The following is a 55,407-nucleotide window of genomic DNA, read 5'->3' as shown; positions in this document are numbered from 1 at the left end:
ACGCGATACTGGTGGTCGAGCAGCGTCTGGGCGTACTGTTCGCGACCGAGCGTGCCGTCGAGCTCGCCAGACCCGACGGCATCCGCCTGGACGCGCTGAACGCACTTGCGTCGGTCGGTTTCCCCCGCTCCGGCAGCCGCCTGGTACGACGAGCTCACCGGCATCCTGCGCAGCCACGGAATCGACCCGGGCTCGCAGGTCCCCGACGGCCGGCCGTTGACCGCCGAGGTCAAGCTCGCCTCCGTGAGCGTCGGACGCGCCTTCACCCTGGCGCCGCCGGGTTGGTCCCAACCTCTGCCGGACACCGTCACCTGGTTCCCGCTGGTCGGTCACCCCGTCGTCCGGCGCACCTGGGCCGTGTGGAACGCGGGTTCCCACCGCCGGGATCTCGGCCACTTGGTCGCCGCCTTGGGCCAGCCCCGCACGAAAGCAGCGCCCGGCACGACGAGTTGAGGATCGATGGCATGCCGGGCACCGCTACGGGGCGCCAGTCCGGTCCCGCGTCACCGGATCGGCCACCCCCTTTCGTCTCGGCGTAATCCTGAATCCTGTGGCGGGTAGGGCGACAGGACCCCTTCCTCTAGAGTCCTGCGCATGGACATGCGCAGGATCATCGCGGTGCTGACCGAGGAAGCGGAACGGCAGGTCCAGGACCAGGTGTGGAGAATGGCGCCGGGCGAGCGCGCACTCGCCCACGAGGCCGAGGCCGGCCTGCGCGACGCTGTCGGCCCACCTGAGGTCCAGGAGGCCTTACCGGACATCGAGCGGCTCGAACACCTGCGGGAAACGCTCGCGGTGCTGGCCATCTCCCTCGCGCGCACGCACGGGCGTCTGGCCTGGTTCCTCTCCGGCGCCCTCAACGCACTCGAGCCGGTTCTGCGCTGGCGCGCCCTGCCCGCTGACGGCGGTGGCACCTTCGGCACCGTCCTGCCGAGTCCTGAGGAATACACGGAAGCGGAGGATGCCGTCCGCCGGCTCCAAGAGGCTCTCGCGCGGATCGCCGCCGAAGAGATCGACCTCGGGAGGGTGCGCCCGGATCGGCAGGCAGACGGGAACTGAGCGCCCTCTCCTGTCTCGGTGGCCGGGGGATCGGTGCATTCCGAACAGCGCGATGCCCAAGCCTGCCCGGCCTCGTCGCCGCGCTGGGCGGCGACCGCACGAGATCGCCCCGAACCGGTCCGGCACGCCACCAGCGGTGCTGAAGCATGAACAAAGCCGGACGGGGTAAGTGAACGCGGTTGGCCGAGGGAGGACCGCGACCTGGGGAGGTCGAACGCGTCCTTCCTCGGCCTCTTGCCTTCGTGACCTGCTGTTCGCCTGTGGCTCTGTGCGCCACGCCCCGCACGAGCAGGCGCCCGGCCCGATGAAGATGATCTCCGTCGAGCCGGGCGTGCCCGCCCTTCGCCCGGGACCCTCCTTACCGCAGTCGGGTCAGCCGCCTGCCTACTGGACGGCGCAAGGGCCCTCGTCCGAGCGGTCGGTCCTGTCTTGCCGGTAGGCCCCGCACGCCAACGCCACCTTGGGCCCCTGGTCCGACTGGCGCAGCAGGACCAGGGTCTTGTCCCGCGGAGGCATGTTGCTGCCCTGGCCGTAGGAGACGTAGCCGGTGGCACCGTCGAAGGTGATGCCGCTGCGCAGCGCGGTGAGCATGGCGTTGGGGTCCACGTCGCCCTGGCCGGATAGGGCCATGTCAGCCGCGCGGGACAGGACGTGGAAGGCGTCGTACGACACGGCGGAGTGGCCGTCGTCGCGCCAAGGGTCGTCCTTGGCGGCTCCCGGGACGAAATCGTCGTAGATGCTCACGAACTGCTTGGTCTTGTCGTCGGCGGCACTGTCGCCGGCCGGCATCCGATGCGCCGAGTAGTACAGCCGCAGCCAGGTCTTGTCGTTGAATTCGCCGGTGAGCGCGACGTTCGTCAGCTCATTGCCGCCCAGCATGGTGATGTCGCGGCGTGTGCATGTCCCCTGCGTGTCAAGGGCGTTGACGAAGGCGATGAAGTCGCGGGCACGTGCGGACCAGTAGACGATCGCCGGGTCGGAACCGCCCAGCGCGTCACAGACGGTCTCGGCGAGATCGTGGGCGCTCTTCATCTTCGGCGTGCCGGGGGGCGCCCCCGAGAAGTCGCTCGTCTGGGAGAAGTTGATGAGGTGAGTGGTGCCGCGGAAGTCACTGCGGAACTTGTCCGCGAGGCTCTTGCTGTACAGGTCCGCCGGGCTCTGGATCACGACGGCCCGTTCGGCCGGCTCGCACCCGCCCGAGGGGCGAGCGATGACGGGGGAGCGGGTGGCGAAGTTCGCCGCGATGCGCGCTTCGGCGCTGTTGAGCGGCGTGAACGGCCAGTAGTTGGCGCTGACCAGCATCTCGTCGGCGGTGGCGGTCGTGCCGATGACCGGAAGGCCGGCCTGCTCCAGGATCCTCAGAGCGTTGCGGGTGGCCTCCTTGCTCTGGGCGAAACCGAGTACGCCGACCACCTCCTCGTACGTCCTGCCGTCGGTGCCCAGGCTGCCTTCCCTGATCTGGCCGACGAGTTTCCGTGCCTGCTTTTCGGCGTCCGCGAAACCCTCGCCGCTCGGGCGTACGTCGACCCGCAGCGGTACCCGGGAATCGTCGGAGATCGCGTCGTCGTTGAGCTTGCGCTGCCACATGGCGATGCCGCGCAGCTCCGGAATGGTCCCGTCGAACAACGTGTCCGTTTTCGAGGTCGGACCGTTCGACGTGAACGCCACGACCGTACGCACCGTCTTGCCCTGCGCCGCGAAGTTCTCGGCCCTTCGGTTCTGGGCGCGGATCTCCGCCAGCGTCTGGTCGTACCACTGCTTGGGATGCAGTGGGATGGGCCGGCTGTACTTGCTTCCCGCGACCGGCATGTCGCCGGCGACGCACTCACTGTTCTGCGGCTTCTCCGGGATGAGGAGACGGGCCGCGCCGACTCCCACCAGCCCCACGGCCAGTGCGGTGCCGCCGGCCACACCGGCACTCATCACGCGCCCGCTGATGCGATAGGAGGCCGGTGACGTCGGGCGGATGAACAGCCCCTCCCGCGTGAAGGGCTCTTCCTTCAGCCGCACCCAGACGACGTCCGGGCCGGACTGGTGCAGCAGGCGTCCCGCCGAAGTGAGGCCGGACACGGCCGGACTGCCGAGGTCCGCCAGCAGTTGCTGCGAGGGCCTCCCGACCGCGATGACCAGGGGCCCCGGTGACTGGCCGGTGTTCCTGCGCTCGCGGTGAAAAGCCCGCAGGAAGCGCTCCACGGCCACGGCGCTCGGTCTCTCCGGCCGGGGCAGCGGCAGCAGTAACACGGGACGCGCGGTGCGGCGGCGTTGCAAAGGCCGCCACCTGCCGACCGCGGGTGCCTTCAGGTCCTCCAGCAGTGCCCGCGTCAGCAGCGCCTCCAGGGCGGCCAGAGATTCCTGGTGCCGGGGATGGTCCAGCGGCAGCACGAGCCGCGACATCTGCCGGTCGGCCACCTCGTCCATCACCGCGAACAGTGTCTCGGCGTCCCCGGTCATGCCCAGCATCCCGCCCAGCCACCGCTGACGGGCAGGGCGCAACAGGCGCGGCGCACGCACCATCCGCCGGGTCTTGCGCCGCTCCCACCACCAGCGCGGGAAGGTCCTGGTGACGCCGTGCCACAGGGAGCCGAGCAGCCAGCCACGCAGCCCGCCGACCGGTGGCGATTCACCACCGCCCAGCGCCCAGAGGAAGGCCTGCAAGCGCCCCTCGCGCCGCTGATGACGGTTGATGCGCAGCTGCTCGTGCGCGTGATCGCGCAGCGCGGCCGCCCCCGGAGCCTGCCGTTCCTCGGCGTGTGCGCGGATGTAGGCGACCGAGTCCCACAGTGGCCAGAAGCCCGGCAGCCGGTCGGGCGTCATGTGCCGGGGCATGCCGCGGCCCAGTCCGCGGGCCGCCGCGCCGGACAGGAGTGCGGAGCCGTCGTCGGCCGTCGGAAGGGCGTACGGCACGAGTTTCGCGTCCTGCTGACCGCGCAGCGCCCGCTCCAGCGCCTCTACGAGCCGCCGCACCCGGCGGTCGTACTCGGCGTCGTCCCCGGCGACGTCCAGGATCATCAGCGGAGGTGTGTGGGCGAGCATGTCGCGGTCGGCTGGTGACACCGCCTGACGGAACTCGCGGACGAAGTCGTCGGCACCCTCGTCGTCGGGAAACCCGCTCAAGTCATGGTGAGGCCCGGCCATGGAAGATCCCCCTCAAATCCCCCTGGGCAGGCCCCTTCTACCGGCCTGCCGTGACTGTACTGAGGTGCAGAGGTTACTTGCAGTACTCGCTCTCTCACGCTGCTTCACCGGAAGTGCTTCCGCGCAGGAGACAAGTCGACTGCTCGCGTCGAGCTCGGTTGACGCGCCATCACAGCCCTCTACTTGAAGGGCGTTTGCCTGCCCGCGGCCTCGACGAAGTCACGGATGAGAGGGGAGCGGCGGGACTCCACCCACGCCAAGGCCACCTCGGTGGGGCCGATGTCCTCCACCGGAAGCGCGATGACATCGGGCCGGGTGTAGAAGGTGGCGGTGGACAAGGGCAGGACGCAGATACCCGCTCCGGAGGCCACCAGCTCCAGCTTCTCCTCCACTTGGTGGATCACAGGAACGTCGGGACGTCTCCCGTCACGCAACTCCAGTGCCACGGTGCGCCACTCGGGTACGGCGTCGGGGTCCTGGAGCAGATGCTCATGAGCCAGGTCGCCGACGGTCACCGACGCACGGCCCGCCAGGCGGTGCCCGGCCGGGAGCATGACGACCCGGGGTTCCTCGAACAAGGGCCGCACCTGAAGGCCGCGTTGGTCGATGGGCAGTCGTACGACGCCGATGTCCGCCCTGCCGTCCAGGAGCACCGCCACCTGGTCGTCCCAACTGGTGCGCAACAGGCGCACGTTGACGCCGGGCCGGACAGCGGAGAAGGCGGCCAGGGCGGCGGTGACCGTGATGCCGGGCATGAAGCCGACAGTCAGCGTCGGGGTGCCCTGCGCCGCCGCCTCCACCCGCCGGAGCAGACCTTGCGCCGAGGCGAGCAGCGGGACGGCGTCCTCCAGCAACTGCCTCCCGGCCGCGGTCAGCAGCGTCCCGCGCCGGTCACGGTCGAAGACCTCGACACCCAGATCGTCCTCAAGGCTTCGGATCTGCCGGGACAGCACCGGCTGCGCGATGTGCAGGCGCTCCGCCGCTCGTCCGAAGTGGAGCTCCTCGGCCACGGCCACGAAGTACCGGAGCTTGCGCAGATCAAGATCCACCCGGACTCACCGCTCACTTTCTCCGACTCCCCAAGACGACGGCCATGGGCGCCCGGTGTCCCGGAACGACTCCCCGATCGCCCCAGACCAGTAAGGGAGGCGAGCAGGACAGTTAGTGGCAAACCTACTGCCTGGCCACCATGAACCGCCGCCGTCGACACCGCCTCTGCCCGGCCAGGTCACGCGCCGCCGGCGAGGACGGCCAGCGGGTCGGTGTGCGCGGGCACCCATCCCAGCTCGGCCTCGGCGCGCGCCGGGGTGAACCGCTGGTCCAGGGCGAAGGCGTCCGCGACCGGGCCCATCTGCTCGCGAGCCTGCTCCAGCGTGATGGAGGCGACCTTGCCGTCGATACCGGCGGCCCGTGCGACGGCCAGCGAGCACTCCTTGGCGGTCGGGTTCACCCCGCCCACGCCCACGTACACGGAACCGGGCTTCGCCCGGAGCGCGGCGACGTACAGCTCCGCGACGTCGTCGACGTGCACCAGCGCCCACCGGTTGGCGCCGTCACCGATGCAGGGGACCGCGCCCGCCTTCTTGCCCGGAGCGCTGTGGAAGATGTCGATCAGGCGGTTCTCGCCCCCGTACAGCAGGCCGGGCTGCACCACGACGGGCCGGCCGCCCTGCTGTGCGCGCCGCAGGACGGCCTCCTCCACGGGCTTGCGCCAGGCGACCACGGCCGGCGGGTTCCAGGGCGCGGTCTCGTCCGCGACCCCGTCGGTGTCGCCGTAGACCCACGTGCCGCCGGTGTGGACGTACGTCCCGGTGCCGATGCCGTCCTGCATGGCGGTGGCGGCCGCGAGGTCCTCATCGCCGGTCCGGGCCTGTGCCAGGTGGATGACGGCCTCCGCGCGGGCCGCGGCCGTGTTCAGCACGCCGAGATCTCCCAGCCCTCCGCGTACCGGCGCCGCCCCGAGTGAGGCGACGGTCTCGGCGGCCCGGTCGTTGCGGGCCAGCGCCTCCACCGTGTGCCCATGCTGGATGAGCGTGCTGATCGTGATCTTGCCGAGGTATCCGGATCCGCCGGTGATGAAGACCTTCATGGTCTTGGCTCCTGTCTTCGTAGGCCGCTGACTACGCTGACCAGCCTGCGTCCAGGGGCGGATCCCCGTCCAAGACCTCTTTCGACGGCTCTGATACCCGTCGGGCATCAGGGTCTGTCTCCCTGTGGCATCAGCCCGGCCGAACGGTCACCACCAGGTTCCTGTCGTCTTCACCGCTGCTGCGAGCGCGCGTCGGGTCACGGATGGAAACGCCACCGCCCTTCAGAGATGACATCCACCTTGCCGTCCCTGACGCGAAGGGCCGTCTCGTCGTCGATGAAGTAGATCGGGAAGTCCGCCCGCGCGACGATGCGGTCAGCCCAGGCGTCGTCCCGCTCGGGGAAGTCCGGCGAGTACAGGTGGGGCTTGAGATACCAGTCGAAGAGCCCGAACGGCGGCTCCACGGCCGTAGCGCCGAGCACGTGGAGGTCCGCGGTGTCCCCGATGATGTCGGCGGAGTGGGCGGTGAGATTACGGCTGAAGATCATGGAGCCGGCGCTGACCCCCACGTAGACCCGGTTCTCCAGCGCCTCGAGGAAGCCGTCGGCCAGTCCGTTGCCGGTGATGCTGCGCGCGAGGTGGTAGTGGTTGCCGCCCTCGACGTAGATGACGTCGGCGTGGAGCAGCCGGTCGAGCACCATCTGCCGGGGCAGGCCGTTCAGCTCCAAAACGTCGAACTCGCGCCAGCCGAGGCCGCGCAGGCGGTTCATGTCCTCGACGAACCACCCGTGGTCCCCGGGCTCGGCGAGTGATGCCGTGGGAACGAATACGACGTTCGACGATCCGAACGGCTTTCCCAGCATGTCCCGCAACGCATCCCGCAGTGTCTCGTTGCGCAGGCCACTCGCAGTCAACAGAAAGTTCATCGGGCGAGCCAAGCACGGCCGTCGGACCCGCGCAACGAACCGTGGGTCCAACGACACGGATATGGGATGCCGGCATCAGGAGCAGGCACCGAACGCCTCCTTGTCCCGCAGGCGTTCCATGTTCCCGCACCCCTACCTGGAGGGACATCCGTCGAATGCCGCGTATCCCGTGGACAGCTGCACTCGTTTCCTGATCATGAAGAAGATCATGAGCATCGCCGCCGTCGTGCTCGCGGCAACAGGTGTGGCCACCCCCGCCGTCGCCGGCGATGACACCGACTCCAGCTCGGGCGGCAACGCGAGCAGCGACTGGAACTTCTCCGTCGAGGACGTGTGCAAGCAGGAGTTGGCCGTCATCCCGACGCTGGCCAGCCTGAGCGGCGCCGCTCCTGGCCGCCACTGCTCTCGGCTACCAGGCGGCCCCGAACGGAAGTTGGGCCCCACCGCCCGTCTCCTCGGAGGGGCGGTGACTCCGTGTTCAGCAACCGCGACGAGCTCTCCCGCGAGCGGCAGCAGGTCCTCTTGCGGCGCCGGGTGGGCGTCATCGGGCTGTCCGTGGGCAGCAGCGCGGCACTGGCCTGCGCCATGGAAGGGGTCGGCGGAGCATTCAGGCTGGCGGACTTCGGCCCGCTCGGCCTGTCGTACCTGAACCGGCTGTCGGCGGGTGTCCACGACCTGGGAGTGGAGAAGAGCGTGCTGTGCGCCCGCCGTATGTACGAGCTCGATCCCTACCTGGACATCGAGGTGTTCCGGAGTGGTGTCACCGAGGACACCATCGAGGACCGCTTCAGCGCTCCTGCCGACGGTGACGGACTGGACCTGCTGGTCGAGGAGTGCGACACCCCGTGGGTGAAGGTCGCCGCCCGTGAGCACGCCCGCCGACGTCTGACGGGCCGGCTGCTGCCCCGCAGCGTGGATGGTGAAGGTCGAGAGGGGTATGTCGAGACGTGCTTGGAGCGCAACCGGCTTCGTGGGCGCTTGGACGCTCTGGACCTTCGAGCGTGCCGAGGTCGCAGGGTGAGGGTGGGATGATCCCTTTCTCTCCGGTACGCCTGGCGACGCCACGTGTACCGGTTCGCCGGTGTCCGACGAGGAAGACGAAGGATCGATGACGTTGAACGTGGGCCAACGGGTGCGGTTGGCGGCGGAACTGCGGCTGGCCGGGTCGGTGACCCCCGCCGGTGAGCCGTCGCAGGAGACGGGTGCCTTCGTCGCCTCTATGGCTCTGGCGGCAGGCATCGAGGGCACCGTTGAGCGGGTGGACGAGCATCACCGGCAGCAGAGCCACGAGGTCCGTGAATATCTGCGTCTGAAGTCTCTTCTCGACGACTTCGGCCACCAGATGCCGTCGGCGAGCAGGCAGCAACTGGAGGATCAGGTGGGGGCTTTGGAAGGGGAGTGGGTCGCCTTCCAACAACGAATGCTCCGCGTCACGGTCCGCGTCCGGCTCGACAACGGCTTCATCATCGACGATGTGCCTGAGGAAGCTTTTACCTCCGCCTGACCAGACGCCGTCATCCGACGCCCTTGTTCGTCGCGTGAGGTCGGCCCGGTTGGCTCGGTCGACGTGACCGTGCCGCGTTCACGTGTGGGCCGGCAACGTGCGCTCTAAGGTCCGCATCGGGCAGGCGTCCTCGTGGGTACTGGTCCTGTTCGGAGTCAGCGTGGAGGCCGTCGAGGAGCCGGTCGCGCCGGCCGAGAGGAGGCGCGAGTCCACCGAACCCCGGGCCGACCTCGCGATAGCGTTCAAGCTTGTTCGAGTCCGCTCATTCACACAGCAGCCGGTCACCGGGGCGCACCTGCGCGCTGGTCCGCGCCGGCACCCAGACCGAGAACGACATCCTGGTCAAGAGGCAGGAGCAGGCCGCGTGAGTCATCGCAACGCTCCGCAGGAGGAGCCCGCCGAGCACGTTCGCTTCGCGGTCTACCTGAGCGAGCTGGAGCAGGTGGCCGACGCTGACGAGGCCGATCTGGTCAGCGAAGTCCTGACCGATCCGGACCAGATCATGGCTCAATCGGCCGTCCTGCGGCACCTGGACCGCCGGGCGACCGACCTCCATCACGGACCCGCCTACGAACCGTGGACCGAGTCGATGGCCCGCGCCGCCATCGACCACCCGTTCCTGACGCGACGACTTCGGGAGTGGTCTCTGCTCCGCGCCATCACGCTGGGGCGACCGTGGCACCAGGATGCCTTGCTCGAGTCATCCGACTGGCTTCAGCGCAAAGCGGCTGCCGGTTCGAACACCGACGCTCTCGAAATCCTTGCTGAGCGCGGACGCACCAAGCGGATCCGAAGTACCGCGAGGATCACCCTCCAACAGCTGCGCCCGCACTGAGCCGCGATCCGGGTCTGGGCGTTGCGCGCGTGTGTATCAGCACCCGTCAGCTGTGCCTCACGGAGTGACGATGGGGAAGCTGGGGTCGGGCTCGTCCAGGACTGACAACAGCGTCCTGAGCGTGGCCGGGTCCCCCTGGTGCTCGATGCCGTCGAGGCCGGCCTGGCCCGCGAGCATGCCGGCCAACTGCGCCTTGGTCAGGGTGAGCGTCAGGTCGGTGTCTTCGTCCGGCCGGCCGGCGGCGTAGTGGACGAGGACACCGTTGCGCAGGACCACTTGATGGCGTTCGCCGAGATCGGTGAAGTGCCAGTGGGTGGACACGGCGTGCTCCCACGCCTTGGGGCCGTTGACCCGGATGGCGAGCGAGTCGAAGACCTGGTCCACGCTGAGAGCCGAGGCCATGCTGCCGGCGCTGATCGGGACCTGCTTCACGCCCTCGCGCAACTCCTGTGCGGCCGTGAGGTAGTTGTTGCGCCAGGTCCCGCACTCGGCGCCGTACCCGAGGCGTTCGAAGACCTGCGCCAGCAACTCCTTGGCCTCCGCGCTGTCCGGCTCGGCGAAGGTCGCGTGTTTGAGGAGTTGTGCGGCGAAGCGCAGGTCACCCTGGTCGGCATAGGAGCGGGCCTTGGCGAGTACGGCGTCCAGGCCGCCCATGCAGTCGACGTACCGCCGCGCGCTCGCGGTCGGCGGGTGCTCCCACAGGGAAGCGGGATGACCGTCGTACCAGCCCATGTAGCGCTGGTAGACGGCCTTGACGTTGTGGCTGACCGAACCGTAGTAGCCACGGGCGTGCCAGGACTGGGCGAGCGCGGGCGGCAGTTCGAGGATCTCGGCGATCTCGCCGCCGGTGTGGCCCTGGTTGACCAGCCGCAGAGTCTGGTCGTGCAGGTAGGCGTAGAGGTCGCGCTGCTCGGACAGGAACCGCTTGAGCCGGTCGGTGCCCCAGGTCGGCCAGTGGTGGGAGGCGAACAGGACGTCGGAGCCGTCTCCGAAGAGCTGGATCGCCTCCGTGAGGTAGCGCGACCAGACCCGGGCGTCGCGGACCACCGCGCCACGCAGGGTCAGGATGTTGTGCAGGTTGTGGGTGGCGTTCTCCGCCATGCACAGGGCGCGCAGCTCGGGGAGGTGGAAGTTCATCTCCGAGGGGGCCTCGGTGTTCGGGGTGAGCTGGAAGCGGAACAGCACCCCGTCCAGCCGTTCCTCCTGCCCGGTCCGCGTGATCTCCAGAGTCGGTGGCAGCAGACTCGGCAGCCCGCGCGAGGCGGTGAAGCCCAGTCCCACCCCGATCAGGCCCAAGCGATCCGCGAGAGCAACGTCCGTGCCCGCGACGTCTTCGCCGTCACCGACGGCGACGCATGGGCCGAGAAGGCGTTCTCCGGCACGTTCGACTCCACCCTGGTCAGGCCCGCCTACCCGGTGGTCGCAGACGCCCCTACCCGGTGGTCGGAGGTGCCGCGGCCACTCTCACGTACACCACCTACTACCGCCAGTAGCAGACGGGCCGTGGTGGGGGCTGGGAGACGGCGGAGCGGGCTGCCGGTCGACGCCGACAAGGTGTGAGGAAGTGGGACCGTCTCCGACCAATCCGCCCGGGTCTCGGCGACGGATCATCCCTGACGTGCCTCGGATCACGGCAACGGCAAGCGGAGATTTATAGCAGCCCTTCCTTCCTCCGATCCGGTGAGGCCCGCGGATGGGAGTGTCATGCCGGACCCGAACCACGAACCCTCAGCTGGGGAACACCTCACGTGCCCTGACTGCGGCGCCACAGCACGCCCCGACAGCGTCAGCTCTCGGGACGACGGCCTGACGGGGATCTGGCACACCGCCGAATGCCCTGAGTTCGCGGTGCGGCGCATCCTCGCGGACGAAAGTGCGCGCCGCAGCGCGGAACTCCGGGCGCAGGAGATCGCGGCCTTCTCCGGAGCCGTGCAGCGTCTGCACGCCGCTGTGATCAGTTTCGACGCCGATCCCGCTGCCCTACCGTTCATCTCCGCCTTGCTGAAGCTGGTCGAAGCCCAGACGCGGAACCTCAACCGAACCGTCCCCATGGCCCGTTGGGCGGAGATTCTGAACGAGTCCTTCCCGGAAGGATGAATGGCGTCGGCCTGCCTCTGTCGGGCAGGCCGACGACAAGGCGCAGGATGGCGACAGCGAATCCGATCGATGAGCCCGCCGTGGCAGCGGCAGTCAGAACCCGTGCAGCGTGAATTGCCGAGGCGGCTGAGACCGGACTCGGGTCACCGCACTCGGCCCCTGCCCGCATCCTTCCCGCCGGTCCGGAGGGCCGGGAAAGCGTCGCCCCTTACACGGTCGCGTCACCTCCAGTTGCGGACAAAGCTGCTGTCGTGGCGCACCTCGGGCGACCGGGAAGTCGACGGATCGACAAGAAGGAGCCGATGTCCGCGCGTGAGCGGGCATCGGCCGGTGGGCAGAACCTCGACGGCCAGGACATCGACCTGGGCCTGCTCGTCCCGGACGCCCTCGACTCCATCCCATATCTGGCCCAAACGGAGGAAAGCGCCTATATTTTTCACTACCCCTGCCGGGTCACGCGGTGCCTTCGGTGCCGCGAGACAGAGCGCTGCCCCGAAGCGGGCTGCGACATGACCGGCGGAGGTCCCCATGGTTTCGAAGTCCCCTTTCCTCCCGGGCTGCTGCCCACCGCCCCGCCACGCCTCCGGCCCGAGGAGGGAGGCACGGTGAACTGGCGCGACGCGGCGGCCTGCCGCTCCGAGGATCCGGAACTATTCTTCCCGATCGGCGAGGACGGCCTCTCCCGGCAGCAGATCGAACAGGCACGGGCGGTCTGCCACCGGTGCCCCGTCCTGACGGACTGCGGCTCCTGGGCCCTGCGCAACGGGGAACGCGACGGCGTGTGGGGGGCGATGACGGCGGACGAGCGGCGGCGACGACGGCGACGGCTCGGACGTCTGAGCGGGAGCAACCCCTGAGCGCCCGCCCGAGCCCGCCCGAGTGCGCCCGAGTGCGCCGGCCGGCGACGTTCCGGACCGCCCTGCATCCGACACGTGGGCGGCGGCCGTATAGGCGGTGGGCGCAGCCCTGACGGACGGCCCGGTCAGCCGTGACCGGGAGCGGACGCCGGTTCGGGCCGGGGTGGGGTGGACGGTCGTCCACGCCGCCGGCGCGTCGTCCGTCCGCCTCGGCGTGGCCGAAGGGCAGGGGCTGACCCGGGCGCGGGAACGCTCGCCCCCGGGCACGTCGATGAAGGCCAGCACGTTGACGAAGGCCGAGGAGCGTCATGCACCACACCCCACGGACCCACCAGGGCCCCGCAGGGTCCCGCCGGGCGGAGGACATCACCGCGCTCGCACCGAGACCCTTGCGGCACGTCCTGTTCCGCCAGCAGTGGCGGGACCTGGTCTTCCTGCACTGGCCGGCGGATCCGTTCGAGGTCGCCCGGCTGCTGCCGCCCGGCACCGTTCCGGACCTGTACAACGGGCGCACGTACGTGGGGCTGGTCTTCTTCCGCATGCGGGACCTGGCCCTGGGCCGGGCACGGGCGCTGCCGTACCTGGGCAGCTTCGGCGAGGTCAACGTGCGCCTGTACAGCAGGGACGCCCGGGGCCGGCGCGGCGTGGTGTTCCGGTCCCTGGACTGTGACCGGCTGCTGCCGGTGCTCGCCGCGGAGGCGGCTTTCCGGCTCCCGTACCGGTGGTCCCGTATCCGCTCCCAGTGGTTCGACAGCCGGCTCGTGTACCGGACGCACCGCCGTGGCAGTCCCGGCGCCGCGGCGTCGGTGTGGCTCGACGTTCAGGACACCCCGGTGACACCGACCCCGCTGGAGGAGTTCCTCACCTACCGCTGGGGACTGCACGGGCGCGCGTTCGGTCGCTCGTACTACCTGCCGAACGCGCATCCCACGTGGACGTTCCGCGCGTGCACGCTGCTGGACCGGCACGATTCGCTCGTCGGGGCGGCCGGCCTGAGCGAGCCCGCGCAGGAACCCGTGAGCGTGCTGTACTCCCCAGGCCTCCCGGTGCACTTCGGTACGCCGGAGGTCCTTCCCGTGCCCGGTACCACTCGGCGCCGCTGAGGTCTCCGAAGGCCGTCACACACTCACCGGGGGCGCAGGAGGGTGACCGCACCTGTCGCCGCGGGCCGGCCACTCGCCGTGACCAGGAAGCGGACACCTCCCGGCTCCGGGGCCACCTCGATATCGGCGCCGCGTCCCGGCACGGGGGCTTGCAGGTCGCCGCGCAGCCCTACGACCGCGGCCGCCGTGTACCCGCTCTGCAGCAGCGCCGCCTGCCGTCCCGCCTCCATCACGGCGGGCGCGGGCATAGTGCCGTTCCGGCCGCCGAGCAGGAGCGGGTGACCGAGATCGCGCGGCGCGATCACCAGCCTGCCCCGCGGCGCACGGGCGACCATCACGTCGGCGTCGGTGGCCGCCCCGACCGCGGGCGCGGCGGGGTACAGCAGCGCGGGTGAGCCGTTCGTGCCGTCGAGCCGTTCCGGGTCGGGACCGGGCCGGACGAGGTGCATGCGGCACGATCCGAACGGTGTGCCCTCGTGCAGGAACTCCGCGGTGACGCGGTACGCGGAGAGCGCCCCGTCCTCCGACGCGAGATCGCTCACGACCAGCCGGGCCGAGACGTCCGTGGCACAGCCCTCCTCGGTCGGCCGCAGCCGCGGGTCGAGCCCGAGGCTCACCGAGACGGGCCGGAGGGGCGTACGGAGGGTTCCCGTGAAGTAGGCGCCGGCCAGTGCCACGGCGAGCTGACGGGTGGACTCGACCATGATCAGCGGATGGTGGGTCACAGCGGTCAGGGAACGCTCGTTGAGCGGGTGAAGGCGCGGCCACTGGCACTCGGCGGCGAAGCACCGGCTGCCCAGCCGTCGCAGCGATACGATCAGCAAGGACGCCATGGTTTCCAGGTGGAGTGTGCGCCAAGTGAGCGGCGCATGTCGCGTCGCGGGCGCGTCGCCGGGCAACGCGTCCGCCGGATGTCCGGGGCGGGGCCGGTCGACTGCCACAGGGTGCATCTGTGTCTCCCGCACGTGAGGGACAGCGGCCGTCGGCCGTGTCGTCGCCCCCCTGCGACTACTTCGGGCGGTCGGCTGCCCACGGATGCGCACTCCGGACGAAAGCCCCCGTTCCGCCGCGACCGGCCCTAAGAACCCCTAACGAAATGAGTGGCGGGTACCGCTAGTCTCGGTGGCCATGAGTCAGAGCGGTTCGCAAGCGGCAGCGTTCTTCCGAGATGTCCGCCAAAGCAGAGTCGTCTGGCTTGTCCGGGATGACGACGGAATGACGACCCACCTCTCCGCGGACGGCACACGAAGTCTTCCCTTCTGGTCGACCTCGGCCCGCGCCCAGAGGGCAGCGAAGATCTGGGGGCATGGGCTACGCGTTGAATCCATGCCGTTGGAGACCTGGCGCGATCGCGAACTGCCCGATTACGCCCGGGATGGACTCAAGATCGGCATCAACTGGAGCGGGCCGCGCCTGGTCGGCTGGGATTTCACCCCCATGGAAGTTCTCAACCGACTGGCGGCGGCTGACTAGCCCAGGGCATCGCTCGCCAGAGCGCACAGTCGTCGCCAGCAGATGAGTGCACATCCAAGGGTGAGGAAGGCTTCGTGGATGTCGTCGCGGATCTCCCAGCGGATCCGCAGGCGGCGGAACCAGTGCAGATGGGCGAACGCTCGTTCCACGACCCAGCGTTGGGTGCCCAGACCGGAGCCGTGCTCGGTGCCGCGGCGGGCGATCAGCGGCTTCACGCCGAGATCCCAGACCAGTCGGCGGTACTTGTCGTGGTCGTAACCCCGATCGCCCAGCACCACGTCCGGGCGGCGCCGGGGCCGGCCGCGTTTGCCCCGCACGGGCGGCACGGTCTGAAGAAGAGGGATCAGCTGGGTGACGTCGTTGCGGTTACCGCCGGTCAAGGTGGCGGCGAGCGGGATGCCGGTGGCATCGGTGATCAGGTGGTGCTTGCTGTCCGCTCTGCCCGGGTCGACAGGGCTTCGTCCGGTCTTGGCTCCCCCTTTAACGCTCGGATATGAGAGCCGTCGACCACCGCCCGGGAGAAGTCCAGCGCGTTCGCACTGCGGAGCCTGGCGAGGAGAACCTCGTGCAGCCGGGACCACACGCCGGCCTCGGTCCACTCGGCCAGGCGGCGCCAGCAGGTCATGCCCGAGCCGAAGCCGAGTTCTTGCGGCAGGTGTTCCCAGGAGATCCCGGTGTGCAGCACGAACAGGATGCCCTGGAACACCAGCCGGTCCGGATGCCGCTTGCGTCCTGGGTGGCGGGTCCGGCGCTCAACCCTGGGCAGTAGCGGCTCGATCACTGCCCACAGATCGTCGTCGACTTCCCACGGCTTCGGCCGCGCCACCGCACACCTCCGGATCATCGGTCCCGGAGTGATCCAACCACTTCGAAGATCATTTCGTTAGGGGTTCTAAGCCCTGCACCGTGCCGGTACTCGCGCTCCGGCCGTACGACGGTCGGCGATTCCGGGCCGGTCAGCGGACGCGGCGGGTACGGATCGGGCGACCGACGGACCGAGGGACAGATCGTCGAGGTCGGGGCACGGTGTTCCAGCGTCCCTGGGATGGTGCGATACAGGCGCCGGTCCAGCTCTCGTTCGTTGTCCGTCACTCGCCTGGAGCCGCCACCCGCGACGGCGTTGAGCCCCGATGACTGTTGGCCACCCGCCTGCCAGGCGGCTCCGGCAGCTCCGCCGTGGACGGCACGAGGCGCCGCCCTCGGAGCGGACGTATCACCGTCCGGGCATCAGCCGTTCAGGACGCCGGTGGCACTGCGCATCGGGAACGTGTCGCCGGCCTTCGGGACCTTCACGCGGACCGGCTCCCCGAAGCCGGACAGCCGCATCGTGACGCTCACGTCGGCGCCCGACATGTGGACGGTCGTCCGGGCCTGGACCAGGCGGCCGCCACCGTCGACCCAGGCGTCGGCGAAGGCGGGCAGGTCACTGCCGAGCATGTCCCGGGCCTGGTCCGTCTTCTTCCGGACGTCCTCGGCCATACGCTTGGTGAGCGCGCCGTGGTCGAGGATGCCGCGGTAGTGGGTCGCGCGCTCGCCTTGGACGCTCTCCGTGCCTTCCTTGGAGACCTTTCGCATCGCGGAGATCTGGCCCAGGAAGTGTTCGGGATCGTTGAGCGGGGCCCGCAGCAGGTAGTGCGCCTCGGCCTGGCCGCGGGGCATGACACCCCAGGTCCCCTTTTCTGTGGCCGACTGGCTGACGTAGATCCGGCCGTCCGCGAACACCTCGTCGCTGTGACTGATGGCGCCACCCGGGAAGTCCACAGCGAGCTTCCCGCGGTCATTCGCGAGATCGAAGCCGCCTCCGACGGTGAGGACGTACTCGGTCTTACCGTCGGAGATCTTGATCTCCTCGTCGATGCGGGCCGTGCCTTTGCCGACGGCCGTGACCGCGGACCGGACCGCGGTGCGGTGCTCGGCGGCAGAGGCGGCTGGCGCGCCGCCATGACCGTTGTCGGCACCGGCGGACGAGCAGCCGGCACACACCAGCACGACGGCGACAGGCATCAGTGAACGGCGCATCGGAGTCTCCAGGAGTCAGGGAAGGACGGCTCGGTGGGACCGCCCCTGACCTGACGCGCCCTGCGTGTCCCGAAAAGACGCAGGCCGCGCACTCGAAGCCTGGCCCGTCTCGCAAATGGATCATATAAGCCGCCGGCGCGGCGGTTGGAGCGAGATTGCGGGGGACACGTCCTCCGGCGGGTGAGTGCCCGCAGAGCGTTGATGTCTTACCGGCTGTACGTGCCCGCCTACGCCCGTAGTGCCGCCGACGCGTGCCCGACCACCGGATCACCGTGCCCGAAGCAAGCCACGTCAACGTCGAGGGTCGCCAGCCGTTGGAAGGAGGCGACGGCCCGGGATCGGTCCAGGTTGAACACGCCTAGCATCACGCTGCCGTCCAGCGGGGACGCCGCGACCGCGTCCCCGGTGAACAGCACCCCGTGTTCGGGGAGATGGAGCGCGATGCTGCCGTCGGTGTGGCCGGGCGCGTGTACGACGTGGGCGCCGCCGCCGAAGTCGAGGACGTCGCCGTCCGTCACCTCGGTGACGCTGGGGGGACGGGCCGGGTTCGCGGGCCGCGGCGGCAGCAGTTCGCTCGCTCGCGCGTGGATCGGACGCTCCCAGTCCTCGAACACCGGTGACGGTTCCGGGGCTTCGCCGCGTACGACACGGGCGTCCAGCGGATGAGCCAGCACGGCGGCACCGCTCAGCGCGGCGAACTCGCCCGCCCCGTCCGCGTGATCCTCGTGGAAATGGGTCAGGACGATGCGCCGTACGTCACGGACACTGCGTCCGGTGCCGGTGACCGCCTCGGCGATCCGGGCGGCCGAACCCGACGGCCCGGCGTCGATCAGCGTCAACTCGTCCCCGTCGCACCACAGATAGGCCTGACCGACGGGAAACCGGAGCATGAGGAGCCGGGGGAGGATCTCCACGACATCCATGTCCATAGCCATATCCACGTCTAAGTCCCTGTCTCTGCTCCCGTCCCTGTCCCTGTCCCTGTCCATGGGGAGACCGTAGAGAGCGTGAAGTGCATGGCGAAGCCCCTCTGCTCAGAGCAGAGGGGCTTCGCAAAGCTGTCTGCCGGGGGCGCCCGATGCTCACGACCGCTCAACTTGCTCGGCGTCGGCGTGGCTCCCGCGCGATCGGCTCGGCTCAGCTCGCCGCGTAGTTCCGCAGGAACAGCGCCTCCGCCACGGACAGTCGCTCCAGCTCCTCGGGGGACACGCTCTCGTTCACGGCGTGGATCTGCGCCTCCGGCTCGCTGAGCCCGATGAGCAGGATCTCCGCCTCCGGGTACAGCGACGCCAGGGTGTTGCACAGCGGGATGGAGCCGCCCTGACCGGCGTACTGCATCTCCTCGCCCGGGTAGGCGACCGCCATGGCCTCGGCCATCGCGGCGTACGCCGGGCTGGCGGTGTCCGCCTGGAACGCCTGGCCCTGGCCGATCTGCTCCGTCCGCAGGCGGGCACCCCACGGCGTGTGGGCCTCCAGATGGGCCTGCAGCAGCTTGGTGGCCTCGGCCGCGTCGACGCCCGGCGGCACTCGCAGGCTCACCAGCGCACGGGCGCCGGCCTGCACGGACGGCGTCGCGCCGACCACCGGCGGACAGTCGATGCCGAGAACGGTGACGGCCGGACGCGCCCAGATGCGGTCCGCGACCGTACCGGACCCGATCAGCTGAACCCCGTCGAGCACCTTCGCGTCCTTGCGGAAATTCTCCTCGTCGTACTGGAGCCCGTCCCACCGCGCGTCACCCGCGAGCCCGTCGACGGTGGTCGAACCGTCCTCCGCGCGCAGCGAGTCCAGCGCCCGGATCAGCGCCCCGAGCGCGTCCGGGGCCGCGCCGCCGAACTGTCCGGAGTGCAGGTTCCCCTCCAGCGTGTCGACCTGGACGCGTACGAGGGTCATGCCGCGGAGCGTCGAGGTGACCGTCGGCAGCCCCACCCGGAAGTTTCCGGAGTCGCCGATGACGATGGTGTCGGCCGTCAGCAGCTCCGGGTGCTCCTCGGCGTACCGCTCCAGCCCCCCCGTGCCCTGCTCCTCGGACCCTTCGGCGATCACCTTGACGTGCACGGGGACACCCCCGTTCGCCTTCAGCGCGCGCAGGGCGAGCAGGTGCATGATCACGCCCCCCTTGCAGTCGGCGCTCCCTCGTCCGTACCAGCGGCCGTCGCGCTCCGTCAGCTCGAACGGCGGCGTCGCCCAGGCGGCCTCGTCCAGCGGCGGCTGCACGTCGTAGTGCGCGTACAGCAGGACCGTCTTCGCGCCCTCGGGACCGGGCAGGAAGCCGTACACCGACTGCGTGCCGTCGGGGGTGTCGAGCAGGGCCACGTCCTGGAAACCCTCGGCGCGCAGCGCGTCCGCGACCCAGTTGGCGGCACCCTCGCTCTCACTCCTCGGGTACTGGTCGAAGTCCGCCACCGACTTGAAGGCCACCAGCTCGGTGAGCTCCGCCCTCGCCCTGGGCATCAGCGAGGCGACGGTCTCGGCGACCGGATTCGACGACATGGGCACGCTCCTTGTGGGTGCGACGTCGTACTTCGGCGTACGGGGTGTACGCGACGTACGGTGTACGAGTTGTGGACCTTGTGCGGGTTGTTCTGCGGTGTCCCCCGGGGTGTACGCGCGTAACTGGTGTGCAGGGCGCATACGCTGCCGATCCTCCCACAGTGGCCTGCGGCGATGCCCGCCGTAGGATGCGGGGGAAAGGTGCGGCAGGCGGCTGGATCGGGAGCAGTAGACCATCGTGAGCAGCGAGAACTCTTCGGCGGCGGACGACGCGCAGCAGGTATGGGACGTCGTCGTGGTGGGCGCGGGACCCGCGGGGGCCTCGGCCGCCTACGCGGCAGCGGTCGCGGGACGCAGCGTCCTGCTGCTGGAGAAGGCGGAACTTCCCCGCTACAAAACGTGCGGGGGCGGCATCATCGGCCCCTCCCGCGACTCGCTGCCGCCCGGCTTCGAGCTGCCGTTCCAGGACCGGGTGCACGCGGTCACGTTCTCGATGGACGGGAAGTTCGCGCGCACCCGCCGCTCCAAGCACATGCTCTTCGGCCTCATCAACCGGCCGGAGTTCGACCAGCAACTGGTCGAGCACGCGCAGAAGGCCGGCGCCGAACTCCGTACGGGCGTCACGGTCTCGCGCGTCGAACAGCACGGGTCGGCCGTACCGGACCGGCGCACCGTCGCGGTCGTGCTCCAGGGCGGCGAGTCGGTGCTCGCCCGCGCCGTCGTCGGAGCGGACGGCAGCGCCAGCCGGATAGGAGCGCACGTCGGTGTGAAGCTCGACCAGGTCGACCTCGGCCTGGAGGTGGAGATCCCGGTGCCCGAGACCGTCGCCGAGGACTGGAAGGGCCGGGTACTCATCGACTGGGGCCCCATGCCCGGCAGTTACGGCTGGGTCTTCCCCAAGGGGGACACCCTCACCGTCGGCGTGATCTCCGCCCGCGGCGAAGGCGCCGCGACCAAGCGGTACTTGGAGGACTTCGTCGCCCGGCTCGGGCTCGCCGGCTTCGAACCGAGCATCTCCTCCGGGCACTTGACGCGCTGCCGCGCCGACGACTCTCCGCTGTCCCGCGGCCGGGTGCTGGTGTGCGGGGACGCGGCGGGGCTCCTCGAACCGTGGACCCGCGAGGGCATCTCCTTCGCGCTGCGCTCGGGACGGCTCGCGGGGGAGTGGGCGGTACGAATCGCCGAGGCGCACGACGCCGTCGACACCCGGCGCCAGGCCCTGAACTACGCCTTCGCCATCAAGGCGGGGCTGGGCGTCGAGATGAGTGTCGGCAAGCGGATGCTCGCGGCCTTCGAGCGGCGCCCCGGGGTGTTCCACGCGGCGCTCACCGGCTTCCGCCCCGCCTGGAAGGCGTTCACCGGCATCACCCGCGGCTCCACGTCGCTCGGCGAGATGGTCCGCAGCCACCCCATGGCCGGACGAGCCCTGACCATGCTGGACCGGCAGACCGGGGAGTGATCCGGGAGGGTCGCGACTGAGTCAGGAGCGTCGGGACTGATTCGGGAGGGCCGGGGCTGATCAGGGAGAGTCGGTAGTTGTCCGGGAGGGGCACCCATTCGGGAGGGTAGGGCTGGGGCGCCTTGACGGACTCCGGCGGGGGCTCCTTGAAGGCCAGCGGTTGCTTGCCAGGCTCAGGCCAGGGGCCTGGCCTCTCGCCGGACCCTGACCCCGGACCCTGGGGCTTTGACTAGAGGGTTGGGCGCCCTGCCGAATCGCTTATGTGCGGGGCGGGGACGTCCAACTGAACCCGAGGCAAGGTGCACCGACCCGACAGCCGACGCGTTGAGGCCACCGGGCTCGCCCGCGTATGTGTCAGGGTTTGACCGTGATCCGGAACACCGGGTGCTTGTGAGCGGCGGCGAGAAGTTCCTCGTCGCTGCTCTTCACGTTGACGTCGCCGAAGAAGCGGCCGACCTCCCAGCCCCACTTCTTGAGGTAGGTGCGCAGGACGACCGGCTTCTCCTCGTCGGGCAGCTCCACGGCGGTGAACTCCTGTGTCCTGCGGCCGACCTGAAGCTTTCCGCCGCCGGCGGCCCGGAGATTGCGGACCCACTCGGAGTGGCCGCGGGCCGAGATGAGGTAGGGGCCACCCTCGTACGGGAGCGGGTTGACGGGGACCTTGCGCCACTCGCCGCTCTTGCGCCCCCGGACGGAGAGTTCGGCGCTGCCGAGGAGGCTGACGCCGTGGCGTGCGAGCCATCCGATGAAGCCGTTCATCGCCTTGTCGAAGGCCTTCGGCTTGAGGTAGTGGGTCGACGACGACATCGGTTCCTCCTGGATAGGGGAGAGCGCTGGGAGAGCAGTGCTCTCGCTTGGCATCAGTGTGTACGAGATCGGTGATCCAAAGCAAGAGCGGTGCTCTCTAATGTGGTCGGTGCTCTTGTTTTGGTGCGGGTGCTCGCGGTTCGGAGCGGATGCTCGCCGTTCGGAGCAGGCGTTCACGGGGCGGGGTGGGGCGGTGCGCTGGGGGCTTGTGGGGCTGCTGTGGCTGGAGTGTGGAGTGTGGAGTGGGGAGGGTCTGGCCTGCCGGGATGGCGGTGGTGTGGGGAGCCCAAGTCGCCCGCCACCGTCGGCTCTGCCAGTCCGTGCCCCGGGCCCTGCGCCTCTGAGCCCCAATGGGCGCGGATCGCTGGGGTGTGGGGTGTGCGCTGTTGGGCGGTGCGGCGCCCGTCGTCGTACGAATGGTCGGACTGCCCCGGTGGTCGCTGCTCACATAAGAGAGCGGGGCTCGCCCTGGAGGGCGGTGCTCGCCGTGCGGAGCAGTGCTCGCTCTGGAGGGCGTTGCTCGCCGTGCGGAGCGGCGCTCACCTGAAGGGCGGTGCTCGCCGTGCGGAGCAGCGCTCACCTGAAGGGCGGGCGGCGCTTGCCGTACGGGTCGGCGCTCGCCGCGGCAGGGTGTCCGTCGCTATCTGCTGCTCACGGGCGTGGGTGCCGCTCGCCACCGCTGGTCGGCTCCCTCCGGAGGACGGTGCGTCCCGCCGCAGGGTTCGCCTCAGGGCACCGCTCGCCATGGTGGGCGGTGCTCGCTTCGCAGAGCGGCACCCACTCTGAAGAGCAGCGCTCACTTTTGAGATCGCCGCTCGCACCCTCAGTCGCACAGCCGTCGCGATAGCACTGCTCACCGCGAAGAGCGGTGCCCACGACAAAGAGCGCTGCTCCAGTGGTCCGCCCGCGCGCGCTCCCGAGACCCCCTCCAGCGGGCCCCGAAAAGCAAAACCCATCCTCGAGAGCACTGATCTCGTTTGTGTGCACTGCTCTGAAAACGTGGAATACTGCCCGCATGAGTACCGCACGAGGCGCCAGGGCCCGGGCCAGGATCGAGGTCACCGCAGCCATCAAGGACGAGGCGCGCAGACAGCTCGCGTCCGAGGGTGCCGCCCGGCTCTCGCTGCGCGCCGTCGCCCGAGAGCTCGGCATGGTGTCCTCCGCCCTCTACCGCTACTTCCCCAGCCGCGACGACCTGCTGACCGCCCTGATCATCGACGCCTACGACTCCCTCGGCGAGGCCGCGGAGACGGCGCACTCCGCAGTCGCCGACGCAGCACCGCAGGCCCGTTGGGTCGCGGTGTGCGTAGCCGTACGCGACTGGGCGCTGGCGCATCCGCACGAGTACGCGCTGATCTACGGTTCGCCCGTGCCCGGTTACGCCGCCCCGGATACGACCGTGCGACCCGCCTCCCGAGTGGCGCTGCTCCTCGTCGGCATCGTCCGTGACGCCCATCGAGGCAAGGGCGTGGCCCGGCCTCCGCTGGCCGCGGAGCTGAAGACGGAGGCGCAGCGGATGGCCGCCGACCTCGCGCCCGACCTGCCGCCCGAGGTGGCCGTGGCGCTTGTCGCCGCTTGGGCGCAGTTGTTCGGGCTGATCGGATTCGAGCTGTTCGGGCAGTTCCATCGTGTCGTCGAGGACCGGGACCCCTTCTTCCGGCATGCGGCGGCGCAACTCGCGCACGGGGTCGGGTTGGTGTACCCCCAGCCCTCTTGACCGCGCTCAGTCGGGCGCCCCGAGGCCCCCGAACCCGTCACATCCCCCACCCGTCGAAGCCCCCGACCCCGTACAAGCCCATCGCCATCGAAAATCAAAGCCCCGCAGCGCACGCCCGCCTCCGTACTCCGCCGGGAGTACGGCTGGTCACCACGCCTGGCTGACGCTCGGAGGGCCCTGCGGCGTCTAGCGTGACCGTCATGGAAGAGCAGCGCACCCGCAGGTCCCGGACGTGGGGCGGGCCACCCCGGTGGTGGCGGCACGGGCCGCCCGGGTGGGGCCGCCGGGACGACGAGGACCGCGGTGCCCGCTGGCCGTGGCGTTCCACGCTCCTGCTCACCGTCTTCGTGCTCGCAGGCAGCACCTTCGCGTCCCACGCCCAGGCGGACGAGCGGGCGCCGCTGGACGCATTCGCGCGTGTGCTGCTCCTCGTGGGCTGCGGCGTACTGCTGTGGCGGCAGCGTTACCCGGCGTTCGCGGCCTTCGCCACGGCCGCCGCGGCGACGGTCTATCTGGGCGCCGGGTACGCGTACGGGCCGGTGTTCCTCACGGTGGCGGTGGGCTGCTTCGGCGCGATCGTCGCCGGGCACCGCCGGGCGGCCTGGGCGGCGGTCGGGATGCTGTGGGTCGGGCACGTGCTGGTCGCGCACTGGCTCTACGTCTGGCTGCCGCCGGCGGGGGGCGAGCCCGCCGCGTGGAGTCAGGAGATCGTCACCGCGACCTGGGTCATCGCCATCGTGGCGGTATCGGAACTGGCCCGCGTACGCCGTGAGCAGTGGGCGCGTGACCGGGCCGAGCGTGCGCTGGCCGCCCGGCGGCGGGCCGACGAGGAGCGCCTGCGGATCGCTCGCGAGCTGCACGACGTCCTCGCGCACAGCATCTCCGTGATCAACGTCCAGGCCGGCGTGGGTCTCGCGCTTCTCGACTCCGACCCCGAACAGGCGCGTACGGCGCTCACCACCATCAAGACCGCCAGCAAGGAGGCGCTGGGCGAGGTCCGGCAGGTCCTCGACACGCTGCGGGCGCCCGGTGAGGCTCCGCGCGCGCCGGCTCCGGGGCTCGACCGGCTGCCCGAACTCGTGGAGCAGGCGGCGAGCGCCGGACTGACGGTCGAGGTGCTGGGCAGGGTCCCGGCGCTGGCACCCGGTACCGACCTCGCGGCGTTCCGCATCGTGCAGGAGGCGCTCACCAACGTCGTACGGCACTCGGGGTCGCGCAGTGCGCGCGTGCGGATCGACCGGGCGGAGGGGGCGTTGCGGTTGCGGATCGACGACGACGGGCCCGCGACCGGTGCGGACGCCGGGGGCAGCGGTAACGGGCTCGCCGGGATGCGCGAGCGGGCGGCGGCGCTGGGTGGCACGATCGAGGCCGGCCCGCTCGCCGGAGGCGGATTCCGTGTACTGGCGGTACTGCCGCTCAAATCCGAGGAGGCCAGGTGATCCGCGTACTGCTCGCCGACGACCAGTCGCTGGTCAGGGCGGGATTCAAAGCGCTCCTGGACGCGCAACCCGACATCGAGGTGGCCGGTGAGGCGGCCGACGGTGAGGAGGCGCTGGAGAAGGTGCGCGAACTGCGCCCGGACGTCGTGCTGATGGACATCCGGATGCCCCGGCTCGACGGGCTCGCCGCCACGCGCCGGATCACCGACGCCCCGGGCCTGGAGGGCGTCAAGGTGGTCATGCTCACCACCTTCGAACTGGACGAGTACGTCTTCGAGGCGATCCGCTGCGGAGCCTCCGGCTTCCTGGTGAAGGACACCGAGCCGGACGAACTGCTGCGTGCCGTGAGGGCGGTGGTCGAGGGCGACGCGTTGCTGTCGCCGGGTGTGACCCGTCGGCTGATCGCGGAGTTCGCCGCCCGCTCCAAGGAGCCCGCGGCGGCGGGGGCGTTGAGTGAACTCACCGAGCGGGAAAGGGAGGTGATGGCTCTGGTCGGGATCGGTCTGTCGAACGACGAGATCGCCCGCCGCCTGGTCGTCAGTCCGTTGACCGCGAAGACGCATGTCAGCCGGACCATGGTGAAGCTGGGTGCGCGCGACCGCGCCCAACTGGTCGTTCTGGCCTACGAGTCGGGGTTGGTGCGGCCGGGCTGGCTGGGCTGACCGATCCGCGGGAAGCGGGTCAGGACCGTCACGACGGTCGCGAAGAAGACGCCGGCCGCGAGGCCCGCCGCCGTCTGCCTCAGCGGTCCACCGGAAATCCCGAAGACCGCCGGGAGCGCGTGCGCGACTGCCATGAAGGCGGCGCCGGCCAGCACGGCACCGGCGAACAGCGCGTACCCGATCTCGACCGTCATCGCGTCCCGCTCCGCCTGCGTGCGTTTCCCCATACATCCAGTCAAACAGGCGTACGCCCGACAGACAAGAACTGTCCGTCGGGCGCGCCGAGTTGAGGGAAGGCATCGGTCGGTGCCGAGTCGCCGGTCGGCACCGAGTCGAGGGAGGGCATCGCATGGCACCGAGTCGCCGGTCGGCACCGAGTCGAGGAAGGCATCGCCTGGCACCCGGTCGAGGGTGCGGATGCGGACTCAGTCGACGACCGCCACCCGCGCCTCCTCCGTCTGCTTGGCTGCCTCCGCGGGCTCCTCGTGCGGGGAGCGGGCGACCAGGATCGTCTCCCGCGAACGCGGGGCCCGCAGGCCGGTGAGCGTGACGATCAAGCCCGCGAGAGCGATACCCGTGACGACGACCAGCCCCGAGCGGTAGCTGTCGAGGACCACCTCGGGGGAGGAACCCTCGGACGAACTCGCGGTCACCACCGCCGTCACCACGGCCAGGAAGATGGCGCCGCCCACCTGGACCGAGGTGTTCAGCAGGCCGGAGACCATGCCCTGCTCGTGGTCCTCCACGCCGTTCGTCGCCTGGATGTTGAGCGACGGGAAGACGAGGGCGCAGGCCGCGCCGATCAGCAGCATCGTCGGCAGGATGACGGCCGCGTAGACGGGGTCGAGGTCGACGCGGAGGAACAGGGCGTAGCCGACGACCATCAGGGCGAAGCCGACCGCGATGAGGCGCGGGGTGCCGAACCGGTCGACGACGGAACCGACCTTCGTCGAGGACAGGGCGACCAGCGCGCCGGCGGGCAGGAAGGCGAGAGCGGTGTGCAGCGCCGACCAGCCGAGCAGCGACTGCATGTACAGCGTCACCATGAACTGGAAGCCGACGTACGAGCCGAAGAACGCCATCGCGCCGAGCTGGGCGCGGATCTGGCTGCCCGAGCGGAGGACGCCGAGCCGGATGAGCGGGCTGGGGCTGCGGCGTTCGACGGCGACGAACACGGAGAGCAGCACGGCGACGGCGGCGAAGGAGAGCAGCGTGCGGGCAGTGCCCCAGCCCACCTCGGGCGCCTGGACGACGGTGAAGACGAGCAGCAGCATCGCGGCGGTGCCGAGGACGGCGCCCGGGATGTCGTAGCCGCGGTGGTCCCTCTCGCGTTCGCTGCGCGGGATGAGCCGCAGGCCCGCGATCAGTGCGACGACGGCGATCGGGGCGGGCAGCAGCATGGTCAGCCGCCAGCTCGCCTCGGTGAGGAGACCGGAGAGCACGAGCCCCATGGAGAAGCCGGTGGCCGCGCAGGTGGTGTAGATCGAGAGCGCGCGGTTGCGCAGCGGGCCCTCGGCGAAGGTCGTGGTGATGATGGACAGTCCCGCCGGCGCGGTGAACGCGGCGCTCAGCCCCTTGATGAAGCGGCTGGCGATGAGCAGCGGGCCCGAGTCGACGAGTCCGCCGAGCAGCGACGCGAGCGCGAAGACGCCGAGGGCGACCAGGAAGACCTGGCGGCGGCCCAGGAGGTCGGCGGTGCGTCCGCCGAGGAGGAGGAGTCCGCCGTATCCCAGGATGTAGCCGCTGACGATCCATTGCAGCGTCGACGTGGAGAGGTCGAGTTCGGAACCGATGGACGGCAGGGCGACGCCGACCATCGACACGTCCAGCGCGTCCAGGAACATCGCGGCGCAGAGCACCAGCAGGGTGCCCCACAGCCGGGGCGTCCAGCTTCCCTGGGACGCGGGGGTGGTGAGCGGAGAGGTCATGCCGACGACACTACATGCACGCGCATCCAATGCAAGCGCATTTAATTCCGATGCAACAAAGTCGGTTCTTTGCTACGGTGCGGCCATGGCGGCGAAGAAGGCCGAGCACGTGCTCGTGGACCGGTGGCGGGACATCCTCGCGGTGCATGCGCGCACCCTGTGCGAACTCGACCGCGAGCTCCATCCGTACGGCTTGGGCGCCAGCGACTTCGAGGTGCTCGACGTACTGGCCGCGGGCACGGCGTCGGGCGGCGGCCCTTCGTATCGCGTGCAGGAGATCTCCGAGCGGGTGCACCTGAGTCAGAGTGCGCTGTCCCGGCTGATCGGCCGCCTGGAGAAGGACGGACATGTCACGCGGTGCGTGTGTCCGGAGGACCGCCGGGGGGTCAGTGTGGCGCTCACACCGCGGGGCCGCGCACTGCACGACGAGGTGCTGCCGGTGCAGCGCGCGGTGCTGCACCGGATGCTCGCGGGCGGCGCCACCGACTGCTCCTGAACCTGCCGCCCCTTCGCGCCCGTAGCTTCCGCATACAGGTCGCAGGGGGCAATTCAGGGGATCAGTTCCAGGTGACCGCCGACGTCTCCCGCCACAGCGCCGCCACCTCGGCGTCGCCCGTCACTTCGGGGAACGGCCGACGGTTCCACAGTGACAGGTACAACTGGTCGGCGGGACCTACGAGTTCGCAGTCGACGTGTCCGTCCGCTCCCCGTTCGATCACGGGCGGCTCCGGCGACAGCCGTACGGTCCACGCGGCGTCCTCGGCGTCGGTCGCCCGCACTCTCAGCGTGCGGGGCTCCTCCGAACGCACCTTGCTCTTGCCGCGGTTGTGGAATCCGCTCAGCAACTCGTCGATGCCGTCCAGTGCGAAGTCCGTGGCGACCGCCGAGGATTTCGTGCCGATCGCCGCCAGATCCGTGCCGACCCCGCTCGATCCGGTGCCCAGCGCCGACTCGGCGTCGACCCGGTGCACGGTGGTCTCGTGGGCCTGGCGCCGCGCCCAGAACGCCAGTGGCGAAGGGGCCGGCATGAAACTCCAGCACTCGGTGTCGGGCGGAGCGGCGGCGAGTGTGTCGACGAGCCGCCGATGGCCCTCGCGGAACCAGGTCAGGAGCTCGTCGCCGTCCAGGTCGGGCAGGCCGGCGTCGGGCTGGTAGCTCGTGTGCCGTTCGGCGACGAATGCCGTCGCCCAGCGGTGCACCATGCCGGTGTGCCGAAGGAGGTCGCGTACCTGCCAGTCCGGGCAGGTCGGGACCTTGGCCTTGGAACCGGCCCGCCCGGCGGCGGCCGCCAGCAACTGCCCCTCGCGGTCGAGGGTTTCCAAGAACTGCGCAATCTCCATGCGGTGAGTGTGCCGGATGGAGTGCCGTTGAGGGGAAGCGAGTGGCGGGCGCCCGCAGGGAGCGGCAAGAACATGAACTTTCCGCGGCGGCCCGGCCGAGCCCTGCCGCCGTTCCGTATGACGTCGGTTACGGGGAAGGCGCTGACGCACCCGTTCACCTGAGGCGCGTCAGTCGACTCACCAACGGTCTGCCCTCCGGTCCACCCCGTCGAAGACCGGGCCGGCCGCGGTCGAGCGCCGCCGCCGCCGAGAGGCGGGCCGGACCTACGCTCCTGGGCTGCGGCAGCGCCGGCCGTCAGGCGACCGTCACCCGGCGTGTGGCGAATCCGATCAGCGCCGCGATTCCCGCCAGTACCGCCACGCTCGTGAGCGCCGCGGGCAGCGAGTACCAGTCGGCCATGAAACCGATCGCGGGCGGCCCGAGCAGCATGCCCCCGTAGCCCAGCGTGGACGCGGCGGCGACGCCGGTCGGGCCCGCGAGCGCGCCGGCGCGGTCGACGGCCACCGGGAAGATGTTGGCGAGCCCGAGGCCGGTGACCGCGAAGCCGAGCAGCGCCGCCCACACCGACGGGGCGAGCGAGCCGACCAGCATGCCCAGCATGGCCGTCGTGCCGCCCGCCACCAGGGTCCGGGTCCGGCCGAGCCGTTCGAGGAGCGTCGTACCGCTCAGCCGCCCGATGGTCATGGCCAGTGCGAAGCAGGAGTAGCCGGCCGCCGCCACACCGGGGTGCGCGTCGAGGTCCTGCTCCAGGTGGAGCGCGCCCCAGTCGGCGAGTGCTCCCTCGCCGTACGCGGTGCAGAGCGCGATGAGGCCGAAGACCGCGACGAGTCCGCGGGTACGTCCGTCGAGGCGGCGGGGCGCCTTCTGCTCGGCGTCCGTGCGGTCGGGGGGTACCGGCGGTTCCTGGCGCAGCAGCGTACGCCCGGCGACCGCCGTGACGAGGAGTCCGATCGCGGTGAGGCCGAGCAGATGGCGGGTGGGGGACAGGTGGGCGGCCACCAGCCCGCCGAGACCGGCTCCGAGCATCCCGCCCAGGCTGAAGGCCGCGTGGAAGCCGGGCATCACCGGCCGCCGGAGCGCGGCCACCAGGTCGACGGCCGCGCTGTTCATCGCGACGTTGATGCAGCCGTAAGCGGCGCCGAAGACGAGCAGGACGGCACCGAGGGTCAGGGCGGAATGGGTGAGCGGTGGCAGGGCGACGCTGAGTGCGAGGAGGACACCGCAGACCACCGTCACCGGATGGCTGCCGAAGCGGCGGCACAGTCGGCCGGTGAGCATCATCGTGATCACCGCCCCGGCGGAAACCCCCAGCAGCGCGAGCCCGAGTGAGCTGGCCGAGGCGCCGGTCTGCTCCTTGATGGCCGGGATGCGCACGACCCAGCCGGCGAAGACGAAACCGTCGAGGGCGAAGAAGGCGGTGATGGCGAGGCGGAGCCGGGTCAGGTCGTTGCCCGGCACGACGCTGTGCGAGGACAGTTTGTTTATTAGCGGCACAAAGTCAGGGTAGGTGCCTGCCTGCCACACGTACAGGGGGGAAGTGGCCGGATTCAGACCACGAGGACCTCGAGGCCCACGTCCTGGAACCGCCGTACCGTCGCCTCGTCGGCCCCGGCGTCGGTGACGAGCGTGCCCACCGCGTCGGCCGCGCAGATCCGGGCGAACGCCCGCTGTCCCAGCTTGCTGGAGTCCGCGGCGACGATGACGCGCTCGGCGCGCTCGCACAGCAGGCGGTTGATCGCGGCCTCCGCCTCGTCGTGCGCCGCCGCCCCGTGCGTGGCGTCGAAGGCGACCACGCCGAGCACCGCGACGTCGACGCTGATCTGGCCGAGCACGCCGTCCGCGAGCGGGCCGACGAGCTCGTACGAGGAGGGGCGGGCGACCCCGCCCGTCACCACGATCTTGAACTGGGGCCGTACGGCGAGCTCGTTGGCGATGTTGAGCGCGTTCGTCACCACGGTCAGCGCGGGGGACCCGGACGCGAGGTCGGGGCGCACGGCCAGCGCGCGGGCCACCTCCGTGGTGGTCGTGCCGCCGGTCAGGCCCACCGCCTCGCCGGGTGCCACGAGGTCGGCGACCGCCCTCGCGATCCGCTGCTTCTCCGAGGCGCGCCGGGCGGTCTTGTAGCGCAGCGGCAGTTCGTAGGAGACCCCGTGCACGACCGCCCCGCCACGGGTGCGGACGAGCATCTGCTGTTCCGCGAGCTGGTCGAAGTCGCGCCGGATCGTCGCCGCCGACACCTCCAGCTCCGCCGCGGCCTCCTCGACGTCCAGCCGGCCCCGCTCCACGAGCAGTTCCAGCAGCGTCTTCCAGCGGGCGTCGCGCGACATCCGCACTCTCCGTTCCTCGTTCCTCCGCGACCCTAACGCACCTATGCGGCGCTTGAATGCTTGATGTTGCTCGAAAAGGCGCGCTATCTTGCACGAAACTGCATCTGCGGGGAGGGGTACGGCATGACCCATGTCGAGAACGAGCTGACCAGCCAGCCCGAGTGCTGGGCCCGGGCCGCCGAGCAGGCCCCCGGGCACGGCGCCGCGCTGCCCGCGCCGGGGGAGCGGGTCGCGATCGTCGGGTGCGGCACCTCCCTCTTCATGGCCCAGGCCGCCGCCGCGCTGCGTGAGCGGTCCGGGCAGGGTGAGACCGACGCGTTCGCCGCGTCGGAGTTCCCGTACGGCCGCGCGTACGACCGCGTCGTCGCGCTCACCAGGTCCGGAACCACCACCGAGGTGCTCGAACTCCTCGGCCGCCTCAAGGGCGCGACGCGCACCACGGCTGTCACGGCCGACCCCGGGACACCCGTCATGGAGGCGGCCGACGACGTCGTGGTGCTCGCCTTCGCGGACGAGCGGTCGGTCGTGCAGACCCGGTTCGCCACCACCGCGCTCACCCTGCTCCGCGCCCACCTCGGACTGCACACGGACGCCGTCGTGGCCGACGCGGCCACCGCGCTCGACACCCCGCTGCCCGAAGGGCTGGTCGACTGCGCGCAGTTCACCTTCCTCGGCCGCGGCTGGACCGTCGGGCTGGCCAGCGAGGCCGGACTGAAGATGCGTGAGGCCTCACTGGCCTGGACGGAGGCCTACCCGGCGATGGAGTACCGGCACGGCCCCATCAGCGTCTCCACCCACGGCACGGCCACCTGGATGCTCGGCGAGGCCCCCGAGGGTCTGGCCGAGCAGGTGCGGGGGACCGGCGCCCGGTGGGTGGCCGGCCGTCTCGACCCGCTGGCCGAACTCGTCCGCGCCCAGCGTCTCGCCGTCGCGGTCGCCGCCGCCCGCGGGCTCGACCCGGACCGGCCCCGCCACCTCACCCGCTCGGTGATCCTCCAGCCGGACGCCCGCTGAACCGGCACGACCGCCCGCGCAGAAGGAGGAGTTGTGCCACTCGCAGCCACCGGTGACCTGATCACCGCCGCCGTCCGGGAGCGGACCGCCGTCGCCGCGTTCAACATCATCACGCTGGAACACGTCGAAGCCGTCATCGCGGGCGCCGAGTTCGTGGACGCACCCGTCGTCCTTCAAGTCAGCGAGAACGCCGTGAAGTTCCGGTACGGACGGGTGCTCCCGCTCGCCCGTGCCGCGACCGCGGCGGCCGAGCGCGCCGCGGTGCCCGTCGCGCTCCACCTGGACCACGTGCAGGGTGACGCGCTCCTGCGTCAGGCCGCCGACGCAGGGTTCAGCTCCGTGATGTACGACGCCGCCCGGCTGCCGTACGAGGAGAATCTCGCCGCCACCCGCGCCGCCGCCGACTGGGCACACGCCCAAGGGCTGTGGATCGAGGCGGAGTTGGGCAAGGTCGGGGGCAAGGGAGGCGAACCGGCCCTCGACGCGCACGCACCCGGTGCCCGCACCGACCCCGCCGAGGCGCGGGCCTTCGTGGCGGACTCCGGCGTGGACGCGCTGGCCGTCGCGGTCGGCAGTTCGCACGCGATGACCACCCGCACCGCGGCCCTCGACCACGAACTGCTCAAACGCCTCGCCGCGGCCCTCGACGTGCCCCTCGTGCTGCACGGCTCCTCCGGGGTCCCGGACGACGAACTCGCTTCGGCCGTCGCCGGAGGCATCGCCAAGGTCAACATCGGAACGGCGCTGAACCTCGCCATGACCGGCGCCATCAGGGAGTTCCTCACCGCCCGCCCCGAGGCGGTGGACTCGCGCGCGTACCTCGGCGCGGGGCGGGAGGCCATGGCGCGGACGGTGGCGCACCTCATCGGCGTGCTGCGGACGTGAGCGTCCCGTGTGCGTGCCGGCCGCGCCCCGGGGTCGCCGCGGTCCGGGCCGAGCTGCCCGGTTTCCGCCCTCTGGAGGGCTGACACGCACCGGTGCCCCCGGACAGGACCGCCCGGACGTCGCACCCGCTCGGCAGCCCCCGCGGCGGGAGCCGGGAGCCTCGCCCCGGGCCCGCGGAGCGCTACTTCCTGACCGCTTTGAGCACCACGAACTTCGCGTCGCTCGCGACGAGTTCGCTGTTGCCGAACAGCCGCCGCAGCTTGAGGTGGTACCCGAGGTGGCGGTTGCCGATCACCCACAGCTCACCGCCGGGACGCAGCGCGCGCCGTGCTCCGGTGAACATCCGCCAGGCGATGGCGTCGGTCGTCGCCTGGTGGGAGTGGAAGGGCGGGTTGGTGAGGACGACGTCGACGCTCCCGTTCGGTACGTCGGTCAGGCCGTCCCCGACGAGGAACTCCGCCGAGCCCGAGGGCGCCGGTGAGCTCTCCGGCTGTCCGGGGCCCCGCGTGTTCTCCCGGTAGGTCGCCTCGGCGGACGCCACCGCCTGGTACGACTCGTCGACGAACAGCACATGCGCGCGCGGGTTGGCCAGCGCGACCGCCGTCCCCACGACCCCGTTGCCGCAGCCGAGGTCGACGACGCGCTCGGCGTCGCGGGTGCGCGGAAGGTGCTGGAGGAAGAAGCGGGTGCCGATGTCGAGCCGGTCGGCGCAGAACACTCCCGCGTGGTTCACGACGGTCCGACCGGACACCACGCCGACGCCGTCCGGGAGTTCGTAGCGGTAGGGCCACGGATTGGCGGTCCGTACCAGCCCCGGCGCCGGGGTGCTGAGGACGAGCCGGGCCTTCTGCTCCGCGAGCGACGTACGCGTCGGGCCGATGATCCGCTCGAACAGGCGCAGCGTCGAGGTGTGGATCTCCTTGACCATGCCGGTGCCGACGACGACCGTCCCCTCGTGCAGGGCGGGCGCCAGCCGGTGCAGCTGGTCCTCCAGCAGCGCCAGGCTCTTGGGCACGTGGACGAGCAGGACGTCGATGCGGTCGGGGGGCGTGTCCCGGGTGGTCAGGAGGCGCACGGCGTCCTCGTCGACGCCGTTGCGCCGCAGGTTCGCCCGGGTCGCCTCCCGTGCCAGGTAGGAGTCGGTGATCTGCACCGGCCGGTGTGACGCGAGCGCCGTGACCAGCGCGCCCCACCGGTCGCCGACCACGACCACCGACCCGGACAGGGAGGTGCCGCTCGCCGCGAGGTGCCGCAGGAGATAGGCGTCGGACGCGTCCCAGGCACGCAGCCTGTCGCGGGGGTCCTCGGGGAAGCGGGCCAGCGTGAGCTCGCCCCAGGGTGTGGCCATCCGGTCGTTCATCGTGCCCCAGGCTATCCGAGCCGCAGCTCAGAGCCGGTCCCGGTGGCCCGGCGGCGGCCGGGGAGGCACGCCGGCCCGGGCGGCGGGCCACGGGAACGGGCCGGACACCACGTCGTCGCCGGTCCGCGTGACGGCTGCGTGATGATGGAAGGTATGGAGAGTGAGCTGTTTCCGCGCGGGCGGACGGAGGTGGCGCCGGGCGCCGTGCACCTGCCGGACTGGCTGGACCTCGAGGGTCAGCTGGGGCTGCTGACCGCCTGCCGGGAGTGGGCCAGGCCGCCGGCCGGCCTGCGCACGGTGCGCACCCCCGGCGGCGGCACCATGACCTCGCGGCAGGTCTGCCTGGGCCTGCACTGGTACCCCTACGGGTACGCGCCCACCGTGGTCGACGGCGACGGCTCCCCGGTGAAGCCGTTCCCGCCGTGGCTGGCGGACCTCGGCCGCAGGGCGGTGGAGGACGCCCTCGGCCCGCAGCCGGCCGGTTCCGAGGCGCACGACATCGCACTGATCAACTTCTACGACGCCGACGCCCGCATGGGCATGCACCGGGACAGCGACGAGAGGTCGGACGCGCCGGTGGTGTCCCTGAGCCTCGGCGACAGCTGCGTCTTCCGGTTCGGGAACACCGAGTCGCGGACCCGGCCGTACACGGACGTCGAGCTGCGCAGCGGGGACCTCTTCGTCTTCGGCGGCCCGTCCCGGTCGGCCTACCACGGGGTTCCCCGGGTGCACGCGGGCACCGGGCCGAGCGAGTTGGGACTCACGGGCCGGCTGAACGTCACCCTGCGGGTCGGCGGCTTCCAGGATCCGCCCGTCGCACGCACGTGAGCGAGTCGCAGGACGCGGAGACGGCCGCGGCCCCTCCGGTACGGGTATCGAGGCCGGCGCCGCGCCGGGAGTGCGGGGACGCCTCCCGGCGCACCCCGGACGGGCCACCGGTCGTCCGGATCATGGGAGACTCGCCCTCATGAACGGCAAGGCGGGCCCCCGGGCGGCGGGGGAAGGGAACACGCGGACGCGGCTGGACCGGGGGCGTGGAGCCCTCGGACCCGCGCTGGAGCTCGTGCACACCGGGCGTGCGCCGACCCGTGCCGTCCTCACCGCCGAACTGGGCGTCACCCGGGCGACGGCCGGCGCCGTGGCCGCCGAGCTGGAGGCGCTCGGCCTGATCCGCGTGGACGCCCGTCCCGGAGCGGCCGCCGGTTCGCAGGGACGCCCCTCGCACCGCCTGGAGGTCGCCGAGGACGGTCCCGTCGCGCTCGCCGCGCAGGTCCACGCCGACGGGTTCCGCGCCGCGCTGGTCGGTCTCGGCGGCCGGATCGTCGCGACCGCGCCCGGCTGCGAGACCGTCGACGCCGACCCGGCGAAGGTCCTCGGCTCGGTCGTCGAGGCCGGCGCCGAACTGCTGGCGCAGACCGGTCGGCGCTGCGTCGGCGCCGGTCTCGCGGTGCCCTCGGCGGTCGCCGAACCGGACGGTCTCGCCCTCAACCCCCTGCACCTCGCCTGGCCCGCCGGTTCGCCGGTCCGCCAGATCTTCGCCGAGCGTGTGCGCGCCGCCGGGATCCACGGGCCCGCCTTCGCGGCCAACGACGTCAACCTCGCCGCCCTCGCCGAGCACCGGCACGGCGCCGGCCGCGGCGCCCGCGACCTGCTGTGCGTGGCGACCGGGCACCGGGGCGTCGGCGGTGCGCTGGTGCTGGACGGGCGCCTGCACACGGGCAGTTCGGGCCTCGCGCTGGAGGTCGGCCACCTCACCGTCAACCCCGAGGGACGCCCCTGCCACTGCGGAAGCCGGGGCTGCCTCGACGTGGAGGCGGACCCGCTGGCGTTCCTGGACGCCGCCGGCCGCGACCCGGGTCCCGAGGTCTCGCTGCTCCAGCAGTCCAACGACCTGATCCGCGGGCAGTACGCGGACCCGGCGGTGCGCACCGCCACCGAGGCGCTGATCGACCGGCTCGGGCTCGGCCTGGCGGGGCTGGTCAACATCCTCAACCCCGACCGCATCATCCTCGGCGGGCTGCACCGCACCCTGCTCGACGCCGACCCCGACCGGCTGCGTGCCGTCGTCGCGGACCGCAGCCTGTGGGGGCAGAGCGGCGGCGTGCCGATCCTCGCCTGCACGCTGGACCACAACAGCCTGGTGGGCGCCGCCGAGCTGGCCTGGCAGCCGGTCCTCGACGACCCGCTGACGGCCCTCGCCGAGGCCTGATCCACCGGCGGGACGACGCCGTCAGGTCCATTCCACCGAGAACGCGCGCGCGGGATTCTCGGTGAACACCCGCTCCACCAGCTCCCTGCCGAGGGCGAGTTCGAGACGCGGGCGGACGCGCCGCAGCAGATACGGCATGCCCGGACCGCCGTCGACGGAGCGGGCGGCCGCGGTCGTCGTGTCGCCGCCCAGGAGCAGACGATGGCCGAACCCGGCCTCGGCGAGGGCCCGTACGGCCTCCGGCATGCGCCAGTCCGTGGCGTGGTGGGCGCGCGAGGGGCCGTCGAAGGCCAGATAGGCGCCCGCCTCGGCGGCCTGGCGGTGCACCACCGGATCCGGTGCCCGGTTGAGATGGCCGAGGATCACCCGGTGCGGCGGCACCCCCGACTCGCCGCACAGCAGGTCGAGTACGTCGAGCGCGCCCGTGCCCAGCTCGAGGTGGACGGCGATGGGGGCACCCGTGGCGTGGTGGGCCTCGGCCGCCGCGGTCATCGTCCAGCGGGCGTGCGCGTCCAGGGCGTGGAAGCCCCCGGCGACCTTGATCAGGCCGGCCCGGACCCCCGTCGTGCCGATGCCCCGGGTCAGTTCCGTGACGAACAGCTCCGCCAGTCTGCCGCGCAGTGCGGTGAGCATCTCGGGCGCGTAGTGCGCCGCCTGGTGCAGTCCGGTCGCCGCGACGACGTGAACTCCCGTGTCCCGGGAGACGATCGGCAGATCCGCCACCCGCCGGCCGAGCCCGTACGGCGTCCACTGGACGACACTCGCGCCGCCCTGCGCCCGGAACGCGGTGAGTTCGTCCCGCGCGGAGGCGGCGTCGCGCAACTCCTGGCCGGGGAGCTGGGGGCTGCCGAAGAAGACGTGGTCGTGCGCGTCGCACACGCCCAGCCGCTCCGGAGGCAGGTCGCCCAGGACGGTGCGGACCGTGCTCACCACCGCGGCCCCCGGGGGAGCAGGCCCCGCCCGGGCTGCGACATGTGCAGCACCTGGAACACCTCGCCGACGGCCTCGGGGGTGTCATGGGCCCAGACGGAGAAGTGCACCGTCTCCCAGTTCCGGGTGTCGACGGCGGCGGCCGCGCAGACGGCGCCGTCCAGCGAGGCCAGCCGCTCCGTCTCCCGCACCGCGTCCTTCGCCGCCTCCGACAGCGGGACGCCCTCGGGCAGGGGCCGGGCGGACCGCACCGCGACGGCGGCGGGGGAGCCGCCGGCGACTCCCTCCTCGTACGAGAGGCCCGTCCACTGCTGCACCACGGGCCGTCCGAAGTCGTCGACTATGCCCTGGAAGGGGCCCGTCCAGAGGAAGGCGTTCATGCCCTCCACGGTGTTCCAGAGGTAGAAGGGCGCGTACTGGTTGACCGGCGAGCCGTGCACACCCCGCTCGCGGATCAGATAGGTCTTGAATCCGAGGCCGTCCCAGTCGTCGAGCCGGTGGCCGAGCCGCGAGACGCGGTCGCGGACGACGCCCATGTCGTAGTCGGCGGGCAGTGTCAGTTCGTACTGCATGGCGTGCACGGTGCCTCCAAGTGGCTTTGCGGGGGCGGGTGTCGGAGCGACCGGCCGTGGCTCAGCGGGCGGGGTCGAGGAGGGCCAGCAGTCCCCGGACGCCGGTGTCGAACGCGGCGGGTGAGCCGGACGCGCGGGCCAGGACGTACCCGCCCTGGACCGTGGCGACGATCGTCGCGGCGACCTCCTCCGCGTCGAGGGAGGGCGCGAACTGGCCCTGCTCCTTGCCCTCTTCGACGATCCCGGCGAGCGTCTCGCGCAGCCAGTCGATCGTCGCGTCGACGGGCGCGCGCAGCTCCTCGCTCGCCATGACGTCCGGGTCCATCGTGAGCCGCCCGACGGGGCAGCCACGCAGCACGTCGCGTTCGCGCCGCAGGTACGCCGCGATGCGCTCGTACGGCGTCCCGGGCGTGCTCAGTACGTCCTCGGCGGTGGCCCGCAGTTCCTCGGCGGTCCGGAGGAGGGCGGCCAGGGCGAGATCGGGCTTGCCCTTGAAGTGGTGGTACATGCTGCCCTGTCCGGCGCCCGCGTGCTGCTGGATCGCCTTGGGGCTGGTGCCCACGTAGCCGCGCTCCCACAGCAGCTCGCGAGTGGACTCGATCAGTCGCTCCGGGGTGCTCATGACCGTACTGTACATACTAGTAGGTACAGCCGTCGACGGGGCAGCCGCGGCCGCCGGGAGCAGACGGCCGACCGTCGCGTACTCCCGTGGAGGTACGCGCACTGCCGCTGGCCGTACGACGACTCGGACCCCCTCCCGGAGCCAGGCTCGGAACATCACGAGGACACCCACCGAGGAGATGAACCGAGATGCAGACCCTGGCGAACTGGGACGGCGGCCCCGGCCCGTGGATCCTGTTCTTCCCGCTGATCTGGGCGGCCGTCGTCGTCGGCGCGGTGACCGTCCTGCGCCGCACCGCCCGGCTGGGCCGCGGCGGTCCCTGGCGTCCGGCGGACGGCGGGCGCCCGGCCGGTGACTCGCCGATCGCCGTGCTCGGCCGCCGCTTCGCGGCCGGCGAGATCGACGAGGACGAGTACTGGCGCCGGCTGTCCGTCCTGGACGAGCAGTTCGGGCGCACGGGCAAGGGCGGCGCGGTATGAGCGGCGCACCCGCGGCCGCCGAGGCGACCACCACCCGCCACGCCGCGCGAGTCACCGGAGCCGTCAAGGTGTACGGCTCCGGTGACACCGCGGTACGGGCCCTGGACGGGGTGAGCGTCGGGTTCCCGGCCGGCCGCTTCACCGCGATCATGGGGCCCTCCGGTTCCGGCAAGTCCACCCTCATGCACTGCGCGGCGGGCCTGGACACGCTCACCTCGGGAGCGGCCTTCATCGGCGGCACCGAACTCGGCGCACTCGACGACCGCCGGCTCACCCTCCTGCGGCGCGAGCGCGTCGGCTTCGTCTTCCAGTCCTTCAACCTGGTCCCGACGCTGACCGTCGCGGAGAACATCACGCTGCCCGTCGACCTCGCGGGGCAGCGGGGCGACACCGCGTGGATCGACGCGCTCGTCGACGTCGTCGGCCTGCGCGACCGGCTCCACCACCGACCCTCCGAACTGTCCGGCGGGCAGCAGCAACGGGTCGCCGTGGCACGGGCGTTCGCGGGACGGCCGGACGTCGTCTTCGCCGACGAACCCACCGGCAACCTGGACTCCCGCTCCGGCGAGGAGGTGCTGGGCCTGCTCGGCCGGGCCGTGCGCACGATGGACCGCACCGTCGTCATGGTCACCCACGACCCGGTCGCCGCCGCCCACGCCGACGAGGTGATCTTCCTCGCCGACGGCCGCCTGGTCGACCGCATGGAGGCACCGACCGCCGACAAGGTCCTCGACCGCATGAAGGCCTTCGACAGCAAGGGGGCGCCGTCGTGAACGCCTCCGTCCGCATCGGCGCGGCCTCCCTGCGAGCCCACAAGCGGCGCTTCGCGGGTACGTTCCTCGCGGTCTTCCTCGGCGTCGCCTTCCTGACCGGCACGCTCGTCATGGGTGACACCCTGCGCGCCGGGTTCGACACGATGTTCGGCAACGCGACGAGCGGCACGGACGCCGTCGTCCGCAACGCCGCGACGATCACCACACCCGGCGACAGCCAGGGCGAACGCCGGCCCATCGACACCGCACTGACGGCGGCGATCGAGCGGACGCCCGGAGTCGCGGCCGCCGTACCCGACATCCAGGGCGCCGGCCAGCTCGTCGGCGCCGACGGCGAACCCGTCGGCGGCCAGGGCCCGCCCACCGTGGCCGGCAACTGGATCACGGACCCCGGACTCAACCCGTACCGTCTCGCCGAGGGCCGCGCACCCGCCAGGAGCGGCGAAGTCGTGATCAACCGGGGAGCCGCGAAGAAGGGCGGCCTGGAGATCGGCGACACCACGACGCTGCGCACCCCGGACCCCGTGAAGGTGACGATCGTCGGCCTCGCGACCTTCGGCGGCGAGGACGGCATGGCCCAGGTGACCTTCACCGGCATGACACGGGCCGACGCCGAGACCTACCTGACCGCCCGGCCGGGCCAGGCCGCGGCCATCCAGGTGCGGGCCGCGCCCGGCACCGGCCAGCGGGAACTCGTCGAGAGGCTGACCCCGGTGCTGCCGAAGGGAGTCGAGGCGATCACCGGCCAGGAATCGGCCGAGGAGAACACCGACATGATCTCCAGCCAGTTCCTGACCCTCTTCACCACCTTCCTGCTGGTCTTCTCGGGCGTCGCGTTGCTCGTCGCGACCTTCTCCATCCACAACACGTTCGCCATCGTCGTCGCCCAACGCACCCGCGAAAACGCCCTGTTGCGCGCACTGGGCGCATCCCGCCGCCAGGTCACCGCCGCGACGCTGCTCGAAGCGAGCGCGGTCGCCGTCACGGCCTCCGCCGCCGGCCTCGCGGGCGGTGTCGGCATCGCCGCCGGACTGCAGGCGCTGTTCCCCGCCATCGGATTCCCGTTCCCGGACGGCGCGTTGGTCGTCGGCCGGCTCTCGCTCCTGCTGCCCCTGGCCGTCGGCGTGCTCGTCTGCCTGGGGTCGGCCGTGCTGCCCGCCGTCCGGGCGGGCCGGACCGCACCGCTGGCCGCGCTGCGCGAGACGGCGGTGGACCGGTCCGGGGCCTCACGCGGACGCGCCGCCGTCGGCGGCTCCCTGGCCGCGCTCGCCCTCGCGGCGACCCTGGTCGGCGTCCTCGCCGCGCCGTCGCTGTGGCTCGCCGGCTCCGGCGCCGTCCTGGCCCTCGCCGCCTTCGTGGTCCTCGGGCCCGTCGCGGCCGGCACGGCCGTACGGGTCATCGGCATCCCCCTCGACCGGCTGCGGGGCGTCACCGGCGCTCTCGCCCGGCGCAACGCGCTGCGCACCCCCAAGCGCACCGCGGCCACCGCGAGCGCGCTGATGATCGGGATCGCCGTCGTCTCGCTGTTCACGGTGTTCGGCGCCTCGCTGAAGGCGACCATGGACCAGACGGTCTCCCGTTCCTTCGCGGGCGACGTCGTCGTCAGCACCCCGTCCTTCGGCGCGGGCGGCAGCGGGCTCAGCCCGAAGCTGGCCCCCGCGATCGCACGGCAGCCCGGCGTCGAGAACGCCGTGGGACTCGGCCGCGGGGTCGCCGAGGTCGACGGCGAGGGAAGGGCCCTCACCGTCACCGATCCCGTCACCCTCGGCAAGGTCTTCGACCTCGGCCGGGTGGACGGATCACTGGACCGCCTCGGTACCGACGGGATCGCCGTCACCCGGGAGGAGGCCGGCCGGCAGGGCCTCACGACGGGCGACACCACCCGCCTCACCTTCACCGACGGCGACCGGAAGACCTTCACCGTCCGCGCGGTCTACGGCCGTTCGGAACTCGCAGGTGACTACGTCATCACCCGTGCCGCCTGGGCCCCGCACCGCACGCAGGACTCCGACACGCTCGTCGCCGTCTCCTTCGCGGACGGCGTGGGCACGGCCGAGGGCACGGCGGCGGTGGAGCGGACCGCGGCGGCGTACGGCCACCCCGACGTGCAGACCCGCGACGAGTACGCGCGGTCCTCGGCGGCCGGCATCGACATGATGCTGACCCTCGTCTACGCGCTGCTCGCCCTCGCGGTGCTCATCGCGCTGCTCGGCATCGCCAACACGCTGACGCTCGCGATCCACGAACGGACCCGTGAACTCGGCCTGTTGAGGGCCGTGGGACAGACCAGGGCGCAATTGCGCGCCATGGTCCGCTGGGAGTCGGTCCTGGTCGCCGCGTTCGGCACGGCGGGCGGGCTCGCGCTGGGAGGCTTCCTCGGCTGGGTCCTCGTGAAGGCCTCGGACGGAGTCTCCGACAGCGACTTCGCCTTCGCGGTGCCGCCCGTGCAGCTCGTGGTGGTGGCGCTGGTGGGCCTCGCGGCCGGAGCGCTCGCGGGTCTGCGCCCGGCCCGGCGGGCGGCACGCCTCGACGTGCTGCGCGCCATCGCCACCGAGTGACCCGTCCCCGCGACGCGGAGGTCACCGCCCGGTCAGCCGACAACGGCGGACCGGGCGGGAGCGTGTTCGGGCCTGCGCGCTTCCGAACCGAACCTGCGCACAGGCGCCTCGAGAGCGGTGGCGTACGCCGGCCGCACCGGAGTCGCCGCGGCGGAGTGAGCCGGCAGGGTGAACCACACGACCTTGCCGGATTCTCCGTTCGGCCGCACACCCCAGCTCTCGCTCATGGCGGCGACCATGGCGAGGCCGCGACCACAGGTGGCGAAGAGTTCCGGGTCCTCCACGACGGGCAGACGCGGGTCGTTGTCGTGCACCGAGACCGTGAGCCGGTCGAGCAGGAACTCGATCTCCACGGTGCACATCTTGTCGGGCTCGGCGTGCCGGTGAACGTTGGTCAGAAGTTCGGTGACGCCGAGCGCTGCGCGGTCTATCAACTGGTCCAGATGCCAGTAGCGCAACTGCGCAGATACGATTCTGCGGACCTGGCCGATCCGCGAGGGCAGGGCTTGGAGCCCCACCGTGCAATGCCTGCTTGGCTGGCTGATCACGGCTGCGACTCCCCGAATTGAGGTCCGGAAGAAGACGGAGATCGAATCCAGCAGATGGCTGCGTGGAACGACCGCCTGCTGTGATGGCCGGCGGGCTGGTTCGCAGCGTTATCGCCGGTAAACCCAGAGTGACGTGACATCAGCGTGACCCAGGGAATGCCGTCCCGCAACTCGCGACCCGTTCAACTGCTGCGTCCCGCCGCCCTGCGGACCGCCTCGATGAACCGGCGGGCGGAGGGCGGGCCGGGCTTTCCCGGCGCCGGATCGTGTTCCCCGAGGGTGAGCTGGTAGCGCGTGCCGTTGAGGTCGGCCGACGCCCGGTCGTCATGGGCGAACCACGGCTTCGAGGCGCGCACCGCCTGGACCGGCGCGCTGTCGATCTCGCTGCCGTAGCTGGTGAGCAACTCGAGCCTGCCGTCGTTGATCCGGACCTGTCCGGCCCGGGTGAGCGAGCGCAGCCTCTTCCCGATCCGCACGCCCGTGGCCGTGAACTCCGGATCCGCCATGATGCTCCGCCCCCTCGCGTGTTCGGCCGCCGCTCCGTCGTGCTCGGCGTGGTTCTTGATCCAGTGAAGCATCCCCGTGCCTGCAGTCTGCCCGCCACCGGCGTCGAGCACCAGTACGTACGACGACGTCCTGCCGGTCGGTGGGAGCACTCACGAGCATGCGCCCCCGGCGCCGCGCGCCCCGCCCCCCAGGCCCTCCTTTGAGCTGCCCAAAGATGCGTTTATGCAGGTGAGAAGCGTGAGGAAGGTGCCTATGATCGAGGTGTCCGACCATGTGAACCGGCGTCGGCGCAATGCGTAAGGAGCCTCGCCGTGAGCATCACTCCCTCGACCCGGACCGGACAGACCCTCGACGTCGACCACAGCGACCTCGCGTATCGAGCCTGGCTCAAAGAAGCGGTCCGCAAGGTCCAGGCGGACGCCAACCGTTCGGCCGACACGCACCTGCTGCGCTTCCCGCTGCCCGAGCGGTGGGGCATCGACCTGTATCTGAAGGACGAGTCCACCCACCCGACCGGGAGCCTCAAACACCGGCTCGCCCGCTCGCTCTTCCTCTACGGCCTCTGCAATGGCTGGATCCGGCCCGGACGCCCCGTCATCGAGGCGTCCAGCGGGTCGACGGCCGTCTCCGAGGCGTACTTCGCGAAGCTGATCGGCGTGCCCTTCGTCGCGGTGATGCCGCGTACGACGAGTGCCGAGAAGTGCCGGCTCATCGAGTTCCACGGCGGGCAGTGCCACTTCGTGGACGACCCGCGCCGGATGTACGAGGAGTCCGCCGCCCTCGCGGTCGAGACCGGCGGCCACTACATGGACCAGTTCACCTACGCCGAGCGGGCCACGGACTGGCGCGGGAACAACAACATCGCCGAGTCCATCTTCCGCCAGCTGGAACTGGAGCGGTTCCCCGAACCGGCCTGGGTGGTCGCCACGGCCGGGACCGGCGGCACCTCGGCGACCATCGCGCGCTATGTGCACTACATGCAGCACGACACCCGCATCTGTGTCGCCGATCCGGAGAACTCGTGCTTCTTCGAGGGATGGACGACCGGCGATCCGGCCGTCACGACCGACTGCGGTTCACGCATCGAGGGGATCGGCCGGCCGCGGATGGAGCCCAGCTTCGTGCCCGGTGCCATCGACCGGATGATGAAGGTGCCCGACGCGGCCAGCGTGGCGGCCGTCCGCGCCCTGGAGCGAGCCATCGGGCGCAAGGCGGGGGGCTCGACCGGCACCGGTCTGTGGAGCGCGCTGAAGATCGTCGCCGAGATGGTGGCCGAGGGCCGTACGGGAAGCGTGGTCACCCTGATCTGCGATCCGGGTGACCGCTACCTGGACAAGTACTACTCGGACGCGTGGCTGGCCCAGCAGGGGCTGGACATCACGCCGTACACCGAGGCGATCGAGACGCTGCTGCTCACGGGCGTCTGGCCGGACTAGCGGGCCGGCCCCCGACGGTCCCGTCCGGGACGTCAGTTGCCGATGCCGTGAGCTTCTTCAGCGGGCGCCGGCGGGGGTACGGGCGGGGCCTGACAGCACCCGCTTGCCCCGAGGGAAGGCAGCCGCGAGCCCGCCGCGAAAGCGAACGCGCGCCGCCCCGCCGCCCACCCCGAGGAACGACCGGCGGCCGCCGCGCGCGGCGCCGGCCCCGTCGAGGACGTGCCGGCGCTGGTCACCGGCGTGCCGGAGTCCCCGGGCACCCCGGCGCTCGGCGAGTCGCCCGCGCGGGTGGCCGCCCGCGCTCAAGCCGCCGTGGTGGTCAGTCGTCGGTCCAGTGCCACGACCGCGTCCTTGAAGGCGCGGCCCAGGCCCGCCCGTCCCAGTCCGAGTGCCAGCCGGAAGGGCGCGGCCCCGTCGGCTGCGAAGGTCCAGCGCACCCGGGTGCCCGACCCCGCGGGCGTGAGCCGCCATTCCTCGGCGAGCGCACGGGGTCCCGGCGCGTTCGTCACGTCCACGCGGTACGCGTACACCCGCGGTGCCTCGGCCGCGAGCACGGTCTCCTCGAAGCGGGTGCCGCCCTTCAGCCGGACCTCGCGCCCCGCCCCGTCCGGCGTCGGCCGGGCGAGCGTCACGGCCGAGAACCACTCCGGCCAGCCCGACACGTCCTCGGCGAGCGCGCGGAAGACGGCGTCGGGAGGCGCGGTGACCTCGCGTGCGAAGGTCAGGCGGAGCGGAGCCAGCTCGACGAAGTCGAGTCCGACCGGGCGCAGACGGCGTGCCATGGATGCGCAACCCCCTTGGCGGGAAGGGAATCCCGGGCGGGATCGAGCGTGCCCAGGCGTACCCGGGGCGGCCGTGCCCCGGGCGGCGCCACCTTAGCTGGCGGCCCGTCAGATGTCTGTATCGTCCGCGGGTTCGCCCGCCACCATCAGGCGGGTGGGATGCTCCGCCATCTCCTCGCGCGCCTCGGCCGGCAGCCCGGCGTCGGTGACCCAGGTGTCCACCTGGTCCAGCGTGGCGAAGGAACTCAGGCCCACCGTGCCCCACTTGGTGTGATCGGCGATCACCACGACACGCCGCGCGGACTGCACGAGCCGCCGGTTCGTCTCGGCCTCGGCCAGGTTCGGCGTCGACAGGCCGGCCTCGACCGATATGCCGTGCACGCCGAGGAAGAGCACGTCGAAGTGGAGCGCCGCGATCGCCTGGTCGGCCACGGGTCCGACGAGGGAGTCGGAGGGCGTGCGCACCCCGCCGGTCAGCACCACCGTGGCCGCGCCCTGCCGCTGGCCCGAGACGCGCTGCGCCGAGTGGAACACGTCGGCCACACGGACCGAGTTGGTGACCACCGTCAGGTCGGGCACGTCGGTGAGCTGATGGGCGAGCGCGTACGTCGTCGTGCCACCGGAGAGCGCGATGGCGGTGCCGGGGGCGACCAGCCCGGCGGCGGTCCGCGCGATGTCCTCCTTGGCCGTCAGCTCCAGACCGGACTTGGCCTCGAAACCCGGCTCGTGCGTGCTCGCCTCGACCACCGGGACCGCGCCGCCGTGCACCTTCTCCACCACACCCTGGCGGGCGAGCGCGTCGAGATCGCGGCGGACCGTCATGTCCGAGACGCCGAGCTTGCGGGTCAGTTCGTTGACGCGGACTCCGCCGCGACGGCGTACCTCGTCGAGGATGAGGTTGCGCCGCTGCTCCGCGAGGAGGTTCTGATTCTCGCTCACGTCCGCTCCGGTTCCTTTCGCCTCAAGCCGCCCGACACGCCGTCCGAACCCGCTCCGGCGAGGACATTCGCCTCGCCCGGGCTCCGCAGGACGTCCCATACTCGCACGGGTCACCGACAGTCGCGCCACTGCCTGTGCACGCGTCACCACGGTCACCGTCACACGTACCGGGGAGATTCCGTGACGAGAGGTGTGAGCCGGTCCCGGAACGGAGATCCTGTGCCTGCACATGACACGCCAGACGGGCAGCACGGGGGAAGTGCGGAACAGTGGAGCGTGCACGACATCATGGCCCGGCCGGGGAGCACGGCGACTCCCTCCAGGACTCGACGAGGGAACACGCCGTCCCTCCGCAGCCGCCCGGACGGGCCGAGCCCGCCCTCGAACTCCTGGTCCACGGAGTCGGCGGCGCCACACCCCAGGACATGCTCGGTGATCCGCGCACGGTGCGGATCACGGGCGACGAGACGGCCGCGGTCTACCGGCGCGCCGACGACGCCGACGCCGAACGGCGCCCCGACGGCCCGCACGCGAAGCCGGTGCCGGAGGCGTACGTCTGGTGCAACCTCACCTCCGGCAACGGCTCCCGCGCCCTGTGGCTGTTGCTGCTGCCGTTCATGGTGGTCAACCTCGCGCACTGGATGCGCCCCACCGCGCAGGACCGGACGCGCACGGTACGGCTGTACGGCCTGCTCGTCCGGCTCGTCGGCCTCAGCCTGACCGTGCTCCTGGTCGCCGCCGCCTGCGAGGTGGCACTCGACCTCACCGCCTGGCAGTGCGCGGGCACGCGCGCGTGCGCCGAGAAGCACTCCTGGCTCGGCTTCCTCGCGCCGACGACGTCCGGTGACGGCTGGTGGAGCACGCCGGGGCGCAGACTCGCCCTGGCCTCGGTGGTGCCGGCCGCGCTCACCGGACTGCTCTGGTACCTCTCCCACCGCACCTGGAGCGCCTACGAGTCGCAACAGCCCCTCTCCCGCCGGGCCGAGCCCGACGAGGAGACCGGCCGCACCGGACTCGGCCGCCCTGGATTCTGGTACGGGCGACGCCTGGTGGCCCGGCTGCGCGCCGCGCACACCGCGGCGGGCTTCCTGACCGTCGCCGCGGCCGTCGGCACGTCGGCCGCGCGTCACGACCGCGGGTCCGACGGGCCGGCCCTGCTGGACGCCCTGGGACGGCTCCTCGACGTGACCCTCCTCCTGGGGGCGGGCGTCGTGGTGTGGGTGGTGTGCAGCAGGGGCCGCAGCGAGAACCGCCTCGACCGGGAACTGGACGGGACGCTCACCCGATGGCTGCCCGGCGGCACCCTCGTCCTGCTCGCGCTCACCGTCCTGTACGCCGGCTGGTCGCGTCCCGGCTGGGAGTCGGCCGGGCGGCTCCCCGGCGACATGACGTTCGGGGCCGTCGCCCTCGGACAGGGACTGCTCGTCGTCGTCCTCGGCGTCGTCGCGCACGTCCTGTACCGCACCCGTCCCGACGCGCGTACCGCGATGCGCGGCCTGGCCGGTCCCGCCGTCGCGATGCTGGCGTGCGCGCTGGGCGGCGTCATGTCCGGGGGAGTGGCCCAGCGCGTCGCCGACTGGCTGGACGGCACCCGGGACGCGCTGGTGAGCCCGCCGGTGCTGCTGACCTGGCAGGCCTCCGCGATCCCGCCCCTGCTGCTGGTCCTGCTGGTGCTCGCCGGCTGGCTGGCCGCTCGCACCCGCCTGCTGCGGCACCGGGAGATGCGCGGGGTGGAACTCGACTACCCGGGCGAGGCGAAGGACACCGTCCGCACCCGCCGGATCGCGTCCACGCGCGCGCATGCCGCCCTCACCGACCGCGCCCCCCGGATCATCGGGATCACGTCCGCGGCCACCCTGCTCCTCGGCGCCGCGGCGCTGCTCGGAGCGGGGCTCACCGGGAAGGCGCCGGGCGAGGCCGCGCGGGGCTCGTCCGCCTTCGTGCAGGGCGCGGCCCAGACCGCGCAGGCTCTCGGGTCCTGGCTGATCGGACTCGGCTTCCTGCTCTTCGTCACCTGGGGGCGCCGCGCCTACAAGGACGCCGCCGCGCGGCGCACCATCGGCATCCTCTGGGACGTCGGCACCTTCTGGCCCCGCGCCGCGCACCCCTTCGCACCGCCCTGCTACGCGGAGCGCGCCGTCCCCGACCTGACCTGGCGCATGGACACGTGGACCCGTGCCACCGGCGGACGCCTCGTCATCTCCGGCCACTCCCAGGGCAGCGTGCTCGCGGCCGCCGCGGCCTGGCAGCTGAAGCCCGCCGTCCGCAGACGGGTCGCGCTCCTGACCTACGGCTCACCGCTGGAGCGGCTGTACGGGCGCTGGTTCCCGGCGCACTTCGGACCGGCCGCCCTGACCTCCCTGCACCGCGAGGTCGACTGCTGGCGCAACCTGTACCGCCCCACCGACCCGATCGGCGGGCCCGTACGGCTGCCCGGGGACTGCGGCCCCCAGGTCGACCGCGAGGCCCTGCGCGACCCCCTCGCCTACGGCCGCACCGAGCGGCACCCGCTGCCCGCGCCGGTCCTCGGGCACAGCGACTACCAGGCCGATCCGGCGTTCGACGAGGAACGCGAGCGGCTGCTCGCCCGGCTCACGCCCGGTGTGCCGGGGCCGCGCACCCGGGAGGACGACGGACCGGCCGGCCCGTCGCCCCACGAGGACCCTCCTCAGGGCGCCTCCGGCAGGTCCTCCGCGTAGAGCAGGGTGAGGTCGTCCGTGCTCGGCTCGGCGAGCTGGGCGACCCGCCCCGCGTGCCGCTCGACCATCGCCTCGAAGGTCTGGCGCGCCGTGCGGCCGTTGCCGAAGGCGGGGCCCTTGGGGAGGTCCGTGAAGTACTTGAGCAGCGCCTCGGGCGCGCCGGGCGCGAGCCGGTACTCGTGCTCCTCGGCCTGCTGCTCCACGATCCTCAGCAGCTCCTCCGGGCCGTAGTCGCCGAAGGTGATGGTCCGTGAGAAGCGGCTGGCGACACCGGGGTTGACGGAAAGGAAGCGCTCCATCTCGGCCGTGTAGCCCGCGACGATCACCACCACCGCCTCCCGGTGGTCCTCCATCAGCTTCACGAGCGTGTCGATCGCCTCGCGGCCGAAGTCGCGGCCCGAGTCCTCCGGGGACAGCGCGTACGCCTCGTCGATGAACAGCACACCGCCGCGCGCCCTGTCGAAGGCCTCCTGGGTGCGGATCGCCGTCGAACCGATGTGCTCGCCCACCAGGTCGACGCGGGACACCTCGACCAGGTGGCCCTTCTCCAGCACACCGAGGGAGGCCAGGATCTCGCCGTAGAGCCGGGCGACGGTCGTCTTGCCGGTGCCGGGGGAGCCCGTGAAGACCAGGTGGCGGCGTGCGGAGGCCGCCTTGAGGCCCGCCTGTCGGCGCCGGCGGCCCACCTCGATCATGTCGGTGAGGGCGCGCACCTCGCGCTTGACGCTCTCCAGGCCCACCAGGGCGTCGAGTTCACCCAGTACGGCCGTCGAGGGCCGCGCGGGCCGGTCGGCCTCCGGCGCCGGCGCGACGAGCGGTTCCTGCTCGGTGGTGCGCTGGCCGGGGATGGCGCCCAGCAGGCCGGGGGAGTGGCTCGCCGTCTGTACGGCCGTCTCCTGCGCCGGGGGCCGCGGGCCCGCGCTCTCGTCGCTGGTGCAGTCCTCAACGAGCGGTCCGCCGTCGGACGCCGTGCCCGTGCCGGCGTCCGCGAACTCGTATCCGCCGCGCGCGCAGCGCTCCGTCCGGCACTTCTTCAGCGTCGTGCGGCAGCCGTCGATCACGTGGAAGCCGTAGCCGCCGCTGCCCGTGACCCGGCAGTTGTGGAAGCTGCCCCGGCCGCCCGCCGACACGTAGAAGCCCGCCTCGGCGGGTGAGTCCACCGTGCAGCGCTCGATGGTGGGGTCGGCGCCCTTGGTGACGATGACGCCGGTCTGGGTGCCGTCCACGGTGCAGCCGGACAGCGTGCCGCCGCTGCCGTGGTCACGGAACCAGGCGCCCGTCGCGGCGTCCCGGATACGGCAGTCGTCGAGCTGCGCGGTGGCGCCGTCGCTGACCGACACCGCCGTGTTCCGGACCTGCGAGAGGTCGCTGTCGACGACGTCCGCGCGCGAACCGCGGTCGAGGACGAACAGCGCGTCCGGCACGTCGTGCACCCGGCACGACTCCAGGACGACCGTCGCGCCGTCGCTGACCCACACCGCGGGGTAGTCGCCCGTGCTGTCGAAGATCTCGCACTGGTTGGCGTCGACGCGGGTGCCGGGATCCCACACGGACAGGCCGTTTCGGCCGAACTGGCGCACCGTCGTGCGCGTCAGCGTCAGCACCGAGCGGGAACGCAGGTCCACCGCGTTCTCCGGGATGTCGTGGATGCGGCAGTCGGCGAGGGTGAGGACGGCGTCGGTGTCGAGCGTCACGCCGTCCGCGGTCGTGCGGTGCACGTCGCAGTCGGTGAGGTGCGCCGTGGCCCGTCCGGTGATCTGCACCCCCGAGCCCTTGACCTCGTACACCTCGCAGCCGACGGCCTCCAGGGACGAGTTCTCGCCCGTCGCGGACAGGCCCGCGCCCGAGGCGTGGTGCACCCGGCAGCGCTCCAGCCGCGGGCGGGCACCGCCGCGCACCGCGACGCCGGACTGCCCGGCCGCGACGACCTCGCACTCCTCGAAGACCCCGCCCCCGCCGTCGACCACGGCGATGCCGATGCCCGCCGGGTTGTCGACCGTGCACCGCCGCACCGTCGGGCGGGCACCGCCGCGCACCTCGATGCCGGCCGCGGAGCGCGTGACGATCCGCAGGTCCGTCAGCTCGGGCGTGCCCTCCTCGACCAGCACCGCGGGCGCCGCCGCGTCCTGCCCCTCGATGTGCAGGTCCTGCACCACGGCCGAGGCCCGCACGGTGAGCGGCACCCCGTCGACCGGCGCGATGCGGACCGAGCCGGGTGTGCCGTCGGGGCCGCGCAGCGTCACCGCGCGCTGCACGACGAGGTTCTCCCGGTAGGTGCCGGGGGCGACGGTGAGGACGTCGCCGTCGGCCGCGGCCTCAAGGGCGGCGGCGAGCGAGGCGTACTCCCCTGTGCGGCGCCGCCACCGCGAGGTGCCGGTGTGCGTCACCTGGACCGTGCCCTGTGCCATGGCGCTGCTGTGCCCCCACCTAGTCGTACGCGGGTCCTGAGAGGCCGACCGCGTCATGCCGGAGATCCGATCCCGCCCAAGGGGGATCCGATCGTGTGTCGCAGACAGAGGACGACCTCTCACGAGGTGCCGAACAGTTCGGCCGGTCCACCGTAGCGTGCGCGGACGCGGCGGGTTGACCGGAGCGGCAAGGCGGTCAGCTGCCGGTGCCCGTCCTTCCCCAGTCGGGGCCCGCTCTGTCCCAGGCCCGGTCCCAACGCGCGTACCTGCGAAGGGTCATGCGCCACATGATCAGGCGCCGCCCTCCCTCGACGAGTCCGACGGTCAGCGCCGCCGCTCCGAACCCGGCCAGGAAGGCGTGCGTCGTCGCGGTCGCGGAGTCCAGAGGACGGGCGGCCAGGCGGCCGTGCCGGTCGGTCCACACCGTGAAGTGGTCGCCGCGGTGCGGGGTTCTGAGGTCGGCCGTCACCGCGCCGTGCCGTGCGGTGCCGTCCGGGCCGGTCCAGCCGGCCAGCACGCGGCTGTGCGCGTTGCCCGCCGACGAAGTCTCCGGATCCGGGTCGAGCGGGGAGCGGTCGAGCCTTCTGACGACGGTGGCGACGACCGGATGGCGCGCCTGGCGCTGCTCGCGGACGGACTGCTGAAGGGCCCGCTGGGCGGCGCCTCCGACGACGGCACCGACGAGGGGCGCGGCGCCCAGGACCAGCAGGACGGCCGCCAACGCCAGCCAGGCTTCGATCAGATCGGTCGTACGGCGCAGCGGATTGTGCCGCCACCGCCAGAGTCCGCCGATTGCCCGCACCGTCCCGCACCCCCTTCCCCCTCCGTGACAACCCCCGCGAAGCCGTCCACGCGTGAGCCCGGCGAAGACGGAGCGATGTCACCCGCCGGTCCCGCGAGGCCCTCTCATGGACTTCTCACAGGCTTTCAACGACCGTGCGGGGCCTTCGGGTTCCCCGCTCAAGGGTTCCCTCACGCATTCCGGCGGACACGGGGCCCGGCGGAGGGCGGCGCGTGCGGTGGTCAGCCGAGGATGCGGACGGGGTCGCCGACCCGCACGGTGCCGCGGGACTCGGGAACGAGGTTCTGCCCGAAGGCCAGCTGGTCGCCGAAGCGGCGGTGGCGGCCGAGGGTGCGCAGCGGTTCCTTGCCGCGCTCGGCCGTGCCCTGGTCGGTGGTGGTCACGACGCAGCGGCCGCACATCTTGGCGACCCGGAAGGAGACCTCGCCGATGGCGATGCGCGTCCAGTCGTCCTCGGCCCACGGCGGGGTACCGGCCACCACCACGTTGGGCCGGAAACGGTTCATGGGCAGCGGGCCCTCGTCGGGGTGGTCGCCCTGCGCGATCAGGGAGTTGAGGGCGTCCAGGGAGGACTGCGTCGTGAGCAGCAGCGGGTAGGCGTCGGCGAGGCTGACGGTCTCACCGGGAAGGGCGTGCGGGGCGTCGTCGATGGGACGGCGCGTGGCGGGGTCGTCGAGGTGGACGAGCGTGACGTCCACGCCCAGGTACGCGCTGAACCAGGTGCTCGCGGACGCGTCGGCGGCGACCGTCTCGACCTTCTGGCGCGGGAACTTGGCGGGGATCGTGACGGCGGGGTCGGGCACCGGCACGGTCAGCGGGTCGGTGCCGGGCGCGGACAGCCGGATGCCGCCGCCGGGCAAGGGCTCGGCGGCGGCCAGTGCGAGACGGGGCCGCTGCCGCTGGGTGACGACCTTGCCCGCCTCGTCGATCACTGCCCAGCGCCGGTCACCGGCCAGCCCCCAGGGCTCCACCACGGCCTCGCCGGGTGCGTGGCCCCGCAGTGCCTTGACCGGGTGGACGTGAATCGCTTGCAGCGCCGGGTTGTTCGCCATGAGGCCATGGTGCCAGGACGCGGCGGTCACCCGGGACCCGGACCCCGAGGGGCCCGGGGTGCTCAGTAGCCGCGGTACTGCTGCCCGTTGTTGTACGGGTCCTGGTACGGCGCGGGGGCGGGGCGTGGAGCCGCGGGGCGCATGGCCTCGTAGCCCGTGTTGGCCGCCATCGGACGGGGCTGCTGCTGCTGGTGCCCCGGGTAGCCGCGGGGGCCCGCGGCCTGCTGGGGGATGTAGCCCGTGGGCGCCTGGTGCAGCGGTGCGGGCTGCTGGGCCTGCGGGTAGCCGTAGGAAGGCTGGGACGGTCCGGCCGGCAGCGCGGGGAGAGCCGACGGCAGCGCGGGCAGGTGGCTGCCCGTGTCGTATGCGGAGGGGACCCGGATGGGGGCGATCTGAGGGGTGCCACGTTCCGCGACGAGGGAGTCGTAGATCGGGGTGTCCGGGAAGGACGGCGCGGAGTAGTAACCGCCGCCATAGGTGGAGCGGGGGGAGGTCATGGCACATAAGTTAAGCCCACGATGTGCTGGTTGGGGAGACCGATAAGAGGGTTGTTTTCCGTGTCGGCGGTGACGTGGGATCCCCAATGCGAGCGAACTCGGCAAAAAAGGACGCCAAAGAGGGTTCAGATCGTGTAAAGGCCGAGTTCCTGGCGGGTTACCGGCGGTTGGCCACCGGTCTTCCGGCCCGGATCATGGGCGTTCGGGGCTCGGGGGAATAGGTTTGGCCGAACGGGTCCGACGAGCCGGTCGGATCCTCTGCACTGTCCTGGGTGGCTCGGTGCGAAGACGGTGATGGGGGCGTACATGTCAATGTCCAAGGGGTCGAACGTGGCCGTGCCGACGGCCGCGCTGCGGGTCGAGCTGGGCCGGGGTTCCGGACCCGGGGTGCCCGACGCCGACGCGTCGGCGCTGCTGCTCGTCTCGGGAAAGGTGCGGTCGGACGCCGACTTCGTCTTCTACAACCAGCCGGTGCACTCCTCCGGCGCGGTCCGCCACGAGGGCAAGGGGACCGCGGGCGGCCAGGCGACCGACACGCTCCTGGTCGACCTCGCGCGCGTGGAGCCCGCGATCGAGACCATCGTCCTGGCCGCGTCGTCGGACGGCGGCACCTTCGGACAGATCCCCGGTCTTTACATCCGCGTCCTCGACGCGCAGGGCACCGAGATCGCCCGCTTCGACAGCGCCGCCACCGTCGAGACCGCCTTCGTCCTCGGGGAGTTCTACCGCCGTCAGGGCGCCTGGAAGTTCCGCGCCGTCGGACAGGGCTACGACAGCGGCCTGGAGGGACTCGCCACGGACTACGGCATCACCGTGGACGAGCCTCAGCACACGCCGCCGCCCGCCGCGCCCCGCACGCCGCCCCCGGCCGCCCCGCCCGTGAACACGTCCCGGCCGGTCGCCCCGCCGCCGGTCGCCCCGCCCGTCACCATGCCGCCGCCCCACCCGGCCCCGCCGCCCGCCCCGCCGACGGCCCCGGTCCGGCTGACCAAGGTCACGCTCACCAAGGAGGCCCCCTCGGTCTCGCTGGCCAAGCAGGGCGGCACGTCCGGCGCCATGCGCGTGAACCTCAACTGGGAGGTGCGCAAGCAGTTCTCGGGGTGGGCCAGCAAGCTCGGCCGGGCC

The 55,407-nt window shown here is 71.8% G+C and carries 52 protein-coding genes and 2 pseudogenes (2 of these 54 only partly in view); 25 read left to right on the top strand and 29 right to left on the bottom strand.

Annotated features, from left to right (window positions below):
• The 3 genes and pseudogenes from ACZ4VA_RS12430 to ACZ4VA_RS12420 all read left to right on the top strand — a co-directional run.
• Positions 1–104: pseudogene (locus ACZ4VA_RS12430) on the top strand (LysR substrate-binding domain-containing protein) (its annotated part extends 475 nt beyond the left edge of the window); the annotation flags it as partial.
• Position 105: 1 nt separating this feature from the next.
• On the top strand, positions 106–453 hold the full coding sequence (locus ACZ4VA_RS12425; RefSeq protein WP_468081132.1) for a type 2 periplasmic-binding domain-containing protein: 348 nt from the start codon (positions 106–108) through the stop codon (positions 451–453).
• Positions 454–594: 141 nt separating this feature from the next.
• Positions 595–1,059, top strand: coding sequence for a hypothetical protein (locus ACZ4VA_RS12420; RefSeq protein ID WP_356165771.1), 465 nt, complete (start codon positions 595–597; stop codon positions 1,057–1,059).
• A 384-nt stretch (positions 1,060–1,443) separates the two neighbouring features.
• On the opposite strand, the gene ACZ4VA_RS12415 is transcribed toward ACZ4VA_RS12420, so the two are convergent.
• The 5 genes from ACZ4VA_RS12415 to ACZ4VA_RS12395 form a co-directional block, all read right to left on the bottom strand.
• Positions 1,444–4,173, bottom strand: a complete 2,730-nt coding sequence (locus ACZ4VA_RS12415) for an ABC transporter substrate-binding protein (RefSeq protein WP_388904677.1) — start codon at positions 4,171–4,173, stop codon at positions 1,444–1,446.
• A 200-nt stretch (positions 4,174–4,373) separates the two neighbouring features.
• The gene (locus ACZ4VA_RS12410) at positions 4,374–5,243 is read right to left on the bottom strand and encodes a LysR family transcriptional regulator (RefSeq protein WP_389389203.1); all 870 of its coding nucleotides are present in this window, start codon (positions 5,241–5,243) and stop codon (positions 4,374–4,376) included.
• Between the two features lie 179 nt (positions 5,244–5,422).
• Positions 5,423–6,283 carry an NAD-dependent epimerase/dehydratase family protein gene (locus tag ACZ4VA_RS12405; protein WP_468081094.1) on the bottom strand — a complete coding sequence of 287 codons (861 nt, stop codon included), beginning with the start codon at positions 6,281–6,283 and terminating at the stop codon, positions 5,423–5,425.
• A 197-nt stretch (positions 6,284–6,480) separates the two neighbouring features.
• The gene (locus tag ACZ4VA_RS12400; protein WP_355783209.1) at positions 6,481–7,149 is read right to left on the bottom strand and encodes a peptidase E; all 669 of its coding nucleotides are present in this window, start codon (positions 7,147–7,149) and stop codon (positions 6,481–6,483) included.
• A gap of 132 nt (positions 7,150–7,281) precedes the next feature.
• Positions 7,282–7,506 (bottom strand): hypothetical protein, encoded by a 225-nt coding sequence (locus ACZ4VA_RS12395; RefSeq protein WP_468081092.1) that lies wholly within the window; start codon positions 7,504–7,506, stop codon positions 7,282–7,284.
• A 117-nt stretch (positions 7,507–7,623) separates the two neighbouring features.
• Between ACZ4VA_RS12395 and ACZ4VA_RS12390 the strand changes: the two genes are divergently transcribed.
• The 3 genes from ACZ4VA_RS12390 to ACZ4VA_RS12380 all read left to right on the top strand — a co-directional run bounded on the left by ACZ4VA_RS12390 (position 7,624) and on the right by ACZ4VA_RS12380 (position 9,488).
• Positions 7,624–8,181 (top strand): ThiF family adenylyltransferase, encoded by a 558-nt coding sequence (locus ACZ4VA_RS12390; RefSeq protein ID WP_452920422.1) that lies wholly within the window; start codon positions 7,624–7,626, stop codon positions 8,179–8,181.
• A 49-nt stretch (positions 8,182–8,230) separates the two neighbouring features.
• Positions 8,231–8,653: a hypothetical protein gene (locus ACZ4VA_RS12385; RefSeq protein ID WP_356165756.1), complete on the top strand. Its 423-nt coding sequence runs from the start codon at positions 8,231–8,233 to the stop codon at positions 8,651–8,653.
• A gap of 364 nt (positions 8,654–9,017) precedes the next feature.
• Positions 9,018–9,488: a hypothetical protein gene (locus ACZ4VA_RS12380; protein ID WP_389389208.1), complete on the top strand. Its 471-nt coding sequence runs from the start codon at positions 9,018–9,020 to the stop codon at positions 9,486–9,488.
• Positions 9,489–9,545: 57 nt separating this feature from the next.
• Here ACZ4VA_RS12380 and ACZ4VA_RS12375 read toward each other — a convergent pair.
• Positions 9,546–10,781 (bottom strand): annotated as a pseudogene (locus ACZ4VA_RS12375) (alkyl/aryl-sulfatase); the annotation flags it as partial.
• A 411-nt stretch (positions 10,782–11,192) separates the two neighbouring features.
• On the opposite strand from ACZ4VA_RS12375, the gene ACZ4VA_RS12370 reads away from it, so the two are divergent.
• The 3 genes from ACZ4VA_RS12370 to ACZ4VA_RS12360 all read left to right on the top strand — a co-directional run bounded on the left by ACZ4VA_RS12370 (position 11,193) and on the right by ACZ4VA_RS12360 (position 13,545).
• The gene (locus ACZ4VA_RS12370) at positions 11,193–11,585 is read left to right on the top strand and encodes a hypothetical protein (protein ID WP_356238440.1); all 393 of its coding nucleotides are present in this window, start codon (positions 11,193–11,195) and stop codon (positions 11,583–11,585) included.
• Between the two features lie 605 nt (positions 11,586–12,190).
• Positions 12,191–12,442: a WhiB family transcriptional regulator gene (locus ACZ4VA_RS12365; protein WP_355783197.1), complete on the top strand. Its 252-nt coding sequence runs from the start codon at positions 12,191–12,193 to the stop codon at positions 12,440–12,442.
• Positions 12,443–12,750: 308 nt separating this feature from the next.
• Positions 12,751–13,545 carry a YqjF family protein gene (locus ACZ4VA_RS12360; RefSeq protein ID WP_356165749.1) on the top strand — a complete coding sequence of 265 codons (795 nt, stop codon included), beginning with the start codon at positions 12,751–12,753 and terminating at the stop codon, positions 13,543–13,545.
• A gap of 23 nt (positions 13,546–13,568) precedes the next feature.
• Here ACZ4VA_RS12360 and ACZ4VA_RS12355 read toward each other — a convergent pair whose 3' ends face one another.
• The gene (locus tag ACZ4VA_RS12355) at positions 13,569–14,378 is read right to left on the bottom strand and encodes a hypothetical protein (RefSeq protein WP_468081088.1); all 810 of its coding nucleotides are present in this window, start codon (positions 14,376–14,378) and stop codon (positions 13,569–13,571) included.
• Between the two features lie 295 nt (positions 14,379–14,673).
• Between ACZ4VA_RS12355 and ACZ4VA_RS12350 the strand changes: the two genes are divergently transcribed.
• On the top strand, positions 14,674–15,018 hold the full coding sequence (locus ACZ4VA_RS12350) for a DUF2750 domain-containing protein (protein WP_468081086.1): 345 nt from the start codon (positions 14,674–14,676) through the stop codon (positions 15,016–15,018).
• Here ACZ4VA_RS12350 and ACZ4VA_RS12345 read toward each other — a convergent pair.
• From ACZ4VA_RS12345 to ACZ4VA_RS12330, 4 genes are all read right to left on the bottom strand, one after another.
• A protein-coding gene (locus tag ACZ4VA_RS12345; RefSeq protein WP_468081084.1) for an IS5 family transposase occupies positions 15,015–15,862 on the bottom strand; the annotation gives its coding sequence in 2 pieces (ribosomal slippage) (positions 15,015–15,508 and positions 15,508–15,862; 849 coding nt in all). The genes ACZ4VA_RS12350 and ACZ4VA_RS12345 overlap by 4 nt on opposite strands.
• A 383-nt stretch (positions 15,863–16,245) precedes the next feature.
• Positions 16,246–17,037: an SCO4651 family lipoprotein gene (locus tag ACZ4VA_RS12340; protein ID WP_468081082.1), complete on the bottom strand. Its 792-nt coding sequence runs from the start codon at positions 17,035–17,037 to the stop codon at positions 16,246–16,248.
• Positions 17,038–17,264: 227 nt separating this feature from the next.
• The gene (locus tag ACZ4VA_RS12335) at positions 17,265–17,960 is read right to left on the bottom strand and encodes an MBL fold metallo-hydrolase (protein WP_468081129.1); all 696 of its coding nucleotides are present in this window, start codon (positions 17,958–17,960) and stop codon (positions 17,265–17,267) included.
• Between the two features lie 214 nt (positions 17,961–18,174).
• A complete protein-coding gene (locus ACZ4VA_RS12330; RefSeq protein WP_356165743.1) occupies positions 18,175–19,530 on the bottom strand; it encodes a dipeptidase in 1,356 nt (451 codons plus the stop codon).
• A gap of 238 nt (positions 19,531–19,768) precedes the next feature.
• Between ACZ4VA_RS12330 and ACZ4VA_RS12325 the strand changes: the two genes are divergently transcribed.
• Positions 19,769–20,989, top strand: coding sequence for a geranylgeranyl reductase family protein (locus tag ACZ4VA_RS12325; protein WP_356165740.1), 1,221 nt, complete (start codon positions 19,769–19,771; stop codon positions 20,987–20,989).
• Positions 20,990–21,343: 354 nt separating this feature from the next.
• Here ACZ4VA_RS12325 and ACZ4VA_RS12320 read toward each other — a convergent pair whose 3' ends face one another.
• Positions 21,344–21,796 (bottom strand): nitroreductase family deazaflavin-dependent oxidoreductase, encoded by a 453-nt coding sequence (locus ACZ4VA_RS12320; RefSeq protein WP_355782277.1) that lies wholly within the window; start codon positions 21,794–21,796, stop codon positions 21,344–21,346.
• Positions 21,797–22,811: 1,015 nt separating this feature from the next.
• Between ACZ4VA_RS12320 and ACZ4VA_RS12315 the strand changes: the two genes are divergently transcribed.
• The 3 genes from ACZ4VA_RS12315 (at position 22,812) to ACZ4VA_RS12305 (ending at position 25,614) form a co-directional block, all read left to right on the top strand.
• The gene (locus ACZ4VA_RS12315; RefSeq protein WP_355782274.1) at positions 22,812–23,513 is read left to right on the top strand and encodes a TetR/AcrR family transcriptional regulator; all 702 of its coding nucleotides are present in this window, start codon (positions 22,812–22,814) and stop codon (positions 23,511–23,513) included.
• Between the two features lie 200 nt (positions 23,514–23,713).
• Complete coding sequence (locus tag ACZ4VA_RS12310) at positions 23,714–24,952, top strand: sensor histidine kinase (RefSeq protein WP_389389217.1); 1,239 nt, start codon at positions 23,714–23,716, stop codon at positions 24,950–24,952.
• Complete coding sequence (locus ACZ4VA_RS12305) at positions 24,949–25,614, top strand: response regulator (protein WP_468081079.1); 666 nt, start codon at positions 24,949–24,951, stop codon at positions 25,612–25,614. The genes ACZ4VA_RS12310 and ACZ4VA_RS12305 overlap by 4 nt, the downstream gene beginning before the upstream one ends.
• On the opposite strand, the gene ACZ4VA_RS12300 is transcribed toward ACZ4VA_RS12305, so the two are convergent.
• Both ACZ4VA_RS12300 and ACZ4VA_RS12295 read right to left on the bottom strand, forming a co-directional pair.
• Entirely contained in the window at positions 25,575–25,841 is a 267-nt protein-coding gene (locus ACZ4VA_RS12300) for a DUF6332 family protein (RefSeq protein ID WP_468081077.1), read from the bottom strand. The two genes, ACZ4VA_RS12305 and ACZ4VA_RS12300, sit on opposite strands and share 40 nt — an antisense overlap.
• A 198-nt stretch (positions 25,842–26,039) precedes the next feature.
• Positions 26,040–27,542 carry an MFS transporter gene (locus tag ACZ4VA_RS12295; protein WP_468081075.1) on the bottom strand — a complete coding sequence of 501 codons (1,503 nt, stop codon included), beginning with the start codon at positions 27,540–27,542 and terminating at the stop codon, positions 26,040–26,042.
• Positions 27,543–27,627: 85 nt separating this feature from the next.
• Here ACZ4VA_RS12295 and ACZ4VA_RS12290 point away from each other — a divergent pair, with 85 nt between their 5' ends.
• On the top strand, positions 27,628–28,038 hold the full coding sequence (locus ACZ4VA_RS12290) for a MarR family winged helix-turn-helix transcriptional regulator (protein WP_355782259.1): 411 nt from the start codon (positions 27,628–27,630) through the stop codon (positions 28,036–28,038).
• Between the two features lie 61 nt (positions 28,039–28,099).
• On the opposite strand, the gene ACZ4VA_RS12285 is transcribed toward ACZ4VA_RS12290, so the two are convergent.
• The 3 genes from ACZ4VA_RS12285 to ACZ4VA_RS12275 all read right to left on the bottom strand — a co-directional run bounded on the left by ACZ4VA_RS12285 (position 28,100) and on the right by ACZ4VA_RS12275 (position 31,210).
• Positions 28,100–28,882, bottom strand: coding sequence for a maleylpyruvate isomerase family mycothiol-dependent enzyme (locus tag ACZ4VA_RS12285; protein ID WP_468081073.1), 783 nt, complete (start codon positions 28,880–28,882; stop codon positions 28,100–28,102).
• 295 nt (positions 28,883–29,177) lie between these two features.
• Positions 29,178–30,341 carry an MFS transporter gene (locus ACZ4VA_RS12280; protein WP_356165937.1) on the bottom strand — a complete coding sequence of 388 codons (1,164 nt, stop codon included), beginning with the start codon at positions 30,339–30,341 and terminating at the stop codon, positions 29,178–29,180.
• A gap of 89 nt (positions 30,342–30,430) precedes the next feature.
• Complete coding sequence (locus ACZ4VA_RS12275; protein WP_468081071.1) at positions 30,431–31,210, bottom strand: DeoR/GlpR family DNA-binding transcription regulator; 780 nt, start codon at positions 31,208–31,210, stop codon at positions 30,431–30,433.
• A 123-nt stretch (positions 31,211–31,333) separates the two neighbouring features.
• On the opposite strand from ACZ4VA_RS12275, the gene ACZ4VA_RS12270 reads away from it, so the two are divergent.
• Both ACZ4VA_RS12270 and ACZ4VA_RS12265 read left to right on the top strand, forming a co-directional pair.
• Positions 31,334–32,224 carry an SIS domain-containing protein gene (locus ACZ4VA_RS12270; protein WP_356165724.1) on the top strand — a complete coding sequence of 297 codons (891 nt, stop codon included), beginning with the start codon at positions 31,334–31,336 and terminating at the stop codon, positions 32,222–32,224.
• Between the two features lie 33 nt (positions 32,225–32,257).
• Entirely contained in the window at positions 32,258–33,109 is an 852-nt protein-coding gene (locus tag ACZ4VA_RS12265; RefSeq protein ID WP_468081069.1) for a class II fructose-bisphosphate aldolase, read from the top strand.
• A gap of 181 nt (positions 33,110–33,290) precedes the next feature.
• On the opposite strand, the gene ACZ4VA_RS12260 is transcribed toward ACZ4VA_RS12265, so the two are convergent.
• Positions 33,291–34,469 carry a methyltransferase gene (locus ACZ4VA_RS12260; RefSeq protein WP_355793413.1) on the bottom strand — a complete coding sequence of 393 codons (1,179 nt, stop codon included), beginning with the start codon at positions 34,467–34,469 and terminating at the stop codon, positions 33,291–33,293.
• A 153-nt stretch (positions 34,470–34,622) separates the two neighbouring features.
• Here ACZ4VA_RS12260 and ACZ4VA_RS12255 point away from each other — a divergent pair, with 153 nt between their 5' ends.
• Together ACZ4VA_RS12255 and ACZ4VA_RS12250 are read left to right on the top strand one after the other, a co-directional pair.
• Positions 34,623–35,297 (top strand): alpha-ketoglutarate-dependent dioxygenase AlkB family protein, encoded by a 675-nt coding sequence (locus ACZ4VA_RS12255; RefSeq protein ID WP_355795841.1) that lies wholly within the window; start codon positions 34,623–34,625, stop codon positions 35,295–35,297.
• 139 nt (positions 35,298–35,436) lie between these two features.
• A complete protein-coding gene (locus ACZ4VA_RS12250) occupies positions 35,437–36,678 on the top strand; it encodes an ROK family protein (RefSeq protein ID WP_356165719.1) in 1,242 nt (413 codons plus the stop codon).
• Between the two features lie 21 nt (positions 36,679–36,699).
• On the opposite strand, the gene ACZ4VA_RS12245 is transcribed toward ACZ4VA_RS12250, so the two are convergent.
• The 3 genes from ACZ4VA_RS12245 to ACZ4VA_RS12235 are packed head-to-tail and all read right to left on the bottom strand — an operon-like array spanning position 36,700 to position 38,802.
• Positions 36,700–37,608 (bottom strand): phosphotriesterase family protein, encoded by a 909-nt coding sequence (locus ACZ4VA_RS12245; RefSeq protein WP_468081066.1) that lies wholly within the window; start codon positions 37,606–37,608, stop codon positions 36,700–36,702.
• Positions 37,605–38,189: a DUF4865 family protein gene (locus ACZ4VA_RS12240; RefSeq protein WP_355793943.1), complete on the bottom strand. Its 585-nt coding sequence runs from the start codon at positions 38,187–38,189 to the stop codon at positions 37,605–37,607. The genes ACZ4VA_RS12245 and ACZ4VA_RS12240 overlap by 4 nt, the downstream gene beginning before the upstream one ends.
• Positions 38,190–38,241: 52 nt before the next feature.
• Positions 38,242–38,802, bottom strand: coding sequence for a TetR/AcrR family transcriptional regulator (locus ACZ4VA_RS12235; protein WP_468081063.1), 561 nt, complete (start codon positions 38,800–38,802; stop codon positions 38,242–38,244).
• Between the two features lie 188 nt (positions 38,803–38,990).
• On the opposite strand from ACZ4VA_RS12235, the gene ACZ4VA_RS12230 reads away from it, so the two are divergent.
• The 3 genes from ACZ4VA_RS12230 to ACZ4VA_RS12220 are packed head-to-tail and all read left to right on the top strand — an operon-like array spanning position 38,991 to position 42,612.
• Positions 38,991–39,281: an SHOCT domain-containing protein gene (locus ACZ4VA_RS12230; protein ID WP_355794788.1), complete on the top strand. Its 291-nt coding sequence runs from the start codon at positions 38,991–38,993 to the stop codon at positions 39,279–39,281.
• The gene (locus ACZ4VA_RS12225; RefSeq protein ID WP_468081062.1) at positions 39,278–40,054 is read left to right on the top strand and encodes an ABC transporter ATP-binding protein; all 777 of its coding nucleotides are present in this window, start codon (positions 39,278–39,280) and stop codon (positions 40,052–40,054) included. The genes ACZ4VA_RS12230 and ACZ4VA_RS12225 overlap by 4 nt, the downstream gene beginning before the upstream one ends.
• Positions 40,051–42,612, top strand: coding sequence for an ABC transporter permease (locus ACZ4VA_RS12220; RefSeq protein ID WP_468081060.1), 2,562 nt, complete (start codon positions 40,051–40,053; stop codon positions 42,610–42,612). Before ACZ4VA_RS12225 ends, ACZ4VA_RS12220 begins: the two co-directional genes overlap by 4 nt.
• A 32-nt stretch (positions 42,613–42,644) precedes the next feature.
• Here ACZ4VA_RS12220 and ACZ4VA_RS12215 read toward each other — a convergent pair whose 3' ends face one another.
• Positions 42,645–43,160: an ATP-binding protein gene (locus tag ACZ4VA_RS12215; protein ID WP_356165709.1), complete on the bottom strand. Its 516-nt coding sequence runs from the start codon at positions 43,158–43,160 to the stop codon at positions 42,645–42,647.
• A 182-nt stretch (positions 43,161–43,342) separates the two neighbouring features.
• The gene (locus tag ACZ4VA_RS12210; protein ID WP_355794171.1) at positions 43,343–43,666 is read right to left on the bottom strand and encodes a hypothetical protein; all 324 of its coding nucleotides are present in this window, start codon (positions 43,664–43,666) and stop codon (positions 43,343–43,345) included.
• A 312-nt stretch (positions 43,667–43,978) separates the two neighbouring features.
• Between ACZ4VA_RS12210 and cds1 the strand changes: the two genes are divergently transcribed.
• Positions 43,979–45,103, top strand: a complete 1,125-nt coding sequence (gene cds1 / locus ACZ4VA_RS12205) for an L-cysteine desulfhydrase Cds1 (RefSeq protein ID WP_356165707.1) — start codon at positions 43,979–43,981, stop codon at positions 45,101–45,103.
• Positions 45,104–45,405: 302 nt separating this feature from the next.
• Here the strand turns inward: cds1 and ACZ4VA_RS12200 are convergent, their stop codons facing one another.
• Together ACZ4VA_RS12200 and ACZ4VA_RS12195 are read right to left on the bottom strand one after the other, a co-directional pair.
• A complete protein-coding gene (locus ACZ4VA_RS12200) occupies positions 45,406–45,885 on the bottom strand; it encodes an SRPBCC family protein (protein WP_452920472.1) in 480 nt (159 codons plus the stop codon).
• A 108-nt stretch (positions 45,886–45,993) separates the two neighbouring features.
• The gene (locus tag ACZ4VA_RS12195) at positions 45,994–46,824 is read right to left on the bottom strand and encodes a DeoR/GlpR family DNA-binding transcription regulator (RefSeq protein WP_355794304.1); all 831 of its coding nucleotides are present in this window, start codon (positions 46,822–46,824) and stop codon (positions 45,994–45,996) included.
• A 269-nt stretch (positions 46,825–47,093) separates the two neighbouring features.
• Here ACZ4VA_RS12195 and ACZ4VA_RS12190 point away from each other — a divergent pair, with 269 nt between their 5' ends.
• Entirely contained in the window at positions 47,094–49,523 is a 2,430-nt protein-coding gene (locus ACZ4VA_RS12190) for a hypothetical protein (protein ID WP_468081056.1), read from the top strand.
• On the opposite strand, the gene ACZ4VA_RS12185 is transcribed toward ACZ4VA_RS12190, so the two are convergent.
• The 4 genes from ACZ4VA_RS12185 to ACZ4VA_RS12170 form a co-directional block, all read right to left on the bottom strand.
• Complete coding sequence (locus ACZ4VA_RS12185; RefSeq protein ID WP_356238415.1) at positions 49,493–51,931, bottom strand: right-handed parallel beta-helix repeat-containing protein; 2,439 nt, start codon at positions 51,929–51,931, stop codon at positions 49,493–49,495. The genes ACZ4VA_RS12190 and ACZ4VA_RS12185 overlap by 31 nt on opposite strands.
• 196 nt (positions 51,932–52,127) lie before the next feature.
• Positions 52,128–52,733, bottom strand: coding sequence for an Rv1733c family protein (locus tag ACZ4VA_RS12180; RefSeq protein ID WP_468081054.1), 606 nt, complete (start codon positions 52,731–52,733; stop codon positions 52,128–52,130).
• Positions 52,734–52,954: 221 nt separating this feature from the next.
• Positions 52,955–53,785: an MOSC domain-containing protein gene (locus tag ACZ4VA_RS12175; RefSeq protein WP_356165698.1), complete on the bottom strand. Its 831-nt coding sequence runs from the start codon at positions 53,783–53,785 to the stop codon at positions 52,955–52,957.
• A 62-nt stretch (positions 53,786–53,847) separates the two neighbouring features.
• Complete coding sequence (locus ACZ4VA_RS12170; RefSeq protein WP_355794410.1) at positions 53,848–54,282, bottom strand: DUF6643 family protein; 435 nt, start codon at positions 54,280–54,282, stop codon at positions 53,848–53,850.
• A gap of 294 nt (positions 54,283–54,576) precedes the next feature.
• Between ACZ4VA_RS12170 and ACZ4VA_RS12165 the strand changes: the two genes are divergently transcribed.
• Positions 54,577–55,407: the 5' portion of a TerD family protein gene (locus tag ACZ4VA_RS12165; protein ID WP_389389226.1), read on the top strand. The gene runs 492 nt beyond the window's last position; 831 of the gene's 1,323 nt are visible here — the first part of the coding sequence; the start codon lies at positions 54,577–54,579; its stop codon lies beyond the right edge, outside the window.

The sequence above is a fragment of the Streptomyces sp. NPDC028308 genome, assembly GCF_055565855.1.
This window is presented reverse-complemented; position numbering and strand designations above follow the sequence as displayed.

What these genes read in the sequence shown, in the direction of transcription:
- ACZ4VA_RS12170 (WP_355794410.1), bottom strand. Translation starts at nt 54,282, where the DNA reads ATGACCTCCCCCCGCTCCACCTATGGCGGCGGTTACTACTCCGCGCCG.
- ACZ4VA_RS12290 (WP_355782259.1), top strand. Translation starts at nt 27,628, where the DNA reads ATGGCGGCGAAGAAGGCCGAGCACGTGCTCGTGGACCGGTGGCGGGAC.
- ACZ4VA_RS12260 (WP_355793413.1), bottom strand. Translation starts at nt 34,469, where the DNA reads ATGAACGACCGGATGGCCACACCCTGGGGCGAGCTCACGCTGGCCCGC.
- ACZ4VA_RS12315 (WP_355782274.1), top strand. Translation starts at nt 22,812, where the DNA reads ATGAGTACCGCACGAGGCGCCAGGGCCCGGGCCAGGATCGAGGTCACC.
- ACZ4VA_RS12295 (WP_468081075.1), bottom strand. Translation starts at nt 27,542, where the DNA reads ATGACCTCTCCGCTCACCACCCCCGCGTCCCAGGGAAGCTGGACGCCC.
- ACZ4VA_RS12200 (WP_452920472.1), bottom strand. Translation starts at nt 45,885, where the DNA reads ATGGCACGCCGTCTGCGCCCGGTCGGACTCGACTTCGTCGAGCTGGCT.
- ACZ4VA_RS12330 (WP_356165743.1), bottom strand. Translation starts at nt 19,530, where the DNA reads ATGTCGTCGAATCCGGTCGCCGAGACCGTCGCCTCGCTGATGCCCAGG.
- ACZ4VA_RS12270 (WP_356165724.1), top strand. Translation starts at nt 31,334, where the DNA reads ATGACCCATGTCGAGAACGAGCTGACCAGCCAGCCCGAGTGCTGGGCC.
- ACZ4VA_RS12255 (WP_355795841.1), top strand. Translation starts at nt 34,623, where the DNA reads ATGGAGAGTGAGCTGTTTCCGCGCGGGCGGACGGAGGTGGCGCCGGGC.
- ACZ4VA_RS12185 (WP_356238415.1), bottom strand. Translation starts at nt 51,931, where the DNA reads ATGGCACAGGGCACGGTCCAGGTGACGCACACCGGCACCTCGCGGTGG.
- ACZ4VA_RS12350 (WP_468081086.1), top strand. Translation starts at nt 14,674, where the DNA reads ATGAGTCAGAGCGGTTCGCAAGCGGCAGCGTTCTTCCGAGATGTCCGC.
- ACZ4VA_RS12250 (WP_356165719.1), top strand. Translation starts at nt 35,437, where the DNA reads ATGAACGGCAAGGCGGGCCCCCGGGCGGCGGGGGAAGGGAACACGCGG.
- ACZ4VA_RS12405 (WP_468081094.1), bottom strand. Translation starts at nt 6,283, where the DNA reads ATGAAGGTCTTCATCACCGGCGGATCCGGATACCTCGGCAAGATCACG.
- ACZ4VA_RS12175 (WP_356165698.1), bottom strand. Translation starts at nt 53,785, where the DNA reads ATGGCGAACAACCCGGCGCTGCAAGCGATTCACGTCCACCCGGTCAAG.
- ACZ4VA_RS12235 (WP_468081063.1), bottom strand. Translation starts at nt 38,802, where the DNA reads ATGAGCACCCCGGAGCGACTGATCGAGTCCACTCGCGAGCTGCTGTGG.
- ACZ4VA_RS12420 (WP_356165771.1), top strand. Translation starts at nt 595, where the DNA reads ATGGACATGCGCAGGATCATCGCGGTGCTGACCGAGGAAGCGGAACGG.
- ACZ4VA_RS12370 (WP_356238440.1), top strand. Translation starts at nt 11,193, where the DNA reads ATGCCGGACCCGAACCACGAACCCTCAGCTGGGGAACACCTCACGTGC.
- ACZ4VA_RS12275 (WP_468081071.1), bottom strand. Translation starts at nt 31,210, where the DNA reads ATGTCGCGCGACGCCCGCTGGAAGACGCTGCTGGAACTGCTCGTGGAG.
- ACZ4VA_RS12335 (WP_468081129.1), bottom strand. Translation starts at nt 17,960, where the DNA reads ATGGATGTCGTGGAGATCCTCCCCCGGCTCCTCATGCTCCGGTTTCCC.
- ACZ4VA_RS12320 (WP_355782277.1), bottom strand. Translation starts at nt 21,796, where the DNA reads ATGTCGTCGTCGACCCACTACCTCAAGCCGAAGGCCTTCGACAAGGCG.
- ACZ4VA_RS12400 (WP_355783209.1), bottom strand. Translation starts at nt 7,149, where the DNA reads ATGAACTTTCTGTTGACTGCGAGTGGCCTGCGCAACGAGACACTGCGG.
- ACZ4VA_RS12300 (WP_468081077.1), bottom strand. Translation starts at nt 25,841, where the DNA reads ATGGGGAAACGCACGCAGGCGGAGCGGGACGCGATGACGGTCGAGATC.
- ACZ4VA_RS12210 (WP_355794171.1), bottom strand. Translation starts at nt 43,666, where the DNA reads ATGGCGGATCCGGAGTTCACGGCCACGGGCGTGCGGATCGGGAAGAGG.
- ACZ4VA_RS12225 (WP_468081062.1), top strand. Translation starts at nt 39,278, where the DNA reads ATGAGCGGCGCACCCGCGGCCGCCGAGGCGACCACCACCCGCCACGCC.
- ACZ4VA_RS12340 (WP_468081082.1), bottom strand. Translation starts at nt 17,037, where the DNA reads ATGCGCCGTTCACTGATGCCTGTCGCCGTCGTGCTGGTGTGTGCCGGC.
- ACZ4VA_RS12310 (WP_389389217.1), top strand. Translation starts at nt 23,714, where the DNA reads ATGGAAGAGCAGCGCACCCGCAGGTCCCGGACGTGGGGCGGGCCACCC.
- ACZ4VA_RS12355 (WP_468081088.1), bottom strand. Translation starts at nt 14,378, where the DNA reads ATGGCGTCCTTGCTGATCGTATCGCTGCGACGGCTGGGCAGCCGGTGC.
- ACZ4VA_RS12360 (WP_356165749.1), top strand. Translation starts at nt 12,751, where the DNA reads ATGCACCACACCCCACGGACCCACCAGGGCCCCGCAGGGTCCCGCCGG.
- ACZ4VA_RS12285 (WP_468081073.1), bottom strand. Translation starts at nt 28,882, where the DNA reads ATGGAGATTGCGCAGTTCTTGGAAACCCTCGACCGCGAGGGGCAGTTG.
- ACZ4VA_RS12230 (WP_355794788.1), top strand. Translation starts at nt 38,991, where the DNA reads ATGCAGACCCTGGCGAACTGGGACGGCGGCCCCGGCCCGTGGATCCTG.
- ACZ4VA_RS12395 (WP_468081092.1), bottom strand. Translation starts at nt 7,506, where the DNA reads ATGACGGCCAACTCCTGCTTGCACACGTCCTCGACGGAGAAGTTCCAG.